Origin of the sequence: Haemophilus haemolyticus, assembly GCF_003493685.1 — a bacterium.
In the GTDB taxonomy this organism is placed as follows: Bacteria; Pseudomonadota; Gammaproteobacteria; order Enterobacterales; family Pasteurellaceae; genus Haemophilus; species Haemophilus haemolyticus_O.
The window spans coordinates 1-57283 of the sequence record NZ_QQJW01000010.1 but is presented as its reverse complement, the minus strand read 5'-3'; the positions used below and the strand labels follow the sequence as shown (position 1 = coordinate 57283).

Below are 57283 nucleotides of genomic sequence, written 5' to 3'. Positions count from 1 at the left end.
TTAATACACCGTTATGTTAGAGACGCCCTACACGATAACGGCACACCCGTTTTAATCTGCATCCATGATGTTAAAGAGTATTGGGCGGTGCTAGATAGCCATACAAGAGAAAAAATTAAGGGCGAAGTGACATTTTTTATCAAAGAATATCATCATCTACGCAATGATGAATTCTTTAAGAAAGATTTAGCTGCTTGGAGTAAATTAGCCGACTGGATAAATGAAAACCGCAGCAGTACATCAACAACTGGCACAACAGCAAAACCACTTGTGCCTGTGTTGCCCGTGATTAATCCCAAACAGATAGGATGATATTATTATAATTTGACACCGCCCTCACTTCGGATTAAGATACCCCCACTTTCAACAGAAAGTCGGTAGCCACAATTAAGTGGCCTTTTTTGTATCTGAGAGGTAAAAATGACTAATGTAATCATTGTAAAAGATGCTGAAATTCGCGTAATGGAACAAAATGGTGAAGATTACATCAACCTAACGGATATGCTCAAAGCAAAAGATGGGGAATTTTTTATTAGCGATTGGCTCAGAAACCGTAATACGCTTGAATATATCGGTATCTGGGAAGAGCTAAACAATCCTAATTTTAATTATGGCGAATTCGCCCTAATTAAAAGTCAATCTGGTTTAAATCGATTTAAAATTAGCGTTAAAGAGTTTGTTGCTCAAACTAATGCTATCGGTTTACAAGCCAAAGCAGGGCGTTATGGTGGGACTTACGCTCACAAAGATATTGCATTAGAATTTGCAATGTGGATAAGCCCAGAATTCAAACTCTACCTAATCAAAGAATTCCAACGCTTAAAACAAAAAGAAGCCGAAGATAACAAATTAGAATGGAACGTTAAACGCATTCTTAGCAAGGCAAATTACCGCATACATACTGATGCCATCAAAGCCCACCTCATTCCCAAATTACTTAACACAAAACAATATCAATTTGTGTATGCCACTGAAGCAGATATTTTAAATCAAGCCTTATTTGGGCAAACAGCTAAACAATGGAAAGATGCAAACTCTGAATTAAAAGGCAATATGCGTGAACATGCAACCATTGAACAGCTAACTGTATTAGCAAGCTTAGAAAGTCAGAATGCATTGCTTATTCAACAAGGCATTTCTCAAGAAGAACGCCTTACGATATTAAATCGCCTTGCCATTCAACAAATGAACTCACTACTACAAACAAATGTACTGGAACAACTAAAAGAAAAACCTTTGCTTCAAGAATAAAAAGATTATTGACAACACCGCTTACATCGGATTAAGATACCCCCACTTTCAACAGAAAGTCGGGAATGTCGCAGTTTCTGAATTACTTAAGAGCGGTGAAAAGACAGACGCTCAAGCGTCTTTTTTTATAGCCGTAAAACAGCAAATCTACCTTTTTCGGAAATTTCCGAAAAAGTCCAATGATGAGCTGAATGAGGGGATCGAAAGATCCGCCGTTTTCTCTTAAGTACGGTACTGCGAACCTCGTTCAGTTCATCACCAACTATTCGCAGTGGTTCGTGATGAGTTTTAAAACTTACTTAAGAGAATCACAAAATGACACATTTAAATCTTATCCCTGTTTTTAACGGCTTAATCCAAAATCAACCTGTTCAGCTTTGCAACGCTCGTGAACTTCACGCTTTCTTAGAAATTAAAAATAAATACGCAGATTGGATCAAAGACCGCATCAACGAATATGGCTTCATCCAAGATGAAGACTACCTCGTTATCACCGAACGCACCAACGGACGCCCACGCAAGGAATATCACATCACCCTCGATATGGGCAAAGAACTCGGTATGGTCGAAAGAAACGAACGAGGCAGACAAATCCGCCAATACTTCATCCGTTGCGAAAGAACATTAAAAGCCTTGCAACAACCGCAACAACTCGCCTTGCCTGAACCGCAAAAATTCACGTTTGAATTTACTGAGTATGAACTCCAACAGCTCGTTTGGGCGTGGTTCGCTTTATTGCGTGGCACGGAACTTTGCCAAGTACTTCACCCAGCATTAAAATAAATTGGTTCGCATTATGCTGCGCCCGTTCATGATATTGCTTACGAATATCGCAGCACTCTCCGTCAGGCGCAAAAAGTATTAGAGCGAATCACTGAAAAATTTGAGTGCAAACAAGGCGATAACTGGCGAGTATTAAAATATCTTCGAGCCTATAACCCTAAAGCAACAGGCTTTCAGCTAAATATTCTCTAAAACACCACAAAATCCGACCGCACTTTTTTTAAGCCTGCGGCGGATTCTCACACCTAAAATCCGACAAAAGGAACAGAAAATGAACAAATTAATCATTACGCTGGTGTGTGCATTTGTGGTGTATATGGCGCACGCCCTAAACCTTAATCAAGACTGTGACGGCAAAATCTGTCACACCGAACAGACACAACAATATTAACGAACCACCGCTCTTATGGGCGGTTTTATTGGAGGAAATATGGAAAATATTATGATTATTCCAGCCAAAACAATGCCTATTGTGACTTATTGTAAAGTATTTGGTTTGACAGCAGAGCAAATCAATATGCGATTAAATCGTGGTATATGGCAGAAAGGAGTTCATGTTTTATCGGTAGATGGTAGCAAGGAGCGTTTCATAGATTTGGAAGAGGTTGATAAATGGGCGCGAAAAAACAAAATCCACGTGGCGTAACGATTCGTAAACATAAAGCAAGTGAAACAATTAATATCACATTTACATTTGAGGGAGTGCGCTGTCGCGAGCCACTCTCTTTACCTGTAACTCAATCAAATATTAATTATGCTGGCCGCTTGCTTGGCGAAATTCAAAACAAAATCGAGCGTAATACTTTTAATTATGCCGACTACTTTCCAACGTCATCTAGATTAAGGATCTTCGGGAAACTTGTGGAAGGCGTAACCATTAAGCATTATCTTGATGAATACATTGAAACAGCTAAAGTTCGCCGGTTATCGCCATCTACTATTGCGGGGTATCAAAAGGTGATTAATGAGCTATCCGATTTTCATAAAGTAGCGGTAAATAGTCTTACGCCAGCAATGATTAAAAACTGGATTAAGCAGCAACGCACAAAAACCAAAACAATACGTAACAAACTGTCCGTTTTACGTAGCGCGATAGATGAAGCCGTAACAGACGGCATTTTGCAAATTAATCCCGTATCGCAGATCTCAGTAGATCGCTATAAATCAACTAACAAAACAGCATCGCAAGATGATGAATATGAAGTCGATCCATTTACGCCACAAGAGATTGAATTGATTCTTGATAATTGCCGTTTTGAGCAATGGCGAAACCTTTTCAAGTTTGCTTTACGGACAGGCTTGCGCAGCTCGGAACTATGCGCTTTACGCTGGATCGATATTGATTTTAAGGAGAAAACGGCGCACGTACAAAAAGCTAAAGTTGTAGGGGTAATCAAAGGCACTAAGACAAAATCTGGAACTCGTTTGATTGAGCTTGATGATGTAGCAATAGATGCGCTACAAGATCAACTTAATTTCACTCGAAAAAGTGATTTTGTGTTTAGCGATCCGAAAACAAAAAAACCATGGGCTTCTGCTGATGCAATTCGGAAGAAAGCATGGATTCCAACAATTACTCAAGCTGGAATTCGTTATAGAAACCCCTATCAAACTCGCCACACCTTTGCTACAATGCATATCTCTCAAGGTAAAAACCTATTTTGGCTCGCCAATCAAATGGGGCATAAAGGACCGGAAATGCTGTTCCGTCACTATGGTCGATACCTAAAAGAATACGAAGGGAATACAAGGAAGTAATTCCCAAAAAGATACGCATTTGATCCGTGATTCAATAGTAAACAAACTTTATATAATAAAATCATGAAGTTATATATTAGCGAGATGGGGGTTCAACTCCCCCCAACACCAAACAAAAAAATTAAAGCCTTGATTATCAAGGCTTTAATTTTATCTAATCATTAACAAATTCTTGGCAATGGTTCATTTGTTGGTAAATCTAACAATCGACCTTGTCCAAAAATGCCCACTAAACGCACTTTTTTGTCAGTTGTTACTTCACCAATCACAGCCGCATTTTCACCTAATGGATGACGACGAAGTGCGGTCAAAATTTCTGGTGTTTTTTCAGCTGAAGCAACGATAACAAGCTTGCCTTCATTAGCGAAGTTTAATGCTTCAAGACCAAGTAATTCACAAATTCCGCGCACTTCTTGGCGAATTGGCAAGGCTTGTTCATCAATATTTATGCCTAGCTGTTGCGCCTGTGCAAACTCGTGCAAAACAGCATTGACTCCCCCACGGGTCGCATCTCGAACTGCTTTCACACCATCTACTTCGCGTAAATTTTCAATCAATGGATAAAGCACGGCGCAATCACTATGAAGATCCGTTTGGATACCCAGTTTTTCACGTAAATTTAAGATTGTTGCGCCATGATCGCCAATGGTGCCGCTCACAATGATTTTATCGCCTGTTTGAATTTTATGAACGCCCCAATCCAAATTTTGAGGAATAACACCAATTCCACTGGTATTGATAAAAATCTTATCCACTGCGCCTTTTTGTACCACTTTTGTATCGCCAGTAACAACCTGAATGCCCGCTGCTTTTGCGGTTTCTGCCATTGATTGAATAACTGCTTTAAGATCCGCAAGTGGCAATCCTTCTTCTAAAATAAAGCCACAGGATAAATATTTTGGTATCGCACCGCACACCGCCACATCATTTGCCGTGCCGCACACTGCTAATTTCCCGATGTTACCACCAGGGAAAAAAATGGGATCAATTACAAAACTATCCGTACTAAATGACAATGTTTCGCCTTGCTTTGCTAATTCGGTTAATGGAATTCTTGCCTGATCTTCCCCTTGCGCCAAAATAGGATTCACAAAGGCTTCAACAAAATAATCTTGGATCAATTTCTGCATGGCAGCACCGCCATTGCCGTGCGCCATAGTAATAAATTCGCTCATTTTATTCTCTCCGATATTGATAATAGGCTGCACATGCGCCTTCGGAAGAAACCATCAACGCACCATAAGCATTATCAGGATTACAACCTGTGCCAAATAATGGGCAATCAGATGGTTTACAACGCCCTGTCAAGACATCGCCACAACGAGAATTAGGATCATCCGCCACCTGTTGCGCTTGGCTTTGGAAATAAATTTCGGCATCAAATTCACGATAAGCCTCCGTCAATTCCACGCCAGATTGTTCAATTTCCCCCAACCCACGCCATTCACTGCTTGCTTTAAGCTGGAATACTTCTTGCATTGAACGTTGGGCCAAAGCATTTCCGTGATCATCAACAATGCGTTTATATTGATTTTCGATTTCACAACGGCCATCAACAAATTGCTGCACTAACATCACAATTGCCTGCAAAATATCTAGAGGTTCAAAACCAGTAATCACGAAAGGTTTGTGATATTTATCGACAATCCCTTGATAAGGCGATGAACCAATCACCATACTCACATGCCCTGGCGCAAGAAAACCATCAATTTTGACTTGATCTTGAGCCAGCAAGCTATGTAACGTTGGAATAATTGTGATGTTTTGGCAAACAATCCAGAAATTTTTTGTTCCTAGTTTTTTGGCTTGCTGAAGCGTTACTGCCGTGCTCGGCATTGTGGTTTCAAATCCTAAGGAAAAAAAGACGACTTTTTTATTCGGATTATTTTGTGCAATATTCAATGCATCCAAAGGTGAATACACAATGCGAACATCTGCGCCTTTCGCTTTTGCTTCTAAGAGGGAACCTTTGCGACCTTTCACTCGCATTGCATCACCAAAGGTACAAAAAATGACATCTGGTTTTAGCGCAATTTCAATACAGACATCAATACGCCCCATCGGAAGCACACAGACAGGGCAACCAGGGCCATGAATAAATTCGATACTTTTTGGCAATAGCCGATCCAATCCAAATTTAAAAATCGTATGGGTATGTCCGCCACACACTTCCATTAAATACAATGGATTCTGCGCCGTAAAGTGCGGCATTTTTTCCATCAATTTTTCAAGTTGCGCCACTAAACTACGGGCAAGTTCAGGATCGCGAAATTCATCAACAAATTTCATCGATTATCCTTGTTTACGTTGTTGTTCTAGCCAATTTAACCACTCACTGAGACCTTGTTCAGTTGTCGCGGAAAGTTGAATCACTTCAATATTGGGATTCACTCGTTTTGCATTGGCAATGCATTGTCCTATATCAAATTTCAAATAAGGTAATAAATCCACTTTATTTAAAATCATCAAACTTGATGCGGCAAACATATGCGGGTATTTAAGCGGTTTATCTTCGCCTTCTGTCACAGATAAAATCACCACTTTCGCTTTTTCACCAAGATCAAACTCAGATGGACAAACTAAATTTCCCACATTTTCGATAAACATAATACTGTCAGCTTGTGGTCTTAATTTCACCATAGCTTCGCTAATCATTTGTGCATCTAAATGACAACCTTTGCCTGTATTCACTTGAATAGCTGGCACGCCAGTCGCACGAATACGATCTGCATCATTTTCAGTTTGTTGATCACCTTCGATTACATAACAAGTGCGGTCATTTTTGAGGGCATTTAGCGTCGTCGTTAACAGGGTGGTTTTGCCTGAACCCGGACTCGATACAAGATTTAAAGCTAAAATATGTTGTTTCGCAAAGAATGCACGGTTTTGATCCGCGAGTTGATTATTTTTTCCGAGAACATCTTGTTCTATTTTTAACAAACGTTTTTGAGTATCGTCTGCATCGACTGGTTTATTGAAATGAAATGTTGAATGTGAAAAGTTTGGTGTACCTAATTGATGACTTCCTTGATCATCATGAGTATGAGGCAATTCACCAATACGGACTTGCTCTGGATGTCCGCAGCCACAGGTTGTACACATAAATCCTCCGTTTTAATGTGCTTATTTGGGCTGAGGTTTCAAACTGACTTTCAACAGAAATAATGTTTAAAACACTCAAAGCCCTTAGCTTTGTCAACAAATTTGCAGCAAGCATAGCACAATCAAAATTCGGCTTTTTGATGAAGATCATAAACTGATAATTTCTGTAGCTAATTCGTTAATAAATCCATGATGATGGGATGAAATCAAAATGGGTAAGGAAAGTTCACGCAAAAGTGCGGTCAATTTTTCAGTATTTTTTCGATCTAATCCATTGGTGGGTTCATCTAATAATAAGATTTTTGGCTGCATTGCTAAGACACCCGCAAGTGCGGTGAAATTTTTCTCACCACCAGATAAGGTATGCACCATACGATCTTTTAAACGTGTGATACCAAGACGTTCTAATTGCTGCTCTGCGATATGATACGCCTGCTCTCTGGGTATATTTTGGTTTAATGGTCCAAAGGCAATATCATCCAATACTGTTGGACCAAAAAGTTGATCATCGGCATTTTGAAAACAAATACCAATCGTGCCACGAAAGGGCGCAAAATCTTTTTCTTCACGGCAAACTTGGCCAAATAATTTAATTTCACCTTTGGCTACAGGAACAAATCCCAACAAAGCAAGAAGTAACGTCGTTTTTCCTGATCCAATTTCCCCTTGTACGAAAAGACGTTTTTGACCTTCCAAGGTAAAACTCAAATCTTGAATAATCGCTCTACCATTGCGTTCTATATAAAGATTATTTACAGCTAACATATTATTTTTCTCTCTTTTTACCGAACTGAAAACCACGACATTTTAACGCCATTTGTGCCGTTTCGGCTTTTAGCAAGGCATGAATCAATAATAAAGCAACACTTTGAGCCGTCACATAAAGGGTTCGGCGATTAAGTCGAGGACGAAATCCACGAGCTCGCATGGCAATATCCATTTTTTGACGCAATTCGCCAAGCAGTGCAATGTAACGTACGGTCAGCACAAAAAGTTGAATTAATTTTTCTGGCAAAGGCAATTTACCCATGGCTTGAACAAGCACCGCATCATTAATATTCCACAAAAAAAGCCAAAGAGAAATCAACAATAAATGAGTCCTTAAACTCAATTTTTCTGCTAATTCTATCCCTTGGAAATTGAGTTCAATGCCATTTCCGCCAATTTTCCAACTTAATGTCGCCCACATTAAAGCAATAAAAATGACTAAAGCAAACCAACGTTTAAGGTAAGGCAAAAAAGATTTTTGACTGAACCGCAGTGAAATAAAAAAGAGAGAAACTGCAAGCACATTAAGGGGGATAAGCCAAGTGAGATCACTCAATCCACTAATGATTACCCCCCAGATAAACAGATAAATCAACCTAAAGTGCGGTTGAAATAAACGGTGAATTTTCATTAAGAGACATTCTCGGTACGATTCATGACTTCAGGATACATTTTACCAAGCAAGCTAATCACCCCTACGCTGATAATACTATCCAAAATAAATACCGGAAGATGAGAGACTAGCAAGAGCCAAACAAGATTCAGATAACTTTTACCACCATCTAACATCAGCACAAAAGAAGCAAGCGCGCCTGCCCCACCAACGCCAATTACGCCAGATCCAATACCGACTAATAAGCGATCTTTTAAAGCCATGTTTGGTTGTAAACGAGAACGGAAAAGATAATGAGCGATCACCGCTGGCGTTGCCATCACGCAAAGATTGACACCTAATACTGCAAATCCACCAAAAGAAAAAAAGATGACTTGCAATAAAAGTGCGATGAGAAATGCTGGAAAAACAGCCCAACCTAGGAATAAACCAGCCATGCCATTTAAAATTAAATGTACGCTGCCAATTCCTACGGGCACATGAATGGTTCCTGCCACAAAAAATGCAGCCGCAAAAAGTGCGGTGAGCGGTAAACGTTCTGATTCTAAACGACGTAACCCCACCGCGATGCCCGCAACAGCAAGCACTGCGCCAGCCAATAAAATAGGCGTATGTAACACGCCTTCAGATAAATGCATTAAATACGTCCTTGTTTAATTTTACGCGCGTTACGTAAAGCAATGAATCCAGCAATACCAACGATATAACCAATTCCGCCTAAAATATCATGCAAATAAATTTTATCTTTTAAATGCGCAATATCTTCACGAAGGAGCATTAAATCTGCACCGCTTTGATTTTCGGCAGATGTATGAGCGGCAACAACTGACGCACGGTGTCCTTCATCGCCTTCCACCACAACTTTTAAGGTTGTATGTGGCACATCAACAATCGAAAGCTTAAATGCGCCTTGGCGGTCTGTTTTTCCAGTTAAAACGGGATCAGAAACACCTGAGCGGAAAACTTCTAAATAAGTTTCAGCCGCTGGGGTCATATCAGAATAATAGGATTTGCCAGAGAGTGTTTGCCCATCATATTGGGCAAACACATAAAGCGCGTGGGCATAAGCATTCGGGAGATAGCAAGCCGCAGAAAGTGCGGTTAAAAAAACAATTTTCTTCATCCCAAATCCATATTATTGCGCATCAAAAGTTAACATATATTCTACAGAGCGACGATCGTAATCTGCATTATTAGTTACTTTTTCCTCAAACTCTGCCCATACTTTGTTGAAGCCTTTAACTGGCGTAAATTGAGCGATACCTTTTTCATTAGTTAAATTGAACGGTGCATCTTCACTCACGCCCACTTTAATGCCTTGAACTGGTTTACCATTATGTAACACAAGGATAGAAAGTGGTTTGTTCGCTTGTGCTTTTTCTTGAGGAATCAATTCGTAAGCTTGTTGATGAGATTTGAAAGATTCAGCATCCCATTTCAAAATCGCTTTACCAAATTTAACAGGATTAGTACTAAATTCTGCGGTTGGTTCTTCACGTTTTGTTTTTTCAACGTATTTACCGCTTGGTAATTTTGACCACACACCATTATCGAAATGAACGAATACTAAATCTGATTTAGGCATAAGATAGGCTTCGCCATTTCTGAATTGATAGTCAACTGCGGTTAATTTTCCTTGCGCATTTAAGGCTTGAATAGATTTAAGTTTAGATTCTGGATAGGTTTCAGTTTGTTCATGTCCAAATTTAACCACGTATTCACCTTTGGCTGAAGCAGGTTCAAGCCAAACATTGTGTGCGTTAGCAACAGACATACCTAAAAGTGCGGTTAATCCCACTGCGATTTTTTTTAATTCCATTTTGGATGCTCCTTGTTTGTTTTTGTTTAAGAAAATCTGAACGCATGATAAAATATAAAGTAACTTTAGAGTCAAGTCATTTTTTAAGGAAATTGATGAAAATTGGAGCACTTGCTAAAGCCCTAGGCTGTACCGTAGAAACCATTCGTTATTATGAACAACAGGGTTTAATCCTGCCCCCAAAACGCACTTCAGGCAATTTTCGGCAATATAATGAAGAACACTTGCAACGTTTATCATTTATTTGTAACTGCCGAAATTTAGATATTTCATTAAGTGAAATAAAAAGCCTACTCAATTTAGAAAATGCTTCAAAACAACAAGCAGAAGAAATTAATCGTGTGTTAGACAAACATATTAAAGAGGTGGCGACAAGGATTCACGAACTCGCCCATTTGCGGATGAAATTAATTGAATTACGTGAAAAAACAGTCTCAAATGATGAAGATCCAATGAAATTGCTATTGCAACATAGTGGTGTGAAATTTGTGCGATTAAAATAACCGCACTTTTAGATTATGGCTGACTAGATAAACGCTGTTTTGCTTCCTTATTACCTAATTCAGCAGCTTTCTTCAGCCATTCCAATGATTTTTCAGGTTGGTTTTGTGAGCGATAAATATTACTTAACATCATCATTCCATCCGTATCTTTAGCTCGAGCTGTACGTTCAAAAAGCTTAATGGCTTGCTCTGTATTTTGTTTAACATAATCGCCACGTAGATACATAACGCCAAGATTATTTAGCCCTTTCACGCTGCCCTTCTCTGCCGCTTCGCTAAACCACCAATAAGCCTTTTCATAGTCTCTCACCGTGCCACGCCCAAGGTTATATAACATGCCTAGATTGCTTTGAGCGGTTATGTTTCCTTCTAACGCCATCGGATACATAATATCGAAAACTGAGATCCATTGTTGTTTATTGGCAAACTCTTGTGCCAAATTCATTCTTGCTTGATCATCCATTTTCGAACTTGCTGTAACATCAACGGTTTTCATCGCCCAAATTGGAAAGCTACAAGAAAGTAATACTGTATGAAAAAATAACTTCAGTTTCATTTATAAGGTTGCTATTAAAAGTAAAATAAAAAACACAGCGGTAATCGCAAATTCTGTTAGTCCAACTTGCATAACAGAAAGCTTTTTAGTGGGCAGATAAACCGCTCGCACCAATCCGGGAACAAAAGCTAATGCTAAAATAAATTGTTGCGAAACCACAAAAATCAGCACACATAATAAGTGAAAAATCACTGACGCCCAAAAATAACGTGGATTTTTTCGTTCACGCATCATGGATTTCACATAAAGTGTTGTTCCAATAAAAAATAATGTTGGATAAATCGCTACCCAAAGTATTTTTTCATCAAAAGTGCGGTCAGAAAAATAATAAGATCCCATTCCGGCTAGAGCAAAAATTAAGATCCCAGCCAAGTCATTCCATAAATTGCGTTCATCTTTTTTCTTGGTGAAATAAATGTTCACCGCGACAAACGGCAGCATAGCAAACATAAAATACAGCACTTGCCAATTATAAATTAACGCGGGAATCGCAAAAATCACAGCGGCAGCAAAATAAATCACAGACCATTTTTTGTATAACTCAAGATTTTTACCTTTAAACAAATTCAAAAAAGGATAAGTCATCAAATAAAGCGAAAACCATCCTAATAGTAAAAATAGGTGCGCCCATACAGGATTAGCAAGTAACATGCCGTAAATAAAAGGCACCAATGCCATAACAATAGCGCCATGCTGATTAGAGATAAGCAGTTTCATAATGATTAAATAATTGAGAATAATTATCGGGTATTCTAGCCTAGTAAAGAGGATTTTACAAAGTGGTAAACGCTATTTAGAATAGAAGAAAACACGCCAAAGGAGAACCCTATGACAATTCAACGCATTTTACCCAGCGCACGTTTAAGTGAAGTTTCAATTCATAACAGCCTCGCCTATTTTGCAGGACAAGTTCCCGAATTAACCATCGAGCAAAATGCCTACGAACAAACCAAAGAAATATTAGGTTTAATTGATAAATTGTTAGCAGAAATTGGCTCCAATAAAAGCAATATTTTAACCGCGCAAATTTTCTTGGCAGACATGCAAGATTATGCACAATTAAATCAAGCTTGGGATGAATGGGTCGATCATGTTAGCCCCCCAAGTCGAGCGACAGTCGAAGCTAAATTAGCGGATCCTCATTGGAAAGTTGAAATTGTTATTATTGCAACTTGTTAGTTTTTTAAGCCGAATACACAGGAGAATATTATGGAAAATTGGACACATGAAATTTGGTTAGCGATTGGTATCGCTTTTATTGTTGGATTATTTATTGGTTACATTATTGTACGTTTAACCAAAGGCTCCGTAAAACATCAAGCTAAAACAGAAGCTGAATTAAAAACAGTCAAAAACCAACTTGATACACAAAAAGCACAAATCGAAAAACATTTTGCAGAAAGTGCTGAATTATTCAAAAACTTAATTAACGATTATCAAAAACTTTATCGCCATTACGCAACCTCCTCCAATAATTTACTTGGCGAAAAAGATCACAAAGGTTTATTCACCCAACAGCTAATTACTGCAACAGATAAATCTCAAGATGAACAACCTAGAGATTATTCCGAGGGTGCATCGGGTTTGTTTAAAGAAAAGAAAGAAGAAAATTAAAAAAGTGCGGCTAAAAATAGAAATGTTTTTAGCCGTTTTTATATAGGAACAATTTATTGCTCTCTTATATCACTCATAAAATCTAGATAAAACAAAACCCCGCGATTAGTTTCGCGGGGTTATGAAAGGGTTAATTGGTGCGACTAGCTGGACTCGAACCAGTGACCCCCACCATGTCAAGGTGGTGCTCTAACCAACTGAGCTATAGTCGCACTGCATAAAGTGTCTGAAATTATAGATATTTTTAATCTGAAAACAAGTATTTTCTTAAATACTCGATATAACTGGCAAAAAAGTAAACAGTATTGCCTTAAATAACCGAGCCGTTTTTGATTTCCCAGATTTTTAAGCGTATAATGCGCACCGGTTTTTCATCTGGCTAATATATAGTCAAGTAAAAATAATATCTTTAAAATTTTGTAATTATTGACGGAGTAAATAATGTCTAGAAGACTAAGAAGAACGAAGATTGTATGTACTATGGGCCCATCAACTGACCGTGATAACAATCTTGAAAAAATTATCGCAGCGGGCGCTAACGTAGTTCGTATGAACTTCTCTCACGGTACACCTGATGACCATATTGGACGTGCTGAACGTGTACGTTCTATCGCGAAAAAATTAGGTAAAACCGTGGCGATCTTAGGTGATTTACAAGGTCCTAAAATTCGTGTATCTACTTTTAAAGACGGTAAAATTTTCTTAAGCGTTGGTGATAAATTCATTCTTGATGCGGAATTACCAAAAGGCGAAGGCACACAAGAATCTGTTGGTTTAGACTATAAAACGCTTCCACAAGATGTTGTTCCTGGCGACATTCTTTTATTAGATGATGGCCGTGTTCAATTAAAAGTATTATCAACTGATGGTGCAAAAGTTTTCACTGAAGTTACTGTTGGTGGTCCATTATCAAATAATAAAGGTATCAACAAATTAGGCGGCGGTTTATCTGCAGAAGCATTAACAGAAAAAGATAAAGCAGACATTATTACAGCTGCACGCATTGGCGTTGATTTCTTAGCGGTTTCTTTCCCTCGTTCAAGTGCTGACCTAAATTATGCGCGTGAACTTGCACAACAAGCTGGTTTAAATGCAAAAATCGTTGCTAAAGTTGAACGTGCAGAAACAGTGGCTAATGATGAAGCAATGGATGATATCATTTTAGCATCTGATGTCATCATGGTTGCACGTGGCGACTTAGGTGTGGAAATTGGCGATCCTGAATTAGTCGGTGTACAGAAAAAATTAATTCGTCGTTCACGTCAATTAAATCGTGCTGTAATTACAGCGACTCAAATGATGGAATCAATGATTAGTAACCCAATGCCAACTCGTGCTGAAGTGATGGACGTTGCAAACGCAGTATTAGATGGTACTGATGCAGTTATGCTTTCTGCAGAAACGGCTGCAGGTCAATATCCTTCTGAAACAGTAGCAGCAATGGCTGGCGTATGTTTAGGTGCAGAAAAAATGCCAAGCATTAACGTTTCTCGTCACCGTATGGATAAAGAATTTGAAACCATTGAAGAATCTGTTGCGATGTCGGCAATGTATGCAGCAAACCACATGAAAGGTGTGGCGGCAATTGTCACTTTAACTAGCACAGGCCGTACTCCATTATTAATGTCACGCATTAGCTCTGGCTTACCAATCTTTGCTTTATCTCGTAATCAAGAAACTTTAAACCTTTGTGCACTATACCGTGGCGTAACTCCCGTTTATCATGGTGAAGATAGCCGCACAGAAACCAGTGCAAAAGCAGCACTTCAATCATTAAAAGAAAAAGGTTACTTATCTACTGGTGATTTAGTGCTTGTTACCCACGGTGGTCAAGGTGCGACACAAACCAACGTATGTCGTACATTAATTGTTGAATAATCAACAATCTGAATACTTTAAAATGAAAGAGCGGTGGATTTTTCCACCGTTTTTTATTTCCTTTTTTCACCGCACTTTTCACTTAAATCCAATAGATATTTGCGGTATCATAGGCGACATTCTAGTATCGAAATAAGTCCTATGGCATCACAACCTCAAATCAAATCTTCTGACAAAAAAACGGCACAAATAAGTATTCCACCGCACTCACTTGAGGCTGAACAAGCCGTGTTGGGTGGCATCATGCTGAGCAATCAACATTGGGATGGCATTGCTGAACGTGTGATTGCTGACGATTTTTATACTTTTCAACACCGTCTGATTTTTACAGAAATGGAACATCTAATGCGTAATCAATCGCCTATTGATTTAATTACGCTAGATCAAGCCTTAAGAAGCCGTGGTGTAAGCGATGAAGTGGGTGGATTTGCCTATCTAGCAGAGCTTTCCAATAATACTCCGAACGCGATTAATATCTTGGCTTATGCAGATATTGTGCGCGAGAAAGCCATATTACGAGAACTTATTTCGGTAGGAAATCGCATTGCTGAAAATAGCTATTCTCCCAAAGGGCAAGACATTAAGTTAATTCTTGATGAAGCAGAGCGTGAAGTATTTGCGATTGCAGAAAAACGAACTACTTCTAGCGAGGGCCCACAAAATGTGATCAATGTGCTGGAAAGTACCATTGAAAAAATCGATATTTTGAGCAAACTTGAAAATCATTCAGGCGTAACGGGCATTACGACAGGTTTCACTGATCTTGATAAAAAAACGGCAGGTTTACAGCCTTCTGACTTAATTATCGTTGCAGCACGTCCGTCAATGGGTAAAACCACTTTCGCCATGAACCTTTGCGAAAATGCCGCAATGGCAAGTGAAAAACCCGTTTTAGTATTTAGTTTAGAAATGCCAGCAGAACAAATTATGATGCGTATGATCGCTTCCCTTGCTCGCGTTGATCAAACTAAAATCCGAACAGGTCAAAATTTAGATGAGATCGAGTGGAACAAAATTGCCAGCGTAGTTGGGATGTTCAAGCAAAAAAATAATCTCTATATCGATGACTCTTCTGGTCTAACGCCTACCGACGTTCGTTCACGCGCACGACGAGTTTATCGTGAAAATGGTGGATTAAGTATGATTATGGTGGATTATTTGCAACTAATGCGCGCACCAGCATTTTCAGATAACCGAACACTAGAAATCGCAGAAATTTCTCGTTCCCTCAAAGCGCTAGCCAAAGAATTACAAGTGCCAGTGGTCGCCCTTTCTCAGTTAAACCGTACTTTAGAACAACGTGGAGACAAACGCCCTGTAAACTCAGATTTACGTGAATCTGGCTCCATTGAACAAGATGCAGACTTGATTATGTTTATTTACCGAGATGAAGTCTATAACGATAACTCGGAAGATAAAGGTGTTGCAGAAATTATTATCGGTAAACAACGTAACGGCCCGATTGGTCGAGTGCGCTTAAAATTTAATGGACAATTCTCACGCTTCGACAATCTCGCCGAACAACGTGAATATCATGATGATTATTAAGGAATAACAATGAATGTAAAACCGGCGACAGCGAAAATTAGCTCACACGCCTTAAAACAAAATTTAGAAATAATTAAACAAAAAGCACCAAATAGTAAAATCATCGCTGTGGTTAAAGCAAACGCCTATGGTCACGGCGTTGTGTTTGTCGCATCAACTTTAGAACAAAATGTCGATTGCTTTGGCGTGGCTCGTTTAGAAGAGGCTCTGGCATTGCGTTCCAATGGTATTACTAAACCGATTTTATTGCTTGAAGGCTTTTTTAATGAACAAGATTTGCCCGTCTTAGCGGTCAATAATATTGAAACTATCGTACATAATCGTGAACAATTGGAAGCACTAAAACGTGCGAATTTACCAAGCCCAATTAAAGTTTGGTTAAAAATAGACACAGGCATGCATCGTTTAGGTGTTGCATTGGATGAAGTGGATTTTTTCTATAATGAACTTAAAAAACTTCCATATATTCAACCGCACTTAGGCTTTGTCAGCCATTTTAGCCGCGCTGATGAATTAGAATCCAATTATACCCAACTTCAAATCAACCGTTTTTTATCCGCTACAAAAGATAAACAAGGTGAACGTACTATTGCCGCGTCAGGCGGCATTCTCTTCTGGCCAGAATCTCATCTGGAATGTATCCGCCCGGGCATTATTATGTACGGCATTTCTCCAACTGATACTATCGGCAAAGAGTTTGGCTTAACGCCTGTGATGAATTTAACCTCTTCATTAATTGCCGTTCGCCATCATAAACAAGGCGATCCTGTAGGTTACGGCGGTATTTGGACAAGTCCACGAGATACCAAAATTGGCGTGGTCGCAATGGGCTATGGCGATGGATATCCTCGAGATGTTCCTGAAGGCACGCCTGTTTATTTGAATGGTCGTATCGTGCCAATCGTTGGAAGGGTTTCAATGGATATGTTAACCGTTGATTTAGGACCTGATAGCCAAGATCAAGTAGGTGATGAAGTAATTCTATGGGGTAAGGAATTACCTATTGAAACCGTAGCTAAATTCACAGGAATTTTAAGCTACGAGCTAATTACAAAATTAACACCTCGTGTTATAACTGAATACGTTGATTAATCACTGCATTTTTTGAACAGAGGGAATCATTCTCCCTAATAAAAATTCCAGAAAGTGCGGTTAAAATTTCAATTATTTTTAATGAAAGGAAATACCATGAAAAACATTAACCCGGCTCACACCCATGCGTGGAAATCTCTTGAAGCACATAAAGCTGAATTGTCAAACACCACCATCCAAGATTTATTTAAACAAGAAAAAAATCGTTTTGACGATTATTCTTTAACATTCAATAACCAAATTCTTGTAGATTTTTCCAAAAACAACATCAATCAAACAACCCTTTCACATCTTCGCCAACTTGCTCAAGAATGTTCTCTTGATAGCGCAAAAGAAGCTATGTTTACCGGTGAAAAAATCAATCATACTGAAAATCGGGCTGTACTACATACTGCACTCCGCAATCGCGCTAATACGCCAGTGCTTGTTGATGGTAAAGATGTCATGCCTGAAGTCAATGCTGTGCTAGCTAAAATGAAAGATTTCTGTCAGCGTATTATTTCGGGAGAATGGAAAGGCTATACAGGAAAAGCCATTACTGATGTTGTGAATATTGGTATTGGTGGCTCTGATTTAGGTCCTTATATGGTAACCGAAGCACTTCGCCCATATAAAAATCACCTAAATATGCACTTTGTTTCAAATGTCGATGGTACACATATTGCGGAGACCTTAAAAAAAGTCAATCCAGAAACGACGCTTTTCTTAGTGGCATCGAAAACTTTTACCACTCAAGAAACCATGACAAATGCACAAAGTGCACGTGATTGGTTACTGAAAGCAGCGAAAGATGAAAGTGCGGTTGCAAAACATTTTGCAGCATTATCAACCAATGCTAAAGATGTAGAAAAATTTGGTATTGATACCAACAATATGTTTGAATTTTGGGATTGGGTTGGCGGTCGTTACTCTTTATGGTCAGCTATTGGTCTTTCAATTGCACTATCAATTGGCTTTGAAAACTTTGAAGAGTTGTTGAATGGCGCACATGAAATGGATAAACATTTCCGCTCTACTCCAATTGAAAAAAATATTCCAACCACTTTAGCATTAGTTGGTTTATGGAATACCAATTTCCTTGGTGCGCAAACAGAAGCGATCTTACCTTATGATCAATATTTACATCGCTTTGCGGCTTATTTCCAACAAGGTAATATGGAATCAAATGGTAAATATGTGGATCGTGATGGCAATGTCATTAATCATTACCAAACTGGCCCTATCATTTGGGGAGAACCCGGCACAAACGGACAACATGCGTTCTATCAATTAATTCACCAAGGCACCACTTTAATTCCTTGTGATTTTATTGCGCCAGCCCAAAGCCATAACCCATTGGCAGATCATCATAATAAATTGCTTTCTAACTTTTTCGCACAAACAGAAGCATTAGCGTTTGGAAAGACAAAAGAGGAAGTCGAGGCTGAATTTGTAAAAGCGGGGAAATCTTTGGATGATGTGAAAAATATTGTTCCATTTAAAGTATTTACTGGTAATAAGCCAACTAATTCGATTCTCGTTCAAAAAATCACGCCATTTACCTTGGGGGCATTAATTGCTATGTATGAACATAAAATCTTCGTACAAGGTGTGATTTTCAATATCTTTAGCTTCGATCAATGGGGGGTAGAACTAGGCAAACAACTTGCAAACAGAATTCTTCCTGAATTAACAGATTCTGAAAAAGTAGCAAGTCATGACAGTTCAACCAATGGGTTAATTAATCAATTTAAAGCATGGCGTTAATTGTTTATTTAATATAAAAGATTTGAACAATTATAATTTTATATTAGGGACTAAATTTCATATTTATTATAGGATTTAGTCCTTTAAATTTATCTTTAAGATGTTATGAATAGACGTAAAAATTTTTAATTGATTGTTTTTTTGTATTTTTAATAATAAAAAAATCAGCGCCTTAACTGATTAAGACGCTGATTAATAATATATTAGGCGTTAACGCTATTAGTTATAGCACAGAAACATTTAAGCTTGAGCCACCACCAACAATACGAACTCGGCGACCAGCTACAAAACTGCTGTCAGCCTTTTGAACGACAACGATCTCTTGACCATCATCTTTCTTAATTACAAGTTCAGCACCATTTACTTGACTCATTTTTTCTTCGATTTTACTTCCAGCTACTGCACCGCCAATCGCGCCAACTACTGCTGCAATAGCTTGACCACGACCACCGCCAATTGCACTACCCGCAATACCACCTAAAGCACCGCCACCAAGCGTACCAATTACGCCTTGATTATCTGCTTGGATCTTAACAGGACGCACAGAAACAATCGTACCATAAGTAATTGAACGAGCTTCTTTAGCCTGAGATGCGCTATAAACATCACCGCTGAAAATATCGGTATTCGCACAACCTGTTACGCTAAAGGCGACTAACAATGCAAAAGCTACTGTTGTCTTTTTCATATATTACGCTCCTTATTTACAGAAAGTAATTAAAGTGGATTTCTTGGAGAGAAAGTTGAAATATTTTTAGTATTACCATTCTCTGATACTAAAACACAAGCACCCACAACCAAGGTTGAATCATACTTGTGAGTAAGCACAACTTGCTCACCTTCTTGTTGATTACCTGAACAATTATTTTTACGGATGGTTAATTTAAGATTTTCACCTTCCATTTGACTAAAAACAATTTGACCTTTGTAAGCGTTCTCATCTTTTTGAAAAGAAGAACAAGCACTTAAACCTACAGCTGCTAAAACCGCTAATGCAAGAGATAATTTTTTCATTTTGCTAAACCTCGAGTATTTTCTTTATAGAATAAGGATGAACCTTAATACAAGTATGATTTGATGACTTATCAACAAAACTTACTGCAATAGATGGATTAGGCAATCTCTCGCCATCCACTTTAGGCTCGCTCACTTTAATGGTTAATTGAGTTAATTCGCTCCATAAAAAACGCATATTAATACGCTGTACCCATTCATTTATCGACTCATTAGGCAGAAATGGCATAACAACCTCAATATGCTCCCAACCTTCTACGGGATACTGCTTATTTTTAGGGAACGGTAGTTCAATAACATCAACGAACTGATTAGCAAATTTTACTGCTTTTTCTAACTGAATTAGGTAAATCTTACGCCCGTTGACAATATTATCAGACAAAATTCTACCGTATTTCAATAAAAGAGTCAGCCAGTCTTTTGCATTTTGTTCATTATTCACACGCACAGCAAGGTGATCGATTTCATAATTTGAAAAATCAATTGACATCATTTGAGCTAATTGTTGAATTTTTTTTTCAAATTCCGCCAAATCAGAAAAAAGTGCGGGTGATTTTTCCTGTAAATTTGTCATTTTGTCCCTTTGAGAAACTCATAAAGAACGGTATCATAGCCGATTATTTTCATTATTCAATTTGAACATAGGAAAAAACGTGAATATTCAATCTATTTTATCCGACAAAATCAAACAAGCTATGATTCTTGCTGGGGCAGATCAATCTTGCGATGCGCTTGTTCGTCAATCAGGAAAACCACAATTTGGCGATTATCAAGCCAATGGCATTATGGCTGCGGCGAAAAAATTAGGTTTAAATCCACGAGAATTTGCTCAAAAAGTTTTAGATAATGCTCAACTATCTGATATTGCAGAAAAATTAGAAATCGCAGGACCAGGCTTTATTAATATTTTCTTAAATCCAACTTGGCTAACAACAGAGGTTTCAACTGCGCTTTCCCAAAAGAATTTAGGCATTCAAGCTACGGATAAGCAAACTGTCGTGATTGATTATTCATCGCCAAACGTAGCAAAAGAAATGCATGTAGGTCACTTGCGCTCTACTATCATTGGTGATGCAGTTGTGAGAACCCTAGAATTTTTAGGTCACAATGTCATTCGTGCAAACCATGTCGGTGACTGGGGAACGCAATTCGGAATGCTTATTGCTTATCTTGAAAAAATGCAAAACGAGCATGCGAGTGAAATGGAATTGCAAGATCTTGAAGCCTTTTATCGAGAAGCCAAAAAACACTACGATGAAGATGAAGTTTTCGCTGAAAAAGCACGTAATTACGTCGTGAAATTACAAGGCGGTGATGAATATTGCCGAGCGATGTGGAAACGTTTAGTTGACATCACGATGCAACAAAATCAGCACAACTATGATCGCTTGAATGTGACTTTAACCGAAAAAGATGTGATGGGTGAAAGTCTTTATAATCCTATGTTACCAAGCATCGTAGAAGATCTTAAAAAACAAGGTTTAGCTGTAGAAGATGATGGTGCATTGGTTGTTTATTTGGATGAATTCAAAAATAAAGAAGGCGACCCAATGGGCGTGATCGTTCAGAAAAAAGACGGCGGTTTCCTTTACACTACAACCGATATTGCTGCCGCAAAATATCGTTATGAAACATTAAAAGCTGATCGCGCACTTGTTTTTTCAGATACTCGCCAAAGCCAACATATGCAACAAGCTTGGTTAATTACTCGTAAAGCAGGTTATGTACCAGACAGTTTCTCTTTAGAGCATAAAAACTTTGGGATGATGCTTGGTAAAGATGGCAAACCATTTAAAACCCGTACCGGTGGCACGGTGAAATTAGCCGATCTATTAGATGAAGCAATTGAACGCGCTACTGTATTAATTAATGAAAAAAATACAAATTTATCTAATGATGAAAAAGAAGCCGTGATTGAGGCTGTCGGTATTGGTGCGGTGAAATATGCAGATCTCTCCAAAAACCGTACTACTGATTACGTTTTTGATTGGGATAATATGTTAAGTTTCGAAGGTAACACTGCACCTTATATGCAATATGCTTACACCCGTATTCGTTCGATCTTTAATAAAACAGAGATAAATTCGACCGCACTTTTGGCTGCACCTTTAACGCTTGAAGATGATAAAGAAAGAGCGCTTGCAATTAAACTTCTACAATTTGAAGAAGCGGTGCAAACAGTCGGAAAAGAAGGCACACCACACGTGCTTTGTGCTTATTTATACGAACTTGCAGGCATCTTCTCGTCATTCTATGAACATTGCCCAATTTTAAATGCCGAATATGAGTCCGTAAAATTAAGCCGTTTGAAATTGGCATTATTAACGGAAAAAACCTTAAAACAAGGTTTAGAATTACTTGGTATTAAAACTGTAGAAAAAATGTAATTTAGATAATTAAAATCCCTTTCTTACGAAAGGGATTTTTTATTCTGTAAATAAACATAAAAAAAGTGCCCCAATGGGGCACTACTCGGAAAGCAAAATAGATGTCGGCTATTTAAGATAGCACTTGTTTTTAGTGGTTTCAGAATAAAGAAATCCGATCAGTTATGCAAATACATATTTTTAGATTTGTGAACTTGGTCACGATTTTTTTATAAAAATCCTAAAAACAAATATATTTTTAATAAAGTGCGGTTGAAGTTTCACGAAAATATTCCCGCACTTTACTCCTCAACTTTAGAGAATATTCTTTTCTCCACGAGACACACTAATCAACCCAGAACGAACAATTTCCAACAATGTGGTTTCCTCCTTCAACGCAGAAATAAATGCATCAATTTTGTCTTTAGTACCGCTTAATTGGATCGTATAAGATTTAGGTGTGACATCTACAATTTGACCACGGAAAATATCGGCTAAACGTTTAATCTCATCGCGAGATGACCCCACCGCTCTTACTTTCGCTAAAACAATTTCACGAACTATGTGTTCCTGCTCACTTAAATTAACCACTTTAAATACATCTACTAATTTATGGAGTTGTTTTTCAATTTGCTCTAGTACTTGTTCATCGCCCACCGCTTCAATAGTCATTCGAGAAAGTGTTGGATCATCCGTTGGTGCAACCGTCAAGCTTTCAATATTAAAGGCACGTTGAGAGAATAAACCAACAACACGCGATAAAGCTCCAGACTCATTTTCGAGTAAAACAGATAAAATTCTACGCATTAGTTTGTCTCCTCTTGAGGTTTACTTAAAATCATTTCATTCATTGCACCACCACGAATTTGCATTGGATACACATGCTCAGATTCATCTACATTAATATCCACAAATACTAATTTATTTTTAATACTGAATGCTTCTTGCAATTTACTTTCAAGTTCATCGGGCGTAGCAATTTTTATACCGATATGACCGTAAGATTCTACCAATTTCACAAAATCAGGTAAGGAATTCATATAGGTTTGCGAATGGCGACCAGAATAAATCAAATCTTGCCATTGTTTTACCATTCCTAAGAAATGATTATTCAAGCAAATTATAACAACAGGAATGCCATACTGGGTTGCGGTAGAAAGCTCTTGAATATTCATTTGGATACTTCCATCGCCAGTAACACAAACAACTGTCCCTTCTGGATGAGCCAATTTCACACCTAATGCAGCGGGTAAACCAAATCCCATGGTGCCTGCACCGCCAGAATTAATCCAATGACGAGGCACATCAAATGGATAATGTAACGCAGCAAACATTTGGTGCTGACCTACATCAGAAGCGACATAGGCTTGTCCTTTAGTCAGGCGATATACCGCTTCCATGACTTGTTGTGGTTTAATCACGCCAGAAGTGCGGTCAAATTCCAAACAGTTTTTTGCTTTCCATTGATTAATTTCTTGCCACCAACTTTCAAGATCTGTTTGCGATCTCAAGCCTTCTTCATTCAATAAACTCAAAAATTCTTCCAATACATTTTTCGCATTTCCGACAATTGGAATCGCAGCTGGGACATTTTTAGAAATCGATGTTGGATCAATATCAATATGAATCACTTTTGCATTTGGGCAATATTTTTCTAAATTATTTGTTGTGCGATCATCAAAACGAACGCCAATCCCCAAAATAAGATCACTTTCGTGCATTGCCGTATTGGCTTCGAAAGTACCGTGCATCCCTAACATACCTAGGAATTGTTTATCCGTACTTGGATAAGCCCCTAATCCCATTAATGATGAAGTCACTGGTAAATTTAAACGTTGTGCAAACTGAATTAACTGCGTGCTACATTCAGCAGCAATTGCGCCACCACCGACGAAAAGTATCGGCTTCTTCGCCACTAAAAGTGCTTTTAATGCTTTTTTAATTTGGCCTTTATGCCCATTTACTGTCGGATTATAAGAACGTAACTCTACAGATTCAGGGTATTCATAAGGATATTTAAAATTCGGATTTACGGTATCTTTTGGAATATCCACCACAACAGGCCCTGGACGACCAGTTGAGGCAATATAAAAAGCTTTTTTCAAAATAGATGGAATATCTTCCGCTTTTTTGACAATAAAGCTATGCTTCACAACTGGACGAGAAATCCCCACCATATCACATTCTTGGAATGCATCTCGGCCAATTAAATTACTCATGACCTGACCAGAAATAATGACCATTGGAACGGAATCTGTATAAGCCGTTAAAATCCCAGTAATTGCATTTGTTGCTCCTGGCCCCGAAGTCACTAGCACACATCCAACTTTACCTGTAGAACGTGCATAGCCATCCGCCATGTGTACAGCCGCTTGTTCATGGCGAACTAAAATATGTTCTATACCACCTAGTGTATGAATTGCATCATAAATATCTAATACTGCCCCACCAGGATAACCAAATAAATACTCTACGCCTTCATCGCGTAAAGATTGAACGACCATCTCTGCGCCAGATAACTTCTTCATTTTTTACTCCTAAAACGAACCGCACTTTCAAAAGTGCTCATGCTTTGTATCAATGATTTACATCATACTAAGCAAAAAATTTTTGTCTAGTCTGTACAATAGCTAAAAATACAAACAAAACAGAATAAAAAATCAACCAAGAGCAAAAATTTAGATTTTTATAAAAAAAATAAAATTAAAAAACAAAAAAATGCGACCTTATGTCGCATTTTATAAACTTATCAAAATTTTATATTTTATTTAGATTTTTGAGCAAGATCACATTTTTAACGTTTTTTCACTGCAAATACGATTAAAAACAATGAAACTGCCGTTGCTGCAAAACCAGCTAAACCTGAATAAGTAAACCCTACCACAATGTAACCAATAGAAGTCGCTGTTGCCACTGTGGCAGCATAAGGAAGCTGAGTAGTAACGTGATCAATATGATTACATTTTGCGCCCGTTGAAGACAAAATTGTTGTATCCGACACTGGCGAGCAATGATCACCACATACTGCACCTGCCATCACTGCAGATAAACAAGGGAGTAATAATTCTGGTGCAGCATTTGCAGCCATTGCTGCGGCAATTGGTAACATAATGCCAAATGTCCCCCAGCTAGTACCGGTTGAGAATGCCATTGCAGAACCAAGAATAAATAAAATTACTGGTAAAAATTGCATTGGGATATTACCAGAAACAAGGGAAGATAAATATTTACCAGTTTGCATATCACCTACGACTTTATTAATTGTCCACGCAAAAAATAAAATCGCAATTGCACCAGCCATTGATTTAATACCTGTGATCCAAGAACGTGCATATTCAGGAATACTCACTTGACGATCAATAATAATTAATAAAGTAGAAACTAGAATTGAGCAAGTACCACCCACAACTAAAGAAGTTCCAACAACGGTGTTTTCAAATGCACCTAAGATACTAAATTCTTTACCATCTGCAGCTAATGCATCTGCCCCCGTGTAAATCATCATTGAAACTGTTGAGATAATTAAAACTAAAATAGGCAATACAAGATTACGTACGTGACCTTTTGCACCCGTTTCTTCTTCTAATTCATCTTCAGAATTTTCCAAAGCTAATTGTTCATGGCGTGCCATTGAAGCAATATCAAAAGAAAAATATGCCACAAAGAACACCATGATAATTGAGAAAATTGCATAGAAGTTCATTGAGCTCATTGCCACGAATGCACCAATTGGTGTGTATTCAGTGATCGAATAAGTCGCTAATAAACTACCAACTAAGGTAATAATGTATGCGCCCCAACTTGAAACTGGCATCATTACACACATCGGTGCTGCCGTTGAATCCAAAATATAAGCAAGTTTCGCACGAGAAACTTTAAAACGGTCTGTCACTGGACGAGCAATTGCGCCTACAGCAAGACTGTGGAAATAATCGTCAATAAAAGTAACAAAAACTAATGATGCAGCTAATAATTTAGCACCACGACGGCCTTTAATACGGCTTTGTGCCCATTCAGCAAACGCACGATTACTGCCTGATACCGTTAAAAGTGCGGTTAAAACACCAAGCAATAATAAGAACAAGACAATGTTCATATTAGAGTTAATTGCGCCATCAGCATAAACAAGTGAAATCACGTTGCTTGATAGATAACTGAAAGATGAGCCAATATTCCAGCCGCCCAACATTAACGCACCAACAATAATCCCTGCACTGAGAGACACCAATACACGGCGAGTTGCAATCGCCAAGACAATCGCCAATAAAGCTGGAATGATTGACCAAACTGAGGATGAAAAATCGATAAGTTCCATTAAGAGATACCTACAATTAATGGAGAGAACGGAAAGCAAAGGACAGAATAAGACCAGAACAACCGTAGCGCTCCATAGTTAATCAAAAAAACTATGACAGTGTCGCCCCTTTCGAGTACGCCACCAACCAAACAAAATGACTTTTGTTTGATTTCGGCAATCATTCCTTTCTTTTTTCTTCATCGTTATCCACTCTGAAAAAATACTTATAATGATTGCACCTCTACTTTTGTAGTGATTCAAGAGATTACCGTAAAAAAATCCAAATGCCAACAGGTTTTATAAAATTTTTGGGGCTGTACTAGATAACGACTAAAAATCCCATTTAGGTTAGAATAAACCAATGAGAAAAAGTCGCTTAAGTCAGCATAAACAAAATAAACTCATTGAACTGTTTGTCGCAGGTGTCACAGCAAGAACAGCCAGTGCATTGGTTAATGTAAACAAAAATACAGCCGCTTATTACTTTCATCGATTACGCTTACTCATCTATCAAACAAGCCCCCATTTGGAAATGTTTGAAGGCGAGATTGAAGCCGATGAAAGCTATTTCGGCGGTACTCGAAAAGGCAAACGTGGTCGTGGTGCTGTGGGAAAAGTCGCAGTATTCGGGCTTCTCAAACGAAATGGCAAGGTTTATACCGTCGTTGTCCCTAATGCGCAATCAGCGACATTATTGCCAATTATCCGAGAGAAAGTTAAGCCTGATAGCATTGTGTACACGGATACCTTTCGTAGTTATGATGTGCTTGATGTCAGTGAATTTAGCCATTTTCGCATCAATCACAGCACGCATTTTGCTGAAAATCACAACCACATAAACGGAATTGAGAATTTTTGGAATCAAGCAAAACGCCACTTACGGAAGTTTAATGGCATTCCCAAAGAGCATTTTGAGCTATATTTAAAGGAATGTGAATGGCGTTTTAACAACAGTGAAATAAAATCTCAAATTTCCATTTTAAAACAATTAGTTAAGGGGATTTAGGTCTAGTTATCTAGTACAGCCCCAAATTTTTTATTAGATTGAATTAAAAATATAAAAAATAAACAAAAAGAAATTTAAAGATATATACCTGCTCCGACCATTTATTTAAAATAGATATTTACAATAAATATTATTTTCTCTATTATTAAATAAGTTTTTCCACATACAAGATTATTTTATCGAGGTTTATTATGAGCGAATTAGCAAAAGGTTTGACAAATCTTCGTAGTTTACGTGCGGCAGTGCGCGAATTAACTTTAGAACAAGCGGAAAGTGCTCTTGAAAAATTACAAACTGCTGTTGAAGAGAAACGTGCTAATGAAGCAGAATTAATTAAAGCAGAAACAGAGCGAAAAGAACGTTTAGCTAAATATAAAGAATTAATGGAAAAAGAAGGTATTACACCTGAAGAATTACAAGAGATCTTTGGTACAGCAGCAACATCTGCTAGAGCAAAACGTCCACCTCGCCCAGCAAAATATGCATTTATTGATGAAAATGGCGAGCGTAAAACATGGACTGGCCAAGGCCGCACACCACGCCCAATTCAAAATGCATTGAATTTTGGTAAATCATTATCTGATTTCGAAATTTAATTTTTCTATTTGAAACTAGAACCCATTTTTATGGGTTCTATTTTTTTATCTAAACGTAGCACACAACATTATGATCGAAAAAAAAATATTACTCACCGATTGTCCCGATGATAAAGGCTTAATAGCTAAAATAACCAACATTTGTTACAAACATCAACTAAACATTCTGCATAATAATGAATTTGTAGATTTTGAAACCAAGCATTTCTTTATGCGTACAGAATTGGAAGGTATTTTTAACGAAACTACTTTATTAGAAGATCTAAAATATAACTTACCCGAAGGAACGCATTGTCGATTAATTGGTACACAACGTAAACGAATTGTTATTTTAGTCACCAAAGAAGCTCACTGCCTCGGCGATATTTTAATGAAAAATTATTATGGTGCGCTTGATGTAGAAATTGCTGCAGTGATCGGCAACCATGATAATTTACGCGAGCTCGTTGAACGCTTTAATATTCCATTTCATTTGGTTAGTCATGAAGGCTTGACTCGTATTGAGCACGATAAATTATTAGCTGAAAAAATTGATGAATATACGCCAGATTATATTATTCTCGCTAAATATATGCGTGTGCTAAACCCTGAATTTGTTGCGCGTTATCCAAATCGAGTGATTAATATCCATCATTCATTCTTACCTGCTTTTATTGGTGCCAAACCTTATCAACAAGCCTATGAACGAGGTGTAAAAATTATCGGCGCAACAGCACATTTCATTAATAATGAATTGGATCAAGGCCCAATCATTATGCAAAACGTCATTAATGTTGATCATACTTATAATGCAGAAGCGATGATGCGTGCTGGCCGTGATGTGGAAAAAACCGTGTTAAGTCGCGCCCTTGATCTCACTTTACACGATAGAATTTTTGTTTATAAAAATAAAACGGTGGTGTTGTAGTGGAAAAAATCACCCTTGCGCCAATAAGTGCGGTTGAAGGAACAATTAATTTACCAGGTTCTAAAAGTTTATCGAACCGCGCATTACTTTTAGCCGCCTTAGCTAAAGGCACAACAAAAGTAACCAATTTATTAGATAGCGATGATATTCGACATATGCTTAACGCACTCAAAGCATTAGGTGTACGCTACCAACTTTCTGATGACAAAACTATTTGTGAAATAGAAGGATTGGGCGGAGCATTCAATATACAGAACAATCTTTCGCTCTTTCTTGGCAATGCGGGGACGGCAATGCGTCCATTAACCGCTGCGCTTTGCTTAAAAGGCACCTCCGAAGTTGAAATAATCTTAACGGGTGAACCTCGTATGAAAGAGCGTCCAATACTCCATTTAGTCGATGCTTTACGTCAAGCGGGTGCAGATATTCGCTACTTAGAAAATGAAGGTTATCCTCCGCTCGCAATTCGCAACAAAGGGATAAAAGGTGGAAATGTCAAAATTGATGGCTCTATTTCATCCCAATTTTTGACCGCACTTTTAATGTCTGCACCACTTGCAGAAAATGACACAGAAATCGAAATTATCGGTGAACTAGTCTCTAAACCCTATATTGACATCACCCTTGCGATGATGCGAGATTTTGGTGTTCACATCGAAAACCATCACTACCAAAAATTTCAAGTTAAGGGAAATCAATCCTACATTTCACCTGGAAAATATTTGGTAGAAGGCGATGCCTCATCAGCATCTTACTTTCTCGCAGCTGGCGCCATTAAAGGAAAAGTGAAAGTAACGGGAATTGGCAAAAACTCTATTCAGGGCGATCGTTTATTTGCTGATGTCTTAGAAAAAATGGGGGCAAAAATCACGTGGGGAGAGGATTTTATTCAAGCCGAACGTGATGAATTGCATGGCATTGATATGGATATGAACCACATTCCAGATGCCGCAATGACGATAGCAACCACAGCACTTTTTGCTAATGGCGAAACCGTCATTCGAAATATTTATAACTGGCGCGTGAAAGAAACAGATCGCTTAACAGCAATGGCAACCGAATTACGTAAAGTCGGTGCAGAAGTCGAAGAAGGTGAAGATTTTATTCGTATTCAACCGCTTGCACTCAATCAATTTAAACACTCCAATATTGAAACTTATAACGATCACCGCATGGCAATGTGTTTTTCTCTAATCGCTCTGTCCAATACACCTGTGACGATTTTAGATCCTAAATGTACTGCCAAAACCTTTCCAACATTCTTTAGTGAATTTGAGAAAATTTGCTTAAGAGATTAAATTAAAAAAGTGCGGTAAATTTCAAAAAAGTTTTCAAAATTAACCGCACTTTCATTCCATTCTTAAAAAATCCCAAATTGAGATTATTTATACCGTTTTTTCACCGCACTTTTATCTTGCTCACGTAATCGTTCTAGTTTTTCCTTAATCTGAATTTCCATACCTCTATTCGTCGGAAAATAATATTGAGTGTCTTTTAATTCAGGCGGGAAATAATTTTCACCTGCCGCATAAGCGTTAGGTTCATCATGAGCATAACGATATTCAGCACCATAGCCAAGCTCTTTCATTAAATTAGTCGGCGCATTGCGTAAATGTGGTGGAACATCATAATCTGGCAAATCTTTCGCTTGCTGTTTCGCGGTGTTAAATGCGGTATAAACGGCATTACTTTTGGGCGCTACAGCAAGATAGATAATGGCTTGGGCAATAGCTCGCTCGCCTTCATAAGCCCCCACGCGAGTAAAGCAATCCCATGCAGCCAATGCGACTTGCATAGCGCGAGGATCTGCATTTCCCACATCTTCTGAAGCAATGGCAAGTAATCGGCGCGCGACATATAAAGGATCACCTCCTGCCGTTAAAATTCGTGCATACCAATACAATGCAGCATCTGGTGCAGAACCGCGAACAGATTTATGTAGCGCAGAAATTAAATCGTAGAAACGATCACCTTGTTTATCAAATCTCGCTTGGCGTTCGCCTAAGACTTCTTTTAATAAAGTGCGGTCAATTTTCTTTCCATTTTCCGTTTCATCTGCCATATCCACCATTAATTCGAGGCAATTCAAAGCTAATCGCGCATCCCCATTAACATATTCGGCAAGTACTTGCAGTAAATTCTCTTCTAAAATTAACCGCTCTTTACCCAATCCTCGTTCAGGATCTTCTACAGCTTGCTGCAAAACTTGTTCAATTTCAGCCGTTGTGAGTGATTTCAGCACATAAACTCGAGCACGAGAAAGCAACGCATTATTTAGCTCAAAAGAGGGATTTTCTGTTGTCGCCCCAATGAAAATAACCGTTCCGTCTTCAATATACGGTAAAAATGCATCTTGCTGGCTTTTATTAAAACGATGGACTTCATCCACAAACAAGATGGTTTTACGATCTGCAAGACGATTTTGTTTTGCTCGCTCAATGGCTTCACGAATTTCTTTGATACCACTCGTCACCGCAGAAATTCGCTCTACTTCTGCATTAATACGTTGCGCTATGATTTCTGCAAGGGTTGTTTTCCCCGTACCTGGTGGGCCCCACAAAATCATTGAATGAATATGGCCAGCTTGGATAGATTTTCGCAGTGGCTTGCCCTCGCCAATTAAATGGCTTTGCCCAAAATATTGTTCTAGACTCGTTGGACGCATCTTGGCTGCCAGTGGACGAAAATCATTTTCGGCAAAATCAAAATTGAGATTCGACATTTTTATTTCTCACAAAATTGAAGGGCGTATTTCTACGCCCTTATTTCAAATAATCATTCATTATTTTTTGCGTTGATCATCCACTTCAACGCCTTTTTCTGGCTTGAATTGGAACAAACTGTCAGACAATGTTTGATTAGTAATATTACGTAAAACGTAAAGATTGGTTTGCCCATCTTTCTCTGTCGTACTGAAATTTCTTAATACGCCATTTGCATCGACGCGAATATCAAATTGTTTGATATTACTTTTTGAAGATTTGGGTTTCAATACGAAAGTATCCACTTGTTGCATGACCGAATATTGATCCCAATGGCTTTTATCGTTACTTGTAAGCAAGACGAAAGGGGTGTTATTCACTGCATCTTTCACCCATTGCGCGGTCACTTGTTGCACAAATGGATCGTAGAACCATAAGGTTTTACCATCAGAAATAATCTGGGTTTCTTGAGGGGTTTTAGTATCCATACGGAATAAATTTGGGCGTTTAATTTGAAGGTTGCCACTTCCCTGTTGAACATTTTTGCCACTTCCAGAAGTCACTGTTTGCACAAATTCAGCGCTTAACACATCAACTTTAGCTAAACGCATTTGCAATTCACTTGCCGCATCAGCCAATGCCAAATTACTCAAACCAAGTAAGGTAAGTGCGGCAAATTTTAACGTTGTTTTTTTCATTTTACTTTCCTTTTAAATTAGTATTCCGGACGACGCGATAAAATCTCACGCTTACCATTTTGCATTGGGCTAACAATCCCTTGTTCTTCCATTTGATCCATAATACGAGCGGCTCGGTTAAAACCCACGCTGAATTTACGTTGAATAGAAGATACTGAGGTTGTACCGGTATTAATAACAAAATCCATTACTTCATCAAAGAGAGGATCTAGTTCTCCACCGCTTGATATTCCTTTTTCTGAACTTTCCTCATCATCTGCGCTTTCTAAAATACCATCAATATAATCAGGTTTACCACGTGCTCGCCAATCATCCGCAATACGAATAACTTCATCATCACTCATAAAGGCACCATGAACACGCACCAAATCCGATGAACCTTGCCCCGAATAAAGCATATCACCACGACCTAAAAGAGCCTCTGCCCCACCTTGATCAAGAATAGTGCGTGAGTCAATTTTACTTGCAACAGTAAAGGCAATACGACTTGGGATATTCGCTTTAATTAAACCAGTAATCACATCCACAGAAGGACGTTGTGTCGCTAAAATTAAATGGATACCGATAGCTCGCGCTTTTTGTGCCAATCGCGCAATAAGTTCTTCGATTTGCTTACCCGCTACCATCATTAAATCAGCAAATTCATCGACAATAACCACAATATAACTCAATTTTTTCAAGGCTGGTCGCATAGTATCCATTGTATCGCCAGATCGCCAAATTGGATTTGGAATCGGCATTCCCATTGCTTCGTATTCATTGATTTTTTCGTTAAAACCTTCAATATTGCGTACACGTAGCGCAGAAAGCAACTTATAACGGCGTTCCATTTCATCTACGCACCAACGCAACGCATTAGCGGCTTTTTTCATATCCGTTACAACAGGCGTTAGCAAGTGCGGAATATCATTATAAACTGAAAGTTCAACAACTTTAGGATCGATCATGATGAATTTCACATCTTCTGGTTGAACACGATAAAGTAAACTTAGAATCATCGTATTCACACCAACAGACTTACCTGATCCCGTTGAGCCGGCTACCAACAAATGTGGCATTTTCGCTAAATCAACAATGACTGGTTTACCACTAATATCTTTACCTAAAGCAATAGGTAAAGTTGCCTTGCTATCACGGAATTCATTGCTATCTAACACATCACGCAATGGCACCATTTGACGATGAAGATTTGGGGTTTCAATACCAATATAAGGCTTACCAGGAATAGCCTCTGCAACGCGAATCGAGCGGAACATTAATGCACGTGCCAAATCAGTATCAATACTCGTGACTTTTGACGCTTTCACCCCAGGTTGTAATTCTAATTCATAGCGAGTGACAACTGGGCCAACAAGCACATCTTTTACGGTAGCTTTTACATTAAAATTACGTAATTGTTGCTCAATACGTTGAGATGTTTCCAAAACTTCTTCTTGCGTAATATTTTGTTCCACTGCTGGATGTTTTGATAATAACTCCAAACTTGGTAACGGTGTACTAGGCTTTTCACGTTTAGTTGTTTGCTGTTGGAATGCAGGATGAATCAAGCTACCGCTATAACCTTTATAATTAGGTGATTCCTCTTGATTTTTGTCTAATTGAACATCCCTTATATCATCCTGTAAGGATACGTTAAATTTCAATTCATCATCACCCAAGCGTACTTTTTCATCAGCTTGAATATTAAAATTATTATCCTCCATTTCCATATTCAAGGATTCATGAGTCGGTTTTAATGAAACTGTTGGCATTTCATCATTTGTAAGCAAGGAAACCTTAGTAAAATCATCCGCACTTTGATTCATTGAGACATCATCCTGAACGGCTGACTTTATCGGTTTATTCCACACTGGCACAAAATCATTTTTACTTACCGTTTGTCCATGCGCGTCGCTCGATAAATTCACGCTAGGTAATGCTTCAGATTCAAACTCAAGAGAAAACTGAGGTTTTACACTCTCTTCAGGAGAAACTTCATATTCTGATTTAATCGAGACTTCTGGATTTAAACCATGAATATTAATTAAATGCGAAGGATGCTCAACAGAGTTGTCTTCAACCTCTAAAGATGATTTTTGAGTTTCAATCTCACTATTTTGTTCTACATTAAGATTATTTTGATCTAGATTTTCTGTTTCTGAACTATCTGATTTTACAATCACGATTTGCTCTAATTCTTCCGTTGTTTTTTCTTGCTCAACACGTTCTTCCTGCTCATTTTTCATTGTCAACCAATGATAAAAGGCCACAATCAGTCGAATTAATGAAGCGCCAGAGCAAAAAATAAAACCGATTAAAGCAAATGTAAAACCAATTAAAACCGCTCCGAATTTACCTAATGCTGGATAAAGCCAATTTACAACAAGTGAACCGCCCAATACGCCACCACTTAAATAAAAGGCATTACTTTGCAAAAGCGACATACTCATAACGCAAAGCCCAATAATCAGCATTATAAAGCCAAAACTACGTAAAATAATTCGAGTACAGGAAAGGTTTTTAACTGCTTTTGTTTTCAATAAATAGACAGGTACAAAAAAAACTGTAAAAGGAATAACATGGGCGACATAACCTAAGAAAACAAAAAAAAGATCGATAATCCACGCACCAAATGCGCCGACTTTATTAATTGTTTCACCATGCGAACCAGCCGTTGCCCAAGAATTATCAAGCGGGGTATAACTTGACCAAGCAATAATTAAATAAAGCCCGAAAAGTGCGGTCAATCCAAGCAAAAGTTCAGCTAAATACTGTCTTGGTGTAAATCGTTCTGTTATTTGTTTAATCATATTATTTCAATACAAGGAAATTGGTTTGTTTTACTTCTTCCATCACAACATAAGTGCGAGTGTCATTTACACCAGGTAAACGCAATAATGTTGTACCTAGAAATTTTCGGTATTCAGCCATGTCTGCAACACGAGTTTTTAATAAATAGTCAAAATCGCCCGATACTAAATGGCATTCTTGAATTTCTTCCAACTCTTGAATCGCAGAATTAAATTCCTCAAATACGTCAGGTTTTCCACGAACTAATGTAATTTCCACGATCACAAGCAAAGGTGCATCCAATAATTCAGGATTCAACAACGCACGATATCCCATAATTACGCCTTGTTTTTCTAAACGTTTCACACGTTCTAAACAAGGCGTAGGTGAAAGCCCTACTTTTTTCGATAAATCAATATTAGAAATTTTACCGTTGCGTTGTAATTCATTAAGAATTTTTATATCAATCGCATCCAGCGCTTTATTCAGTTTTTTTTCCATTTTCTTATTTTTCTTTGAATAAAAAGTATGTTTATTTTAACAAATTTTGCTAACGTTTTCAGTACAACGGAATTAGATAATTCATTTCCATTGAGACTATTAATTATCTCTAATGGAATTATTTAAAAATTATCCAACACGGCTAATGCATCGGAAAGTTTCTTCACCGTAAAAACTTGCATATTTTCAACCGCACTTTTGGGTTTGTTGCCAAAAGGAACTATCGCACGTTTAAAACCATGCTTTGCTGCCTCACTAATACGTTCTTGCCCACTTGGCACAGGGCGAATTTCTCCCGCTAATCCAACTTCACCAAAAATCACTAAATCTTGTGGCAAAGGGCGATTACGGAAACTAGAAATTAATGCAAGCAACAAAGCCAAATCCGCACTTGTTTCACTGACTTTTACGCCACCCACGACATTGACAAAGACATCTTGATCAGCCATTTGTAAGCCACCATGTCGGTGTAACACAGCCAGTAATAGTGCTAGGCGATTTTGCTCTAATCCCACCGCAACACGACGAGGATTCGCTAGCATTGAATGATCCACCAAGGCTTGAATTTCCACTAAAAGAGGGCGAGTGCCTTCCCAAAGTACCATAACGGAGCTGCCCGATGTAATCTCATCACCACGACTTAAAAAGATCGCCGATGGATTTTTTACTTCTCGCAAGCCTTGCTCGGTCATACCAAATACGCCTAATTCATTCACCGCACCAAAACGGTTTTTATGGCTACGCAAAGTACGATAGCGAGAATCGGCTTCGCCTTCTAATAGTAATGAACAGTCAATCGCATGCTCTAACACTTTCGGCCCAGCAAGGGTTCCGTCTTTCGTTACATGCCCCACCATAATAATGGCAACTTGGCGGGTTTTAGCATAGCGAGTGAGGAAAGAAGCACATTCACGCACTTGTGCCACACTGCCTGGCGATGATTGAATATCTGCCAAATGCATCACTTGGATCGAGTCCACCACTATAATTTGCGGTTTTAATTGATCCGCTAAATTACAAATCTGTTCAACAGAGGTTTCTGACAACATTTTTAATTGATCGTTTGGTAACCCCAATCGACTTGCACGCATCGCAACCTGTTGTAACGATTCCTCTCCCGTTACATAAAGTGCGGTCATGTTTTTCGCTAAACCGCACATGACTTGTAATAACAATGTACTTTTCCCTGCACCAGGATGCCCACCAATTAAAATCGCACTGCCTGGTACGATCCCGCCGCCAAGTACGCGATCTAACTCATTAAAGCCACTGGAAAAACGTGGTGTTTCTTGCAAACTAATTTCAGAGAGCGTTTGAATTTTTGCCTGAGTTTCACCCGAATAACCACTAAAACGATCGTTTTTTGATTTTGCCGTGGAAATTAACCGCACTTCCGTAATTGTATTCCATGCTTTACAAGCCGAGCATTGCCCTTGCCAACGAGAAAACTCCGCACCACAATCGTTACATACATAAGCTGTTTTTGGGGCTTTAGCCATTTTTCATCCTTCTCATCCTTTAACCGAGTATTCATATACCTACGACTAAATATCATTATATTATTCAGGGCAAGCTTACATAATGCCTAGAAGTATAGCTTACCCATTTGCACGGTTGATTCGCATTATGCCGAAAATCTCATTAATTTGATCATTCGCTCAAAATAAACTCGACTTTTCAAAAGTGCGGTCAATTTTTCAATAGTTTTTTCATTGTCTTTCGTTTCACTATGAAAACGAATCAAATCACGAATTTCAGCAAAAATTTTCTGATTGCTTTCTAACAAAGCTGGTAAGAGCGTTTCTTTTTGTTTTTCTGTTGCCACCGCGTCTAGGATTTTTCCATTTTCATCATAATAATGATAAAGATTAAAAAATGCCCCAACTCGCTCCACTGTTTTCATAAAATCTTGGCTAAAAAGTGCGGGAGAAAAGGATAAAGTTTCTTCCAAAAGTTTCTGTTCCATTTTCAACACGGAATTAAATTTTGCACAAAAATTTACCGCACTTTCTTCTCGTTCTTCTTTTAAGAAATCACGCCATTTATTTAGCCAATCCGTCAAAAATTGTTTTGAGCCCAGCAAATAACCCCGCTTCGCTTTACTTGCGCTACTAAAATAAATATCTCTTTCGAAAGGCAAAATTTCCACAAAATCAAAAAGATCCTGCACATTACCAGATTTCAATTCAAACTCTATTTCACAAATAGGTTGCTCAAATTCGCCTGCAATAATTTTACCTTGATCGAAAGCCACTTCAATTTTGGATTGTTGAAATTCAACTAACCAAAAAGTGCGGTTAAAATCTGTGGAGAAAATAGGTTGTAGTGTAGAACTAGGTAATTGTTCAAAAGGATAAAGCCCTCTTAATTGGGCATTGGTTGGAGTTTCTTTTTCGGTTAATGATAAATTATATTCTGGACGACTATGCAATCCACCAACAACTTCGCCGTTAGTTTTAAGCGTTAATGTAACTTCTTGATCTTCTTGACGAATACGTAATCCCATCTTTTGTTTAGCAAGAAAATGATCTGGATAATCATAATAAGTATTACCCAAAAATAAATCTTGATGATCTAAAATCGTAAATTTTGCAAGATATTGTGGCAAACTGTCAGCAATCTTTTTAGATATAGCTAATTTCAATTCAATTTCATTATTCATTTTATCCCTCCACACCATCTGTTCAAATATACAGATAAACTATCGCAAATCAAGATCTTTTTCGTGTAATTTATCAAGAAATCAGGTAATATGCGCACGAATTTTTAACCCCTTAATTTGGAGTAAATCACCTATGGCAATGAATAATATTCTCGGATTATTTGCCCATTCGCCTTTAAAACCATTGCAAAAGCATTCGGAAAAAGTCACTGAATGTAGCGATCTTTTAATTCCTTTTTTTCAAACGACTTTCTCAAAGGATTGGGAAAAAGCGGAAGAAAAACGCTTAGAAATCTCTCAGCGTGAACGTGAAGCAGACACATTGAAACGCGAAATCCGTTTGAAATTGCCACGTGGTTTATTCTTACCTATCGATCGTACTGATTTATTAGAATTAGTCACTCAACAAGATAAACTTGCCAATTATGCCAAAGATATTGCAGGCCGTATGATAGGTCGTCAATTTGGTATTCCTGAAGAAATGCAGGAAGAATTCTTACATTACGTAAAACGTAGTTTAGATGCCATTCATCAAGCTCATCGAGTAATCGAAGAAATGGATCAACTTTTAGAAACCGGTTTTAAAGGCCGTGAACTCAAATTAGTCAATGATATGATTCAAGAACTTGATTCAATTGAAGATGATACAGACCAAATGCAGATCAAATTGCGTAAAATGCTTCACACCATCGAAAGCCGTTATAATCCAATTGATGTAATGTTCTTATATAAAATTATTGAATGGGTTGGCGTTTTGGCTGACCAAGCACAACGTGTTGGCTCGCGTATAGAATTAATGCTCGCGCGTTCATAATCAACAAAACATAGGAAATAAACTATGGAAATTATTAGTCAATATGGTTCTTGGTTGGTGTGGATCACAGCAGCCTTTGGCTTTTTTATGGCATTCGGAATTGGAGCGAATGATGTCTCAAACTCAATGGGAACATCCGTAGGATCTGGTACCGTAACAGCCAAACAAGCAATTATTATTGCGTTAATTTTTGAATCAGCTGGTGCCTATCTAGCTGGTGGTGAAGTAACAGAAACCATTAAAAGTGGTGTAATCGATCCAATGCAATTTGTCGATACGCCAGATATTTTAGCTCTAGGTATGCTTTCAACCTTATTTGCATCGGGTGCTTGGTTATTTATTGCAACCAAAATGGGATGGCCAGTTTCAGGGACTCATACGATCATCGGTGCAATTATTGGATTTGCGTGCATTACGATTGGTCCAGGCGCAGTAGATTGGTCAAATATTGGTAGCATTGTTGGTAGCTGGTTCATCACGCCTGTCATTGCAGGTATTCTCGCCTATGCAATCTTTGCAAGTACGCAAAAACTTATTTTCGATACCGAACAACCACTAAAAAATGCACAAAAATATGGTCCTTATTATATGGCGATTACCGTATTTGTGCTTTGTATCGTAACAATGACAAAAGGTTTAAAACACGTTGGTTTAAATCTTTCAGGTAAAGAAACGCTACTTATTTCACTTGTTATCAGCCTTATTGGCATGCTATTTTTTCACTTCTATTTTAAAAGCAAAACCTTCACTCAATCAGCAAACAAAGGCACTTTTGGTGCAGTAGAAAAAGTCTTCAGTATTTTAATGTTATTAACCGCTTGTGCGATGGCTTTCGCTCATGGTTCAAATGATGTAGCCAATGCAATTGGCCCTCTTTCTGCAGTGGTCTCTATTGTAAATGAAGGCGGTAAAATTGTTTCAGGTGGAGCCTTAACTTGGTGGATTTTACCATTAGGTGCATTAGGTATTGCTGTGGGCTTAATTACTATGGGACAAAAAGTAATGGCGACTGTTGGCTCTGGGATCACTGATTTAACCCCAAGCCGTGGCTTTGCCGCTCAATTTGCTACTGCGATGACGGTTGTAGTTGCATCAGGTACAGGCTTGCCGATCTCAACAACACAAACACTTGTTGGGGCAATTTTAGGTATCGGTTTTGCACGTGGTATCGCAGCACTCAATTTAACGGTGATCCGAAATATCATTAGTTCTTGGATTGTCACATTACCAGCAGGTGCATTTTTCGCCATCATTATTTTCTATGTGCTAAGAACTATCTTTAATTAATTGATCTCAATAAAAAGTGCGGTTAATTTTAACCGCACTTTTGTTGTGATGTTTAAGGGGAAAAAATGAAAAAGATATACAAAGCCTTAATCTCATCTTTACTTTTAAGCACATCAATAAATGTTGCTTATGCGGAAACCCAATATGTTACTGAAAATCTCAGTACGTTCTTACGCCGTGGTGCTGGTGAACAATTTAAAATTGCAGGTTCAATTCAAGCGGGCGAAGCCGTGAATATATTAGATCGCCAAGGAAAATACACACTCATTCGTGACAGTAAAAATCGTGAAGCTTGGATTTTAAATTCAGACTTAAGTAGCACACCAAGTAGTAAAGAAGAAAATCCAAAATTAAAAGCTCAAGTCCAAGAATTAACCTTAAAACTTAGTCGTTTAGATGGCGATTGGCAACAACGTACTGTAGAAATGCAACGTCGAACCAAACAAGCTGAACAACAAAGTGCGGATCTTTTAGAACAAAATTCACAATTGAAGCGTGAACTTGAAATGACCAAAAATAAAAATCGTGATTTAGAAGCGATGCTTGATGCTGGTAAACGAGAAATTGCGATTCAATGGTTTATTTATGGCGGTTCAGTATTGGGTGTAGGCTTACTCTTAGGTTTGCTCATTCCTTATGTGTTACCAAAACGTCGCCGTCGTGATGGTTGGGCATAATCACGAATGAAAGTTTATTTGGTTGGTGGAGCTGTTCGCGATCAATTATTGGGGTTACCAGTAAAAGATCGTGATTGGATTGTGGTAGGCGCTGAGCCATCTACACTACTCTCTCTCGGTTATCAGCAAGTAGGCAAAGATTTTCCAGTTTTTCTCAATCCTAAAACAAAAGAAGAATATGCGCTTGCCCGAACAGAACGTAAATCTAGCGTAGGTTACACGGGCTTTATTTGTGATTTCTCCCCAACAATTACATTAGAACAAGATTTAATTCGACGAGATCTCACTATTAACGCCATGGCTCAAAGCGAAGACGGTGAAATTATTGATCCTTATGGCGGAAAACAAGATTTAGAAAATCGAATTTTGCGCCATATTTCTCCCGCTTTTTCAGAAGATCCTTTACGAGTATTGCGCGTGGCACGCTTTGCTGCTCGTTATCATTCCCTCGGTTTTAAAATCGCATCAGAAACACTATCCCTAATGGCGGAACTTGCCCAATCGGGAGAATTACAACATCTCACGGCGGAACGCGTTTGGCTAGAAACAGAAAAAGCCTTAAACGAAAAAAATCCTGAAATTTATTTTGAAACTTTACATAAAACAGGCGCATTAAGCGTTTTATTTCCTGAAATCAATGCCCTTTATGGTGTACCAAATCCAGTAAAACATCATCCAGAAGTAGATAGTTTTATTCATACCATGTTGGTATTAAAACAAGCGGTTAATTTGACTGAAAATAACCCTATCCTAAATAAAAGTGCGGTCCGTTTTGCGGCAATTTGTCATGATCTTGGCAAGGCTCTTACGCCTCAAAATATTCTTCCTCATCATTATGGGCATGAACAAGCTGGCATAAAACCGACTAGATCATTGTGCAAACGCTTGAAAGTCCCAAGTTATTTTCAAGAACTTGCAGAACTGACTTGTGAATTTCACACACATATTCACAAAGCCTTTGAGCTTCGAGCTGAAACCGTCATAACTCTGTTTAATCGTTTTGATGTGTGGAGAAAACCACAACGCTTTCAAGAATTTCTACAAGTATGTCTAGCTGATACTCGAGGTAGAACTAGTTTTGAAAATAAAGACTATCCACAAATAGATTACATCAATCAATTATTACATGCGGCAAATGAAGTAGATGTACAGCAAGTTATTGCAGATGGATTTGAGAAACAAGAAATCAGAAATGAATTAACGAAACGAAGAATCTTAGCGGTTAAACAAACAAAAGCAAATTACCCTAAAAATTAACAAATAAAAGTAACTTTACTCAATTAAACTAAATCCTTAAAATACGCGAGCTTATTAACTTGATGAATAATATGAAAACGTTTAAATTTCTCACCGCACTTTTTGTAACCAGCATACTTACAGCCTGTACGATGGATGCTGAACGTCCAGTTAACGTGCAATACATCGATAAAACTGACGCTACATGGCAACAGCATCTACAAAAGATTCAAAAAATTCAATCCTATCAAGCCAAAGGACAAATTGGTTATATCAGTCCTACAGAACGTTTTTCTAGCCGCTTTGAATGGCAATACCAAAACCCAAAATCTTATACGCTTAAACTCTATTCTTTAATCAGTAAATCTACCCTTTGGATTCAAATGCATCAAAGCGGTATGACAATTTCCGATAACAACGGTAATCAACAATCTGCAGCCAATGCGAAACTATTATTACAAGAGATCATTGGCATGGATGTGCCATTAGAACATTTAGCTTATTGGTTGAAAGGCCAACCGGCAATGAACGCGGATTATCAAGTTGGCACCAACCATTTACTTGGCACATTTACTTATCATGTGGATGGTTCTCAATGGACAGCGGATTATCTCACTTATCACTCAAATAATTTGATGCCTGAAAATATTCTGCTAAAAAATGACAGCACGAAACAAACTCTAAAAATTCGCGTGGATGAGTGGATTTACTAATGAATACATTAATGAAATCACATCAATTTTCTACCGCACTTTGTCAAAATACAACACAATCAAATGGGAAGCCATTGCGCTTCCCTAGCCCAGCCAAACTGAATTTATTTCTTTATATCAACGGAAAATTGCCAAACAGCTATCATGAATTACAAACACTTTTCCAATTTTTAGATTTTGGCGATTGGTTAGAAATGAGTATCCGTGAAGAAGATAATCAAATTGTTTTAACGCCAGAAATTCCAAATCTAAAAACGGAAGATAATCTGATTTATCGAGCTGCAAAACTTTTACAAGAAAAAGCCAATATTCAATTGGGTGCAAATATTCATTTAGACAAAATTCTTCCAATGGGAGGCGGTGTTGGTGGTGGTTCATCCAATGCAGCAACCGCATTAGTCGCGTTAAATTATTTATGGCAAGCCAATTTATCCATTGATGAACTGGCAAAATTAGGATTAACACTAGGCGCGGATGTGCCAATATTTGTACATGGACACGCTGCTTTTGCTGAAGGTGTCGGGGAAAAAATCACTTATTGTGAACCTGCCGAAAAATGGTTTGTTGTATTAAAACCTGATGATTCAATATCGACGGCTGTGATATTTCAAGATCCAAATTTACCACGTAATACACCGAAAAAATCCCTAGAACAACTTTTGAGCGAATCTTACGTAAACGATTGCGAAAAAGTTGTGATAAATCATTATTCAAACGTTGAAAAAGCGTTAAACTGGTTGCTACAATATGCGCCGGCAAGATTAACAGGAACGGGAGCATGTGTTTTTGCTGAATTTGATCATGAAGCAGAGGCTCAAGCGGTATTTAGACAAAAACCAAAAGCATTTTTTGGTTTTGTCGCGAAAGGACTCAATGTTTCTCCCTTGCACGCAATGTTGAAGCAGCTATCATCAACTTATACTCATCGACAATCTAAACCTGAGGTTTTATAAAATGCCTGACATTAAACTCTTCGCGGGTAATGCAACACCTGAACTTGCAAAACGTATTTCTGAACGTTTATATATTTCACTAGGCGATGCGACGGTCGCACGTTTCAGCGACGGTGAAATTCAAGTTCAAATCAATGAAAATGTGCGTGGTGCGGATGTATTTATCATCCAATCAACTTGTGCACCAACCAATGATAACTTGATGGAATTGATTGTGATGGTAGATGCATTACGTCGAGCGTCTGCTGGTCGTATTACTGCCGTGATTCCTTATTTCGGCTATGCTCGCCAAGATCGTCGTGTTCGTTCTGCTCGTGTGCCAATTACTGCTAAAGTTGTAGCAGATTTACTTTCAACTGTTGGTATTGACCGTGTATTAACCTGCGACCTACACGCAGAACAAATTCAAGGCTTCTTTGATGTTCCAGTAGACAACGTATTTGGTTCTCCGGTTTTAATTCACGATATTTTGAAAAAGTCTGATCTTGAAAACCCTATTGTTGTTTCTCCAGATATTGGTGGCGTTGTACGTGCTCGTGCTGTAGCGAAATTATTAAATGATACTGATATGGCCATTATTGACAAACGTCGCCCTCGTGCAAACGTAGCACAAGTGATGCATATTATCGGTGATGTTGCAGACCGTGATTGTATTTTGGTTGATGATATGATTGATACTGGCGGTACGCTTTGTAAAGCGGCAGAAGCATTAAAAGAACGTGGTGCAAAACGCGTTTTTGCTTATGCAACTCACGCCGTTTTCTCTGGCGCTGCAGCCAAAAACTTAGCCAGCGATGCCATTGATGAAATTGTTGTGACTGACACCATTCCACTATCAGAAGAAATGCAAGCGATCGGTAAAGTTCGCGTGCTTACACTTTCTTCCATGCTAGCAGAAGCTATTCGTCGTATTAGCAACGAAGAATCTATTTCTGCGATGTTTAACTAAATTAAAATTTCAATAAAAAATACCGCACTTTTATTGCCAAAGTGCGGTATTTTTTTATTTACTTTATTTAACTGTATCTACTTTATTCAATCGTTACACGAGCAAATTTTCGTTTACCCACTTGGTAAACATTTGTACCTTTTGGTGCATTGTCTTTCACGTTATCTACTTTTTCGCCGTTGATTTTCACTCCGCCTTGTTGAGCAGAACGAATTGCTTCGGAAGTGGAAGGAACAAGTCCCGCTTCTTTTAATAAAGTAGCTAAACCAATTTCGCCAGAGAACGTAAATTCTGGCATCTCATCAGGCATTGCGCCTTTTTGGAAACGATTAATAAATTCCTGTTCTGCGGCGTTTGCTGCCTCTTCGTTGTGGAAACGTGCAATTAATTCTTTTGCTAGTAAGATTTTTACATCACGAGGATTTTTGCCGTTTTCTACTTCCGATTTTAATTGTGCAATTTCACTTAATGGACGGAATGAAAGAAGGTTATACCAATCCCACATGAGTTCATCGGAAATGGACATCACTTTACCGAACATATCTCTTGGTGCTTCCGTTACGCCGATATAGTTACCAAGTGATTTGGACATTTTTTTCTCGCCGTCTAAGCCAACGAGTAATGGGAGTGTAATCGCAACCTGTGGTTTTTTTCCTGCTGATTTTTGTAATTCACGACCAACAAGTAAGTTGAATTTTTGGTCTGTACCACCTAGTTCTACATCTGCATCTAATGCAACAGAATCGTAGCCTTGCAGTAATGGATAAATAAATTCATGGATGGCAATGGGTTGATTGTTGCCAAAGCGTTTTTTGAAGTCGTCACGTTCAAGCATACGCGCAACGGTGTAGTTGCTTGCAAGACGAATCATACCTTCTGTACCAAGTTTACTTAACCATTCAGAGTTGAAGACGATTTTGGTTTTTTGTGGATCGAGAATTTTATAAATTTGCTCTTTATAGGTTTCAGCATTGCGCAATACATCTTCACGGCTGAGTGGAGGACGCGTAGCATTTTTGCCCGATGGATCGCCCACCATTCCTGTGAAATCACCAATTAAGAAATAGACTTCATGACCGAGTTGTTGAAATTGACGTAATTTGTTTAATACAACGGTATGCCCTAAATGAATATCTGGTGCGGTTGGATCGGCGCCTAATTTTACTTTTAATGGGCGATTTTCTTTCAGTTTTTCGATTAAATCCGCTTCTGAAAGGATTTCATCAGTACCGCGCTTTAGTTCCGCGAGAACGGTATTAATGTCAGTCATTATTATTTCCTAATTATGTTTTTGAAAGGTTTTATTATAGGGATTCTTGGCGATTTGTGAATAAAAAAAACGCCTATTTGTGGGGAAATAGGCGGGAATGTTGGAGTGATTATCTAATATTGTTGTTGGAATAATTAGATGATAATTGTTATCAATAACCTTGTCAATAACTAAATGAAAATAATTCTCAAAAAAAATATTATTTTATATAAGGCACCGATTCTGTTAAGGAAAGTGCGGTAGGGATTCCATTAGAAATTTCAAATTTACCCGCATAAGCATAGGCTTCAACACCTTGTTCCATTGCTTCTTTTAATAAGCGATCGTATTCGGGATCGATATATTCTGCGATTTTGAAACGATCAAAACCATTATGTAACCCAGCAAATAGTACTACTGCACGATGACCTTGTTTTTTCATTGCGAGTAATTCACGGACATGTTTTTGCCCACGCGTAGTAACCGCATCGGGGAACATGCCTAAATTTCCTTTCACTAAGGTGATGGATTTCACTTCTACATAACAATCAGGCAAACCCTCGCCTTTTAGTAAGAAATCAATTCGGCTATTTTCTTCGCCGTATTTCACTTCAGGATAAATTTCATCATACATTGCCAATTCTTTGATTTTCTTATTTTGCAGTGCTTCAAAGACAAGCTGATTAGAACGATGGGTATTGATACAGCAAAGTTGTCCATTCTCAAGTTGAGTGAGTTCCCAAGAATGAGGATATTTACGGGTTTGGCTATCGGAATGTGAATACCAAATTGTGTCGCCTTTTTCACCGCAGCCAGTCATCGCGCCTGTATTGGCGCAATGAATTGTCATAACATCACCAGTTGGCAGTTCAATATCCGCAAGAAAGCGTTTATAGCGACGAATTAATGTCGCCGATTGTAAAGCTGGAAGTTGCATAAAGTTCCTTATTTGAGTTTTTCTAAACGTTGTAAAATGGCGTTATTGCTCATGGCTTGCATTTTTTTCATTCTCAAAGAAAGTAAGATCGCCGCGAAAGTGAGTGAGACCACAAAGGCAATCCAGAAACCTTTCGCATCAATGTGTGGCACAAGCCAATCTGTACGACCAAGCGTATAACCAAGTGGGACACCAATTACCCAATAAGAGAAAAGGGTAATATATAAAATGACTTTGGTATCTTTATAGCCCCGTAAAATGCCGCCAACCACCATTTGGATAGTATCTGAAAATTGATAAAGTGCGGCAAATAATAATAAATTTGCCGCCATGGAGATGACAATTTCATCGGTTACGAAAATAGAGGCAATTTCATAACGGAAGAAAATCGTAATTAATGCGGTAATGATTGTCACCGTTAGTCCTAATAATAATGCGGCATAGCTCATTTTTTTCGCATTTTGTGGTGAGCCAGCTCCCAATGCTTGTCCGACTAAAATCGTTGTTGCCATACCAATTGACAGGGGGAACATAAAAATGAAAGAGCTGGTATTCAATGTAATTTGATGGCTCGCTACAATGGTTGAGCCCAGCGGAGAAAGCATTAACGAAGTGAGGGCAAATAACGCCACTTCACAATAAAGTGCAATAGCAATGGGCAAGCCTAAACGCAGTAGTTTTTTAAGCGTTTTGGGATTCGGCATTTCAATTAATTGGCTAAATACTTTTAGAGAACGTTCTTGAGAATTCGTGTAGGAATAGAACATCATCATTAAGCACATTGCCCAGTTCACAATGGCTGTCGCAATACCACAGCCCACCGCCCCAAAAGCAGGCATACCAAATTTTCCATAAATAAAAATGTAATTAAGCGGAATATTCAGCAGTAAACCTAAAAAGGTAATGACCATCGCAGGCTTGGTTTTGGCAATACCATCATTTAAACAACGAAAATTAATCAGCATTAAATAAGCAGGTAATCCCCACAACATCGCGTGTAAATAATCGCGCGCTAAATCTGACATTTTGCTTTCCATTTGCATATATTGCAGCGGAATTTCACAGAAATAAATCAGCAAGCCTAAAGGAAAACTCACGCCTAACACAAGCCAAATGCCTTGGCGAACTTGATGGGCAATGCGATGGCGTTGGCCTGAACCATTTAAATAAGAAATTGTCGGCGGCAGCGCTAATAATAATCCTTGACCGAAAAGCACTAATGGCATCCAAATAGACGCGCCAACAGAAATTGCAGCCATATCAGTGGAACTCACGCGACCAGCCATAATGGTATCCGCTAATCCCATTGAGTTTTGTGCGATTTGCGCTAACAAAATGGGTAAAGAGATTTTAATTAATTTTTTAATATCAGCGTGATATTGGGATAAAAGACGAAAATTCATAAATTTGATATACTAAGAAAAATTTTTAGAAAAGGAGAAAATATGTTTACCGGAATTGTACAAGACACTGCGCCTATTCATTCAATTACAGAAAAGGCTAATTTTAGAACACAAGTGGTAAAATTACCACCTGAAATGCGTAAAGACCTAGAAATCGGCGCATCGGTGGCAAATAATGGTGTATGTTTAACCGTGACTGAAGTCAACGACGATCTGGTTAGCTTTGATCTCATGCAAGAAACCTTAAGAATTACGAATCTTGGTTTGTTGAAAGTAGGCGATCATGTGAATATTGAACGAGCTATGCAAATGGGAACGGAAATTGGCGGGCATTTATTATCTGGTCATATTTATTGCACCGCAAAAATTTCAGATATTATCGCCAGTGAAAATAACCGACAAATTTGGTTCGAGCTACCAAGTGCAGATGTAATGAAATACATTTTAACGAAAGGATTTGTTGCGATAGATGGTATTAGCCTGACTATTGGCGAAGTAAAAGGTTCACAATTTTGTGTGAATTTAATTCCTGAAACTTTACAACGAACCTTAATGGGGCAGCGTAAAGTGAGCGATATTGTGAATATCGAAATTGATCCACAAACGCAAGCCATTGTGGATACCGTGGAAAATTATCTGAAAGCGAGAAATTTATAGTCTATTGAAATAAAAGAGCGGTTAAAAAAACACATAATTTTTTAACCGCTCTTTTGTTTGATTACTTTGCTTATTTTTTCGATTTTTTCCATTTCCAGAAAAGGAATAGGGCAAGCAAAGCGATAAGCACATAAATAACCATTTGACCTTTTTGAATTTGAGCATGTAACCAGTCTAAATTTTTTGCGCCCAGTTCGCCTAAATAAACCCAAATTGGCACAGAAATGATAGCAGCACAGAAATCAATTAAGACAAAACGTGTGTAACTTACACGGCGAGTAATGCCAGAAACCATATAAATTGGGGCACGTAAACCAGGTAAAAAACGTGCGACAAATAACACACGGTTGCCATATTGGCTGAATTTTTCACGCACCATTCTTAAGCGTTGTAATGTCACGATTTTACGCATTGGGCGAAAACGTAAAATTTTTGTGCCATAAATACGACCAAGCCAATACATGGTGGAGTCGCCCGCAAGTACGCCAAGCATACTGACAAGTAACATTAAATGTGAATTAACGCTTTCTGGATAAAGCCCAGCAATGACACCACCTGAAACCAAGGTAATATCTTCTGGAATCGGCACACCAAATCCACAAATAATTAAAACAAAAAGAACAGCCCAATAGCCGTAATCAGTAAAAAATCCAATCAGAAATTCCATAATCTTCCTACTTTATTTTTTAATGAATATCGTAAAAAACTGCTAAGCATTCTAATCTTTTCAGGGTAAAAAACCTAGAAAAAGTTTGCTTTGAAAAGAGGGATATTCTATAATTCGCCGTCTCAAAGCGTGGCTCAGTGCTTATTCTTTGAGAACAGTATTTGGAAAATTGCTGGGTCGCCTGTAATTTTCTTTCTTTTAACATTAATTTAAAGAGAACATTAAAATGGCATTTAAATTTAACGCTGAAGTTCGTACAGCGCAAGGTAAGGGTGCGAGCCGCCGCCTGCGTCATAATGGTCAAATCCCTGCAATCGTTTATGGTGGCAGCGAAGAGCCAGTTTCAATCATCTTAAACCACGATGAATTAAACAACGCGCAAGCACATGAATCTTTCTATTCTGAAGTGATCACTTTAGTGATCGGTGGTAAAGAAGTTGCAGTTAAAGTACAAGCAATGCAACGTCACCCATTCAAACCAAAATTGGTTCACATTGACTTCAAACGCGCGTAATTCACAAGTTTGAACAAAGTAAAAAAGCTAAGATATCAGTCTTAGCTTTTTTGTTCTGAGTATTTTAATTATTTCTCAATAAATACCTAAACTTTAATTTTTTATCAAATAACGTTTTAAATTTTCACCAACAAATTCTAATTCTGCTTTTCCATAGTTTGGCTGAAATTCTAAAAAAATCACTCCTGCCTTTCGACAAGCCTCCCGTTTCACTGCATCACGCTTCGCCGCATTATCCTGATAATGTCCCTGCCCTTGATATTCAATTACTATTACGGCATAGCCGTTCTTATCTACAATCAAAAAATCTACTCGTTTACTATTTATCGCAAAATGGGCCTCTTTATCTATTGATTCTAAAAACTCTCCCATTGAAACCTGAGTAAATAAACGGAACTCTTGATAACCTTTAGACAACAACTTTTCTAAACGAAGAAAAAGTTGATATTCACTCTTATTCATCAAGGCTTTTCTTTTATACTTACCCAATATAACGACATCAAGATGATCATTTTTATTCACAATATTAATTTTGTTTTCTGTCGAAAGATAAAGACGACTCTTCTTTGCATTACGACGAGTTGATCTCGATTTAGATGAAAATAAGCCAACTAAAAATAAAATAACAAAAATGAAAATAGTGATGTATTGTAAAGAAAATTCCATATTGCTCTCCTAAATGAACAGGAAAACAAGATAGCATTAATAGAATATTACTTCATATTACAAATAAGCGTGTTTGGGATCTGGATCGCAAAAAAACCTTAAATAAGGCAAAAAAACTAGCTTTTATTAGAACTATGAGAATTTAAAAAATATGGCTGGGGTACTAGGATTCGAACCTAGGGATGCCGAGATCAAAACCCGGTGCCTTACCGCTTGGCGATACCCCAACAGAAAAATCTTTGATTAGATATAAAGAAGATTTATTTGATAGTATGGCTGGGGTACTAGGATTCGAACCTAGGGATGCCGAGATCAAAACCCGGTGCCTTACCGCTTGGCGATACCCCAACTACTATTTGACTTACAAAGCGATAAATGGTGCGGGACGAGGGACTTGAACCCACACACCTCTCGGCGCCAGAACCTAAATCTGGTGCGTCTACCAATTTCGCCAGTCCCGCAAATTTGGTGGCTACAGCGAGATTCGAACTTGCGACCCCAACATTATGAGTGTTGTGCTCTAACCAACTGAGCTATGTAGCCATTACCTTAATTTGCCTAACCATATCGGCTTTGCGGGGCGTATTATGCTGATTTTGACTATACTCGTCAAATACTTTTTTTAAAATATTTGGATTTTCCTTTTCATTTGATTATTAATAAAACACATCAACTATTTTTTATACATTTCTACAATATCATATTGGCTTTTTTAGCACTTTAATCGCTATTTCTCTTTTACTCGCTCATCTATTTATTTTTAATTAAAATTTATTTGACAAAAAATGCCTAAATCGTTATTTCTAATGTTCATTATTCTAAAAACACAACATCAAGGAGTATCTTATGTCCCATCTCTCAGTCGCCAAATTTGGCGGAACATCTGTAGCCAACCATGCAGCAATGACAGCTTGTGCAAAAATTGTCATCGCTGATCCAAATACACGCGTAGTCGTGCTTTCTGCATCAGCTGGGGTGACGAATTTATTAGTCGCGTTAGCAAATGGTGTAGAAGCGACAGAACGTGAAAAATTAATTGGTGAAATCCGTCAAATTCAAGAGAATATTTTGAATGAATTAAAAGACGACAGCCGTGTTCGTCCGATTATTGAAAAATATCTTGAAAATATTACCGCACTTTCTGAAGCTGCTAGCCTTGCAACCTCTCCCGCATTAACCGATGAACTCATCAGCCACGGTGAAATGATGTCCACTCAAATCTTTATTGAGATTTTACGTGAACAAAACGCATCGGGCACTTGGGTTGATGTACGTACAATTATTGCAACCAATAACCATTTTGGTAAAGCCGCACCAAATGATGAACAAACTCAATCAAACAGCGATAGCATTTTAAAACCATTAATAGACCGCGGCGAATTAGTCATCACCCAAGGTTTTATCGGACGTGAACCAAGCGGTAAAACAACCACATTAGGCCGTGGCGGTAGTGACTACTCTGCTGCCTTGTTAGCAGAAGTATTAAATGCAAAAGACGTTTTAATTTGGACTGATGTTGCCGGTATTTACACAACCGATCCACGCATTGTTCCTGCTGCACAACGCATCGACACAATGAGCTTTGCTGAAGCAGCTGAAATGGCAACCTTTGGCGCAAAAGTGCTACACCCGGCCACATTGCTCCCTGCTGTACGCAGCAATATCCCGGTTTATGTGGGTTCAAGTAAAGCACCAGAAGCGGGCGGAACTTGGGTTACTCGCGATCCTCAGCCTCGTCCAACTTTCCGTGCTATCGCACTACGCCGAGATCAAACTTTACTCACTCTTTCAAGCTTAAGTATGCTGCATGCGCAAGGTTTCTTAGCGAATGTATTTAACATTTTGGCTAAACACAAAATTTCAGTGGATACTATCACCACATCAGAAGTGAGCGTTGCATTGACATTAGACAAAACTGGCTCCGCATCTTCAGGTGCGGAATTACTTTCAGCTGAATTATTAGATGAACTCCGTCAATATTGTTCAGTAAAAGTCGATACTGGATTGTCATTAGTTGCATTAATCGGTAACGACTTACATATCGCTTCTGGTGTCGCAAAACGTATTTTTGATACGCTTCAATCCTACAACGTGCGCATGATTAGTTATGGCGCAAGTACTAATAATATTTGTATGCTCGTGCAAAGTGAACATGCTGACGAAGTCGTTCGTTCATTACACAAATCTTTATTTGAATAAAGTAGAAAGCCTAAAGTGCGGTGAAAAATCACCGCACTTTTTCTTTTATATCATTGAGATTAAAGCCGAAAAAGAGTAAAGTAAACGGCTGTTCATTTGACTAATTTAACCGAATAAAAGGCGGAAATTATGGGAAAAAGTGTTGTTATCTTAGGCGCTCAATGGGGCGATGAAGGTAAAGGGAAAATCGTCGATCTTCTAACGGATCGCGTAAAATACGTAGTTCGTTACCAAGGCGGTCACAACGCAGGTCATACACTTATCATTAATGGAGAGAAAACCGTATTACGTTTAATTCCATCTGGTATGTTACATCCAAACGTAACTTGCTTAATTGGTAATGGCGTTGTGGTTTCACCTGAAGCATTAATGAAAGAAATGGGCGAACTTGAAAGCCGTGGTATTAAAGTTCGTGAACGTTTATTAATTTCTGAAGCGTGCCCTTTAATCTTGCCTTATCATGTGGCGATGGATCACGCCCGTGAAGCAGCACTCGGTAAAAAAGCTATCGGTACAACTGGTCGTGGCATTGGCCCAGCTTATGAAGATAAAGTAGCTCGTCGTGGTTTACGCGTAGGCGATTTATTTGATAAAGAAGCTTTTGCCGAAAAACTCAAAAATATCCTTGAATACTATAATTTCCAATTGGTGAACTACTACAAAGTTGAACCGGTCGATTATCAAAAAACCTTAGATGATGTAATGGCAATTGCCGATGTAATCACAGGTATGGTGGCAGACATCACTACAATTCTTGATACAGCGCGCAAAAATGGTGAGCATATTTTATTTGAAGGTGCTCAAGGTACCATGTTAGATATCGACCACGGTACTTATCCGTATGTAACCAGCTCAAATACAACGGCTGGTGGTGTGGCAACCGGTTCTGGTTTTGGCCCGCGTAATCTTGATTATGTGCTTGGTATCATCAAAGCTTACTGTACTCGTGTAGGTGGCGGCCCATTCACAACGGAATTATTTGATGATGTGGGTGCTGAAATTGCGCGTAAAGGTAACGAATTTGGTGCGGTAACAGGCCGTCCACGTCGTTGTGGTTGGTTCGATGCCGTCGCCATTCGCCGTGCAATCCAACTTAACTCTATTTCTGGCTTCTGCATGACCAAACTGGACGTGTTAGATGGTTTTGATGAAGTTAAAATCTGTGTTGCATACAAAATGCCAAATGGCGAAATCGTTGAATATGCACCGTTAGCGGCGAAAGATTGGGATGGTATAGAACCAATTTATGAAACATTACCTGGCTGGAAAGAAAATACTTTCCGCATCACAGATGTAAATAAATTGCCACAAAACTGCATTAACTATATTAAACGTATTGAAGAAGTAACTGGCGTACCAATTGATATTCTTTCAACAGGCCCTGATCGTGTGGAAACCATGATTTTACGTGATCCATTCGCGGCTTAAGTTCTTTGATTTTCAGACCGCACTTTTAAAAGTGCGGTCTTTTTTTATTATTTTTTACTATTCTTCGATAGAACGTAATAATTCGTTAATGCCAACTTTACCTAAAGTTTTTGCATCCACTTTTTTCACGATTACTGCGCAGTATAAGCTGTATTTTCCACATTTTGATGGAAGGCTACCAGATACTACCACAGAACCTGCTGGTACACGGCCGTAGTGAATTTCACCGGTTTCACGATCATAAATTTTGGTTGATTGACCAATGAATACGCCCATTGAAATAACACAACCATCTTCAACGATAACACCCTCAACCACTTCTGAACGAGCGCCGATAAAGCAGTTATCACCGATAATGGTTGGGTTAGCTTGTAATGGTTCTAGTACGCCACCGATGCCTACACCACCAGATAAGTGAACGTTTTTACCAATTTGTGCGCATGAACCTACCGTTGCCCAAGTATCGACCATGGTGCCTTCGCCAACGTAAGCACCAATATTTACATAAGATGGCATTAATACGCAGTTTTTAGAAATGTATGCACCTTTACGCACCGTTGCAGAAGGCACAACACGGAAACCTTCTTGAGCAAAACGTTCTTCGGTGTAATCCGTAAATTTTAATGCTACTTTGTCGTAATATTTTGTTTCTGCGCCGTCAATGATTTGATTGTCATTAATACGGAATGAAAGTAAAACCGCTTTTTTTAACCATTGATGTGTTACCCATTCGCCATCAATTTTTTCTGCAACACGGTATTTACCCGAATCTAATCCTTCGATCACTTCTTCAATTGCCGCGCGCGTTTCTGCATCAACGGTTTTTGGTGTAATTTCTGCACGATTCTCAAATGCAGCTTCAATAATTGCTTGTAAGTTTGACATTGTATTTCCTATGTTTTGTGTGAATAAGATGGAATCTGTTTTATCATATTTTCGCTTGCTGCGCAAAAACACCTAAAAAAATCACCGCACTTTGTATTAAAACAAACTGCGGTGATCCTAAAACATAATTGATTAAAAAATTGAAAGCGCTAAACCACAAACGACTGACATACTCAATACAACTACAATCATTGCATAACCAAAATCACTCATGTTTTTCTCCTCACTAAAAATGATGCCACATTGTAACAAGATTGTTTTTAGAAAATCACCTCTTTTACAAAAAAATTTCAATAAAAGTAACGAAATTTTTTACAAACCTTTATAATAGGCAAAATTTTTTGGGGATCGAAATATGGCAACAATTAAAGATGTCGCAAAAATGGCTGGCGTGTCCACCACAACCGTATCTCATGTTATTAATAAAACCCGCTTCGTTGCAAAAGATACGGAAGAAGCGGTGTTATTAGCAATTAAGCAACTTAACTATTCACCCAGTGCCGTGGCGCGCAGTTTGAAAGTCAATACCACGAAATCCATTGGGATGATTGTGACGACCAGTGAAGCACCGTATTTTGCCGAAATCATTCATTCTGTTGAAGAACATTGCTATCGACAAGGTTATTCTTTATTTTTGTGTAACACACAAAATGATCCTGAAAAAGTCAAAAATCATTTGGAAATGTTGGCGAAAAAACGGGTAGATGGTTTGCTGGTGATGTGTTCTGAATATACGCAAGACTCCTTGGATTTACTTTCGTCATTTTCCACTATTCCAATGGTTGTAATGGATTGGGGCCCAAATGCGAATACCGATGTAATTGATGATCATAGTTTTGATGGCGGATATTTAGCAACCAAACACCTCATTGAGTACGGTCATAAAAAAATCGGTATTATTTGTGGCGAACTCAATAAAACTACGGCAAAAACTCGTTATGAGGGCTTTTTAAAAGCAATGGCAGATGCGAATCTTGAAGTGCATGAACCTTGGATTTTCGAAGGTGCATTTGAGCCTGAAGATGGTTATGAATGTATGAATCGTTTACTGGCTCAAGAGGAATTACCAACTGCTCTATTCTGTTGTAACGATGTGATGGCGTTAGGTGCAATTTCTGCACTGACAGAAAAAGGCTTACGCGTGCCCGATGATATGTCCATTATCGGCTATGATGATATTCATGCTTCACGTTTCTATGCACCACCATTAACCACCATTCACCAATCGAAACTACGATTAGGCAGACAGGCGGTGAATATTTTATTGGAGCGTATTAGTCAAAAAGATCAAGGCGTTCAGCAATATAGCCGTATTGATATTGGCCCTGAGCTTATTATTCGAAAATCTGTTAAATCAATTTTATAAAACTTATGGGGCTGTACTAGATAACGACTAAAAATCCCATTTAGGTTAGAATAAACCAATGAGAAAAAGTCGCTTAAGTCAGCATAAACAAAATAAACTCATTGAACTGTTTGTCGCAGGTGTCACAGCAAGAA

At 38.3% G+C, this 57283-nt stretch carries 56 protein-coding genes, 5 tRNA genes, 3 pseudogenes and 1 riboswitch (1 of these 65 cut by a window edge); of the genes and pseudogenes, 31 read left to right on the top strand and 33 right to left on the bottom strand.

What is annotated here, in order from left to right; all coding sequences use genetic code 11:
- The 6 genes and pseudogenes from DV434_RS08250 to DV434_RS08230 all read left to right on the top strand — a co-directional run.
- Positions 1-312: the 3' portion of a hypothetical protein gene (locus DV434_RS08250; protein ID WP_118786044.1), read on the top strand. It extends 45 nt beyond the left edge of the window; the window shows 312 of its 357 coding nt (coding positions 46-357); its start codon lies off the left edge, out of view; the stop codon is at positions 310-312.
- A 108-nt stretch (positions 313-420) separates the two neighbouring features.
- Complete coding sequence (locus DV434_RS08245) at positions 421-1251, top strand: KilA-N domain-containing protein (protein ID WP_118786043.1); 831 nt, start codon at positions 421-423, stop codon at positions 1249-1251.
- A gap of 315 nt (positions 1252-1566) precedes the next feature.
- Positions 1567-1767 (top strand): annotated as a pseudogene (locus DV434_RS11125) (antA/AntB antirepressor family protein); the annotation flags it as partial.
- A 138-nt stretch (positions 1768-1905) separates the two neighbouring features.
- Positions 1906-2226: pseudogene (locus DV434_RS11120) on the top strand (P22AR C-terminal domain-containing protein); the annotation flags it as partial.
- A gap of 238 nt (positions 2227-2464) precedes the next feature.
- Positions 2465-2680 carry a hypothetical protein gene (locus DV434_RS08235; protein WP_041175167.1) on the top strand — a complete coding sequence of 72 codons (216 nt, stop codon included), beginning with the start codon at positions 2465-2467 and terminating at the stop codon, positions 2678-2680.
- Positions 2647-3792, top strand: a complete 1146-nt coding sequence (locus DV434_RS08230) for an Arm DNA-binding domain-containing protein (RefSeq protein WP_118786042.1) — start codon at positions 2647-2649, stop codon at positions 3790-3792. Before DV434_RS08235 ends, DV434_RS08230 begins: the two co-directional genes overlap by 34 nt.
- Before the next feature lie 161 nt (positions 3793-3953).
- Here DV434_RS08230 and hypE read toward each other — a convergent pair whose 3' ends face one another.
- The 8 genes from hypE to DV434_RS08190 all read right to left on the bottom strand — a co-directional run bounded on the left by hypE (position 3954) and on the right by DV434_RS08190 (position 10094).
- Positions 3954-4967 (bottom strand): hydrogenase expression/formation protein HypE, encoded by a 1014-nt coding sequence (gene hypE, locus DV434_RS08225; protein WP_118786041.1) that lies wholly within the window; start codon positions 4965-4967, stop codon positions 3954-3956.
- 1 nt (position 4968) lies between these two features.
- Positions 4969-6081, bottom strand: coding sequence for a hydrogenase formation protein HypD (hypD, locus tag DV434_RS08220; protein ID WP_005638009.1), 1113 nt, complete (start codon positions 6079-6081; stop codon positions 4969-4971).
- Between the two features lie 3 nt (positions 6082-6084).
- Positions 6085-6894 (bottom strand): hydrogenase nickel incorporation protein HypB, encoded by an 810-nt coding sequence (hypB, locus tag DV434_RS08215; protein ID WP_118786040.1) that lies wholly within the window; start codon positions 6892-6894, stop codon positions 6085-6087.
- Between the two features lie 147 nt (positions 6895-7041).
- The gene (locus DV434_RS08210) at positions 7042-7659 is read right to left on the bottom strand and encodes an energy-coupling factor ABC transporter ATP-binding protein (RefSeq protein ID WP_118786039.1); all 618 of its coding nucleotides are present in this window, start codon (positions 7657-7659) and stop codon (positions 7042-7044) included.
- Between the two features lies 1 nt (position 7660).
- Positions 7661-8293, bottom strand: a complete 633-nt coding sequence (locus tag DV434_RS08205) for an energy-coupling factor transporter transmembrane component T family protein (RefSeq protein WP_118786038.1) — start codon at positions 8291-8293, stop codon at positions 7661-7663.
- Positions 8293-8913 carry a cobalt transporter CbiM gene (gene cbiM / locus DV434_RS08200; RefSeq protein WP_118786037.1) on the bottom strand — a complete coding sequence of 207 codons (621 nt, stop codon included), beginning with the start codon at positions 8911-8913 and terminating at the stop codon, positions 8293-8295. Before cbiM ends, DV434_RS08205 begins: the two co-directional genes overlap by 1 nt.
- Positions 8913-9398: a carboxypeptidase regulatory-like domain-containing protein gene (locus DV434_RS08195; RefSeq protein WP_118786036.1), complete on the bottom strand. Its 486-nt coding sequence runs from the start codon at positions 9396-9398 to the stop codon at positions 8913-8915. The genes cbiM and DV434_RS08195 overlap by 1 nt, the downstream gene beginning before the upstream one ends.
- A gap of 12 nt (positions 9399-9410) precedes the next feature.
- Positions 9411-10094: a DUF4198 domain-containing protein gene (locus DV434_RS08190; protein ID WP_118786035.1), complete on the bottom strand. Its 684-nt coding sequence runs from the start codon at positions 10092-10094 to the stop codon at positions 9411-9413.
- A 95-nt stretch (positions 10095-10189) separates the two neighbouring features.
- On the opposite strand from DV434_RS08190, the gene DV434_RS08185 reads away from it, so the two are divergent.
- Entirely contained in the window at positions 10190-10597 is a 408-nt protein-coding gene (locus DV434_RS08185) for a Cd(II)/Pb(II)-responsive transcriptional regulator (RefSeq protein ID WP_118786034.1), read from the top strand.
- A 13-nt stretch (positions 10598-10610) separates the two neighbouring features.
- On the opposite strand, the gene DV434_RS08180 is transcribed toward DV434_RS08185, so the two are convergent.
- Both DV434_RS08180 and DV434_RS08175 read right to left on the bottom strand, forming a co-directional pair.
- A complete protein-coding gene (locus DV434_RS08180; RefSeq protein WP_192880762.1) occupies positions 10611-11153 on the bottom strand; it encodes a tetratricopeptide repeat protein in 543 nt (180 codons plus the stop codon).
- A complete protein-coding gene (locus tag DV434_RS08175) occupies positions 11154-11870 on the bottom strand; it encodes a YwiC-like family protein (protein WP_015702440.1) in 717 nt (238 codons plus the stop codon).
- Positions 11871-11981: 111 nt separating this feature from the next.
- On the opposite strand from DV434_RS08175, the gene DV434_RS08170 reads away from it, so the two are divergent.
- Positions 11982-12332 carry a RidA family protein gene (locus DV434_RS08170; RefSeq protein WP_118786033.1) on the top strand — a complete coding sequence of 117 codons (351 nt, stop codon included), beginning with the start codon at positions 11982-11984 and terminating at the stop codon, positions 12330-12332.
- Positions 12333-12362: 30 nt separating this feature from the next.
- The gene (locus tag DV434_RS08165; protein ID WP_118786032.1) at positions 12363-12767 is read left to right on the top strand and encodes a Z-ring associated ZapG family protein; all 405 of its coding nucleotides are present in this window, start codon (positions 12363-12365) and stop codon (positions 12765-12767) included.
- 135 nt (positions 12768-12902) lie between these two features.
- Here DV434_RS08165 and DV434_RS08160 read toward each other — a convergent pair.
- Positions 12903-12979: transfer RNA gene (locus DV434_RS08160), tRNA-Val, on the bottom strand.
- Between the two features lie 229 nt (positions 12980-13208).
- Between DV434_RS08160 and pyk the strand changes: the two genes are divergently transcribed.
- From pyk to pgi, 4 genes are all read left to right on the top strand, one after another.
- A complete protein-coding gene (gene pyk, locus DV434_RS08155; RefSeq protein WP_118786031.1) occupies positions 13209-14645 on the top strand; it encodes a pyruvate kinase in 1437 nt (478 codons plus the stop codon).
- Between the two features lie 132 nt (positions 14646-14777).
- Entirely contained in the window at positions 14778-16193 is a 1416-nt protein-coding gene (locus tag DV434_RS08150) for a replicative DNA helicase (RefSeq protein WP_268988582.1), read from the top strand.
- Positions 16194-16202: 9 nt separating this feature from the next.
- Entirely contained in the window at positions 16203-17285 is a 1083-nt protein-coding gene (gene alr, locus DV434_RS08145) for an alanine racemase (RefSeq protein ID WP_118786030.1), read from the top strand.
- A gap of 96 nt (positions 17286-17381) precedes the next feature.
- Positions 17382-19031, top strand: a complete 1650-nt coding sequence (pgi, locus tag DV434_RS08140) for a glucose-6-phosphate isomerase (RefSeq protein ID WP_118786029.1) — start codon at positions 17382-17384, stop codon at positions 19029-19031.
- Positions 19032-19254: 223 nt separating this feature from the next.
- Here pgi and DV434_RS08135 read toward each other — a convergent pair whose 3' ends face one another.
- Genes DV434_RS08135 through DV434_RS08125 form a run of 3 tightly spaced genes read right to left on the bottom strand, consistent with a single transcriptional unit; the run spans position 19255 to position 20619 of the window.
- Complete coding sequence (locus tag DV434_RS08135) at positions 19255-19719, bottom strand: outer membrane lipoprotein (protein ID WP_118786028.1); 465 nt, start codon at positions 19717-19719, stop codon at positions 19255-19257.
- 29 nt (positions 19720-19748) lie between these two features.
- On the bottom strand, positions 19749-20045 hold the full coding sequence (locus DV434_RS08130; protein ID WP_114908984.1) for a hypothetical protein: 297 nt from the start codon (positions 20043-20045) through the stop codon (positions 19749-19751).
- 4 nt (positions 20046-20049) lie between these two features.
- Positions 20050-20619, bottom strand: a complete 570-nt coding sequence (locus tag DV434_RS08125) for a VOC family protein (protein ID WP_118786027.1) — start codon at positions 20617-20619, stop codon at positions 20050-20052.
- A 79-nt stretch (positions 20620-20698) separates the two neighbouring features.
- Between DV434_RS08125 and argS the strand changes: the two genes are divergently transcribed.
- Positions 20699-22432 (top strand): arginine--tRNA ligase, encoded by a 1734-nt coding sequence (gene argS, locus DV434_RS08120; protein ID WP_118786026.1) that lies wholly within the window; start codon positions 20699-20701, stop codon positions 22430-22432.
- Positions 22433-22726: 294 nt separating this feature from the next.
- On the opposite strand, the gene ilvN is transcribed toward argS, so the two are convergent.
- From ilvN to DV434_RS08105, 3 genes are all read right to left on the bottom strand, one after another.
- Positions 22727-23218 (bottom strand): acetolactate synthase small subunit, encoded by a 492-nt coding sequence (ilvN, locus tag DV434_RS08115; RefSeq protein WP_053466508.1) that lies wholly within the window; start codon positions 23216-23218, stop codon positions 22727-22729.
- Positions 23218-24939, bottom strand: a complete 1722-nt coding sequence (locus DV434_RS08110) for an acetolactate synthase 3 large subunit (protein WP_118786025.1) — start codon at positions 24937-24939, stop codon at positions 23218-23220. The genes ilvN and DV434_RS08110 overlap by 1 nt, the downstream gene beginning before the upstream one ends.
- 266 nt (positions 24940-25205) lie before the next feature.
- A complete protein-coding gene (locus tag DV434_RS08105; protein WP_153065693.1) occupies positions 25206-26726 on the bottom strand; it encodes a Na+/H+ antiporter NhaC family protein in 1521 nt (506 codons plus the stop codon).
- A 57-nt stretch (positions 26727-26783) separates the two neighbouring features.
- Positions 26784-26960, bottom strand: a riboswitch (Lysine riboswitch).
- A 109-nt stretch (positions 26961-27069) separates the two neighbouring features.
- On the opposite strand from DV434_RS08105, the gene DV434_RS08095 reads away from it, so the two are divergent.
- The 4 genes from DV434_RS08095 to aroA all read left to right on the top strand — a co-directional run bounded on the left by DV434_RS08095 (position 27070) and on the right by aroA (position 30515).
- A complete protein-coding gene (locus tag DV434_RS08095; protein ID WP_118786135.1) occupies positions 27070-27714 on the top strand; it encodes an IS1595 family transposase in 645 nt (214 codons plus the stop codon).
- A gap of 191 nt (positions 27715-27905) precedes the next feature.
- Positions 27906-28310, top strand: a complete 405-nt coding sequence (locus tag DV434_RS08090) for an H-NS histone family protein (protein ID WP_118786076.1) — start codon at positions 27906-27908, stop codon at positions 28308-28310.
- A 70-nt stretch (positions 28311-28380) separates the two neighbouring features.
- On the top strand, positions 28381-29217 hold the full coding sequence (purU, locus tag DV434_RS08085) for a formyltetrahydrofolate deformylase (RefSeq protein WP_118786075.1): 837 nt from the start codon (positions 28381-28383) through the stop codon (positions 29215-29217).
- Positions 29217-30515 (top strand): 3-phosphoshikimate 1-carboxyvinyltransferase, encoded by a 1299-nt coding sequence (aroA, locus tag DV434_RS08080; RefSeq protein WP_118786074.1) that lies wholly within the window; start codon positions 29217-29219, stop codon positions 30513-30515. The genes purU and aroA overlap by 1 nt, the downstream gene beginning before the upstream one ends.
- Before the next feature lie 83 nt (positions 30516-30598).
- Here the strand turns inward: aroA and DV434_RS08075 are convergent, their stop codons facing one another.
- From DV434_RS08075 to DV434_RS08050, 6 genes are all read right to left on the bottom strand, one after another.
- On the bottom strand, positions 30599-31939 hold the full coding sequence (locus DV434_RS08075; protein WP_118786073.1) for a replication-associated recombination protein A: 1341 nt from the start codon (positions 31937-31939) through the stop codon (positions 30599-30601).
- A gap of 60 nt (positions 31940-31999) precedes the next feature.
- Positions 32000-32617 (bottom strand): outer membrane lipoprotein periplasmic chaperone LolA, encoded by a 618-nt coding sequence (gene lolA, locus DV434_RS08070; RefSeq protein WP_118786072.1) that lies wholly within the window; start codon positions 32615-32617, stop codon positions 32000-32002.
- 17 nt (positions 32618-32634) lie between these two features.
- Positions 32635-35406 (bottom strand): DNA translocase FtsK, encoded by a 2772-nt coding sequence (locus tag DV434_RS08065; RefSeq protein WP_118786071.1) that lies wholly within the window; start codon positions 35404-35406, stop codon positions 32635-32637.
- A 1-nt stretch (position 35407) separates the two neighbouring features.
- Positions 35408-35887: a leucine-responsive transcriptional regulator Lrp gene (gene lrp, locus DV434_RS08060; RefSeq protein WP_118786070.1), complete on the bottom strand. Its 480-nt coding sequence runs from the start codon at positions 35885-35887 to the stop codon at positions 35408-35410.
- A 122-nt stretch (positions 35888-36009) separates the two neighbouring features.
- Positions 36010-37386 (bottom strand): DNA repair protein RadA, encoded by a 1377-nt coding sequence (gene radA, locus DV434_RS08055; RefSeq protein ID WP_118786069.1) that lies wholly within the window; start codon positions 37384-37386, stop codon positions 36010-36012.
- Positions 37387-37511: 125 nt separating this feature from the next.
- Complete coding sequence (locus DV434_RS08050; protein WP_118786068.1) at positions 37512-38549, bottom strand: CYTH domain-containing protein; 1038 nt, start codon at positions 38547-38549, stop codon at positions 37512-37514.
- Positions 38550-38682: 133 nt separating this feature from the next.
- Between DV434_RS08050 and DV434_RS08045 the strand changes: the two genes are divergently transcribed.
- The 7 genes from DV434_RS08045 to DV434_RS08015 all read left to right on the top strand — a co-directional run bounded on the left by DV434_RS08045 (position 38683) and on the right by DV434_RS08015 (position 45178).
- On the top strand, positions 38683-39363 hold the full coding sequence (locus DV434_RS08045; RefSeq protein ID WP_118786067.1) for a TIGR00153 family protein: 681 nt from the start codon (positions 38683-38685) through the stop codon (positions 39361-39363).
- Positions 39364-39387: 24 nt separating this feature from the next.
- The gene (locus tag DV434_RS08040) at positions 39388-40650 is read left to right on the top strand and encodes an inorganic phosphate transporter (RefSeq protein WP_053466311.1); all 1263 of its coding nucleotides are present in this window, start codon (positions 39388-39390) and stop codon (positions 40648-40650) included.
- Between the two features lie 65 nt (positions 40651-40715).
- Entirely contained in the window at positions 40716-41327 is a 612-nt protein-coding gene (locus DV434_RS08035; protein ID WP_118786066.1) for a TIGR04211 family SH3 domain-containing protein, read from the top strand.
- Positions 41328-41333: 6 nt separating this feature from the next.
- On the top strand, positions 41334-42584 hold the full coding sequence (locus DV434_RS08030; RefSeq protein ID WP_118786065.1) for a multifunctional CCA addition/repair protein: 1251 nt from the start codon (positions 41334-41336) through the stop codon (positions 42582-42584).
- 71 nt (positions 42585-42655) lie between these two features.
- Complete coding sequence (lolB, locus tag DV434_RS08025) at positions 42656-43276, top strand: lipoprotein insertase outer membrane protein LolB (protein WP_338142010.1); 621 nt, start codon at positions 42656-42658, stop codon at positions 43274-43276.
- A gap of 11 nt (positions 43277-43287) precedes the next feature.
- The gene (gene ispE, locus DV434_RS08020; protein ID WP_118786077.1) at positions 43288-44229 is read left to right on the top strand and encodes a 4-(cytidine 5'-diphospho)-2-C-methyl-D-erythritol kinase; all 942 of its coding nucleotides are present in this window, start codon (positions 43288-43290) and stop codon (positions 44227-44229) included.
- A 1-nt stretch (position 44230) separates the two neighbouring features.
- Positions 44231-45178, top strand: coding sequence for a ribose-phosphate pyrophosphokinase (locus DV434_RS08015; RefSeq protein WP_118786063.1), 948 nt, complete (start codon positions 44231-44233; stop codon positions 45176-45178).
- A gap of 82 nt (positions 45179-45260) precedes the next feature.
- On the opposite strand, the gene tyrS is transcribed toward DV434_RS08015, so the two are convergent.
- The 3 genes from tyrS to hmrM all read right to left on the bottom strand — a co-directional run bounded on the left by tyrS (position 45261) and on the right by hmrM (position 48767).
- Positions 45261-46448 carry a tyrosine--tRNA ligase gene (tyrS, locus tag DV434_RS08010; protein WP_118786062.1) on the bottom strand — a complete coding sequence of 396 codons (1188 nt, stop codon included), beginning with the start codon at positions 46446-46448 and terminating at the stop codon, positions 45261-45263.
- A 199-nt stretch (positions 46449-46647) separates the two neighbouring features.
- Entirely contained in the window at positions 46648-47364 is a 717-nt protein-coding gene (sfsA, locus tag DV434_RS08005; RefSeq protein WP_118786061.1) for a DNA/RNA nuclease SfsA, read from the bottom strand.
- An 8-nt stretch (positions 47365-47372) separates the two neighbouring features.
- On the bottom strand, positions 47373-48767 hold the full coding sequence (gene hmrM / locus DV434_RS08000) for a sodium-coupled multidrug efflux MATE transporter HmrM (RefSeq protein WP_118786060.1): 1395 nt from the start codon (positions 48765-48767) through the stop codon (positions 47373-47375).
- 42 nt (positions 48768-48809) lie between these two features.
- Here hmrM and DV434_RS07995 point away from each other — a divergent pair, with 42 nt between their 5' ends.
- On the top strand, positions 48810-49424 hold the full coding sequence (locus tag DV434_RS07995; protein WP_118786059.1) for a riboflavin synthase subunit alpha: 615 nt from the start codon (positions 48810-48812) through the stop codon (positions 49422-49424).
- Positions 49425-49494: 70 nt separating this feature from the next.
- Here the strand turns inward: DV434_RS07995 and DV434_RS07990 are convergent, their stop codons facing one another.
- Complete coding sequence (locus DV434_RS07990; protein WP_046949531.1) at positions 49495-50091, bottom strand: DedA family protein; 597 nt, start codon at positions 50089-50091, stop codon at positions 49495-49497.
- 226 nt (positions 50092-50317) lie between these two features.
- On the opposite strand from DV434_RS07990, the gene rplY reads away from it, so the two are divergent.
- Complete coding sequence (gene rplY / locus DV434_RS07985; RefSeq protein WP_005633680.1) at positions 50318-50605, top strand: 50S ribosomal protein L25; 288 nt, start codon at positions 50318-50320, stop codon at positions 50603-50605.
- Positions 50606-50698: 93 nt separating this feature from the next.
- On the opposite strand, the gene DV434_RS07980 is transcribed toward rplY, so the two are convergent.
- The 5 genes from DV434_RS07980 to DV434_RS07960 all read right to left on the bottom strand — a co-directional run bounded on the left by DV434_RS07980 (position 50699) and on the right by DV434_RS07960 (position 51814).
- The gene (locus tag DV434_RS07980; RefSeq protein WP_118786058.1) at positions 50699-51271 is read right to left on the bottom strand and encodes a DUF2726 domain-containing protein; all 573 of its coding nucleotides are present in this window, start codon (positions 51269-51271) and stop codon (positions 50699-50701) included.
- 152 nt (positions 51272-51423) lie between these two features.
- Positions 51424-51498 (bottom strand) — tRNA-Gln (locus tag DV434_RS07975).
- A gap of 46 nt (positions 51499-51544) precedes the next feature.
- Positions 51545-51619: transfer RNA gene (locus DV434_RS07970), tRNA-Gln, on the bottom strand.
- Between the two features lie 28 nt (positions 51620-51647).
- A tRNA-Leu gene (locus DV434_RS07965) sits at positions 51648-51732 on the bottom strand.
- Positions 51733-51737: 5 nt separating this feature from the next.
- Positions 51738-51814, bottom strand: a tRNA-Met gene (locus DV434_RS07960).
- Positions 51815-52117: 303 nt separating this feature from the next.
- Between DV434_RS07960 and lysC the strand changes: the two genes are divergently transcribed.
- Together lysC and purA are read left to right on the top strand one after the other, a co-directional pair.
- Complete coding sequence (lysC, locus tag DV434_RS07955) at positions 52118-53470, top strand: lysine-sensitive aspartokinase 3 (protein WP_118786057.1); 1353 nt, start codon at positions 52118-52120, stop codon at positions 53468-53470.
- A 129-nt stretch (positions 53471-53599) separates the two neighbouring features.
- Positions 53600-54898: an adenylosuccinate synthase gene (gene purA / locus DV434_RS07950; RefSeq protein WP_118786056.1), complete on the top strand. Its 1299-nt coding sequence runs from the start codon at positions 53600-53602 to the stop codon at positions 54896-54898.
- Between the two features lie 57 nt (positions 54899-54955).
- Here purA and dapD read toward each other — a convergent pair whose 3' ends face one another.
- On the bottom strand, positions 54956-55783 hold the full coding sequence (gene dapD, locus DV434_RS07945) for a 2,3,4,5-tetrahydropyridine-2,6-dicarboxylate N-succinyltransferase (protein ID WP_118786055.1): 828 nt from the start codon (positions 55781-55783) through the stop codon (positions 54956-54958).
- Between the two features lie 355 nt (positions 55784-56138).
- Between dapD and purR the strand changes: the two genes are divergently transcribed.
- Together purR and DV434_RS07935 are read left to right on the top strand one after the other, a co-directional pair.
- Positions 56139-57149, top strand: coding sequence for an HTH-type transcriptional repressor PurR (gene purR, locus DV434_RS07940; RefSeq protein WP_118786054.1), 1011 nt, complete (start codon positions 56139-56141; stop codon positions 57147-57149).
- A 58-nt stretch (positions 57150-57207) separates the two neighbouring features.
- Positions 57208-57283 (top strand): annotated as a pseudogene (locus DV434_RS07935) (IS1595 family transposase); the annotation flags it as partial.

What these genes read in the sequence shown, in the direction of transcription:
- DV434_RS07995 (WP_118786059.1), top strand. Translation starts at nt 48,810, where the DNA reads ATGTTTACCGGAATTGTACAAGACACTGCGCCTATTCATTCAATTACA.
- DV434_RS08190 (WP_118786035.1), bottom strand. Translation starts at nt 10,094, where the DNA reads ATGGAATTAAAAAAAATCGCAGTGGGATTAACCGCACTTTTAGGTATG.
- DV434_RS08075 (WP_118786073.1), bottom strand. Translation starts at nt 31,939, where the DNA reads ATGTCGAATCTCAATTTTGATTTTGCCGAAAATGATTTTCGTCCACTG.
- ispE (WP_118786077.1), top strand. Translation starts at nt 43,288, where the DNA reads ATGAAATCACATCAATTTTCTACCGCACTTTGTCAAAATACAACACAA.
- hypB (WP_118786040.1), bottom strand. Translation starts at nt 6,894, where the DNA reads ATGTGTACAACCTGTGGCTGCGGACATCCAGAGCAAGTCCGTATTGGT.
- DV434_RS08065 (WP_118786071.1), bottom strand. Translation starts at nt 35,406, where the DNA reads ATGATTAAACAAATAACAGAACGATTTACACCAAGACAGTATTTAGCT.
- DV434_RS08235 (WP_041175167.1), top strand. Translation starts at nt 2,465, where the DNA reads ATGGAAAATATTATGATTATTCCAGCCAAAACAATGCCTATTGTGACT.
- lolB (WP_338142010.1), top strand. Translation starts at nt 42,656, where the DNA reads ATGAAAACGTTTAAATTTCTCACCGCACTTTTTGTAACCAGCATACTT.
- pyk (WP_118786031.1), top strand. Translation starts at nt 13,209, where the DNA reads ATGTCTAGAAGACTAAGAAGAACGAAGATTGTATGTACTATGGGCCCA.
- sfsA (WP_118786061.1), bottom strand. Translation starts at nt 47,364, where the DNA reads ATGCAACTTCCAGCTTTACAATCGGCGACATTAATTCGTCGCTATAAA.
- DV434_RS08245 (WP_118786043.1), top strand. Translation starts at nt 421, where the DNA reads ATGACTAATGTAATCATTGTAAAAGATGCTGAAATTCGCGTAATGGAA.
- alr (WP_118786030.1), top strand. Translation starts at nt 16,203, where the DNA reads ATGAATGTAAAACCGGCGACAGCGAAAATTAGCTCACACGCCTTAAAA.
- DV434_RS08175 (WP_015702440.1), bottom strand. Translation starts at nt 11,870, where the DNA reads ATGAAACTGCTTATCTCTAATCAGCATGGCGCTATTGTTATGGCATTG.
- DV434_RS08040 (WP_053466311.1), top strand. Translation starts at nt 39,388, where the DNA reads ATGGAAATTATTAGTCAATATGGTTCTTGGTTGGTGTGGATCACAGCA.
- DV434_RS08135 (WP_118786028.1), bottom strand. Translation starts at nt 19,719, where the DNA reads ATGAAAAAGACAACAGTAGCTTTTGCATTGTTAGTCGCCTTTAGCGTA.
- DV434_RS07990 (WP_046949531.1), bottom strand. Translation starts at nt 50,091, where the DNA reads ATGGAATTTCTGATTGGATTTTTTACTGATTACGGCTATTGGGCTGTT.
- cbiM (WP_118786037.1), bottom strand. Translation starts at nt 8,913, where the DNA reads ATGCATTTATCTGAAGGCGTGTTACATACGCCTATTTTATTGGCTGGC.
- DV434_RS08095 (WP_118786135.1), top strand. Translation starts at nt 27,070, where the DNA reads ATGAGAAAAAGTCGCTTAAGTCAGCATAAACAAAATAAACTCATTGAA.
- DV434_RS08165 (WP_118786032.1), top strand. Translation starts at nt 12,363, where the DNA reads ATGGAAAATTGGACACATGAAATTTGGTTAGCGATTGGTATCGCTTTT.
- lolA (WP_118786072.1), bottom strand. Translation starts at nt 32,617, where the DNA reads ATGAAAAAAACAACGTTAAAATTTGCCGCACTTACCTTACTTGGTTTG.
- pgi (WP_118786029.1), top strand. Translation starts at nt 17,382, where the DNA reads ATGAAAAACATTAACCCGGCTCACACCCATGCGTGGAAATCTCTTGAA.
- DV434_RS08230 (WP_118786042.1), top strand. Translation starts at nt 2,647, where the DNA reads ATGGGCGCGAAAAAACAAAATCCACGTGGCGTAACGATTCGTAAACAT.
- DV434_RS08205 (WP_118786038.1), bottom strand. Translation starts at nt 8,293, where the DNA reads ATGAAAATTCACCGTTTATTTCAACCGCACTTTAGGTTGATTTATCTG.
- DV434_RS08195 (WP_118786036.1), bottom strand. Translation starts at nt 9,398, where the DNA reads ATGAAGAAAATTGTTTTTTTAACCGCACTTTCTGCGGCTTGCTATCTC.
- rplY (WP_005633680.1), top strand. Translation starts at nt 50,318, where the DNA reads ATGGCATTTAAATTTAACGCTGAAGTTCGTACAGCGCAAGGTAAGGGT.
- tyrS (WP_118786062.1), bottom strand. Translation starts at nt 46,448, where the DNA reads ATGACTGACATTAATACCGTTCTCGCGGAACTAAAGCGCGGTACTGAT.
- purA (WP_118786056.1), top strand. Translation starts at nt 53,600, where the DNA reads ATGGGAAAAAGTGTTGTTATCTTAGGCGCTCAATGGGGCGATGAAGGT.
- lysC (WP_118786057.1), top strand. Translation starts at nt 52,118, where the DNA reads ATGTCCCATCTCTCAGTCGCCAAATTTGGCGGAACATCTGTAGCCAAC.
- DV434_RS08180 (WP_192880762.1), bottom strand. Translation starts at nt 11,153, where the DNA reads ATGAAACTGAAGTTATTTTTTCATACAGTATTACTTTCTTGTAGCTTT.
- DV434_RS08170 (WP_118786033.1), top strand. Translation starts at nt 11,982, where the DNA reads ATGACAATTCAACGCATTTTACCCAGCGCACGTTTAAGTGAAGTTTCA.
- DV434_RS08045 (WP_118786067.1), top strand. Translation starts at nt 38,683, where the DNA reads ATGGCAATGAATAATATTCTCGGATTATTTGCCCATTCGCCTTTAAAA.
- DV434_RS08030 (WP_118786065.1), top strand. Translation starts at nt 41,334, where the DNA reads ATGAAAGTTTATTTGGTTGGTGGAGCTGTTCGCGATCAATTATTGGGG.
- DV434_RS08035 (WP_118786066.1), top strand. Translation starts at nt 40,716, where the DNA reads ATGAAAAAGATATACAAAGCCTTAATCTCATCTTTACTTTTAAGCACA.
- DV434_RS08050 (WP_118786068.1), bottom strand. Translation starts at nt 38,549, where the DNA reads ATGAATAATGAAATTGAATTGAAATTAGCTATATCTAAAAAGATTGCT.
- DV434_RS08015 (WP_118786063.1), top strand. Translation starts at nt 44,231, where the DNA reads ATGCCTGACATTAAACTCTTCGCGGGTAATGCAACACCTGAACTTGCA.
- DV434_RS08130 (WP_114908984.1), bottom strand. Translation starts at nt 20,045, where the DNA reads ATGAAAAAATTATCTCTTGCATTAGCGGTTTTAGCAGCTGTAGGTTTA.
- radA (WP_118786069.1), bottom strand. Translation starts at nt 37,386, where the DNA reads ATGGCTAAAGCCCCAAAAACAGCTTATGTATGTAACGATTGTGGTGCG.
- DV434_RS08105 (WP_153065693.1), bottom strand. Translation starts at nt 26,726, where the DNA reads ATGGAACTTATCGATTTTTCATCCTCAGTTTGGTCAATCATTCCAGCT.
- ilvN (WP_053466508.1), bottom strand. Translation starts at nt 23,218, where the DNA reads ATGCGTAGAATTTTATCTGTTTTACTCGAAAATGAGTCTGGAGCTTTA.
- hmrM (WP_118786060.1), bottom strand. Translation starts at nt 48,767, where the DNA reads ATGAATTTTCGTCTTTTATCCCAATATCACGCTGATATTAAAAAATTA.
- lrp (WP_118786070.1), bottom strand. Translation starts at nt 35,887, where the DNA reads ATGGAAAAAAAACTGAATAAAGCGCTGGATGCGATTGATATAAAAATT.
- purU (WP_118786075.1), top strand. Translation starts at nt 28,381, where the DNA reads ATGATCGAAAAAAAAATATTACTCACCGATTGTCCCGATGATAAAGGC.
- DV434_RS08210 (WP_118786039.1), bottom strand. Translation starts at nt 7,659, where the DNA reads ATGTTAGCTGTAAATAATCTTTATATAGAACGCAATGGTAGAGCGATT.
- DV434_RS08185 (WP_118786034.1), top strand. Translation starts at nt 10,190, where the DNA reads ATGAAAATTGGAGCACTTGCTAAAGCCCTAGGCTGTACCGTAGAAACC.
- DV434_RS08125 (WP_118786027.1), bottom strand. Translation starts at nt 20,619, where the DNA reads ATGACAAATTTACAGGAAAAATCACCCGCACTTTTTTCTGATTTGGCG.
- DV434_RS08090 (WP_118786076.1), top strand. Translation starts at nt 27,906, where the DNA reads ATGAGCGAATTAGCAAAAGGTTTGACAAATCTTCGTAGTTTACGTGCG.
- dapD (WP_118786055.1), bottom strand. Translation starts at nt 55,783, where the DNA reads ATGTCAAACTTACAAGCAATTATTGAAGCTGCATTTGAGAATCGTGCA.
- purR (WP_118786054.1), top strand. Translation starts at nt 56,139, where the DNA reads ATGGCAACAATTAAAGATGTCGCAAAAATGGCTGGCGTGTCCACCACA.
- DV434_RS08110 (WP_118786025.1), bottom strand. Translation starts at nt 24,939, where the DNA reads ATGAAGAAGTTATCTGGCGCAGAGATGGTCGTTCAATCTTTACGCGAT.
- hypE (WP_118786041.1), bottom strand. Translation starts at nt 4,967, where the DNA reads ATGAGCGAATTTATTACTATGGCGCACGGCAATGGCGGTGCTGCCATG.
- hypD (WP_005638009.1), bottom strand. Translation starts at nt 6,081, where the DNA reads ATGAAATTTGTTGATGAATTTCGCGATCCTGAACTTGCCCGTAGTTTA.
- DV434_RS07980 (WP_118786058.1), bottom strand. Translation starts at nt 51,271, where the DNA reads ATGGAATTTTCTTTACAATACATCACTATTTTCATTTTTGTTATTTTA.